Raw genomic sequence first — 42,393 nt, 5'->3', positions numbered from 1 at the left:
GCTTCGTCAGCACGAGCAATCCGAGGACGCGGTTTTTGCGCTTGGGCCGTATACGTTCAAACCGGCCATGAAAATGCTGCTGACCGAGGATGAGCGAAAGATTCGCCTGACCGAGAAGGAAACCAATATCCTGAAGTTCCTGTACCGCTCGACCGATGGCGTCGTTCCGCGCGATGTCCTTTTACACGAGGTTTGGGGGTATAACGCTGGTGTGACAACCCATACGCTCGAGACGCATATCTATCGCTTGCGGCAGAAAATCGAACCAGACCCCTCGAATGCTCGCCTTTTGGTCACAGAATCCGGTGGATATCGACTTGTTTCATAACTGAGTGTGGATTGACTTCGATCAAAGTGATACCCTGATTGCAACTTTAAGGTCTACCTAACCCGCGCATGTCCGGGTCATGACATGCACCTCCCTGTTGGACTGACCCCGGCCTCGTGCCGGGGTTTTTTTGTTGTCCATTTCAGGTGGCACCCCAGTGATCAGCACGATAGGTTGCCTGGTGTTGCCTTAGGAGAGTTTACCGATGCCCTTCACAGTTGCCACATGGAATATAAACTCGGTGCGCCTGCGTGAGCCCATTGTTCTGAAGCTGCTGCAGGAAGAAGCCCCTGATGTCTTGTGTTTGCAAGAATGCAAATCACCGGTGGAAAAAATCCCGACCGAAGGGTTCGCTGAACTGGGATACACCCACATGATCGCCCGCGGACAAAAAGGATATAATGGCGTCGCCATCCTGTCGCGCCTGCCAATCGAGGATATTGGCGACAAGGACTTTGCCGAGCTTGGCCATGCGCGGCACATCGCTGGGCGATTGGAAAACGGTGTGACGATTCACAATTTCTATGTCCCGGCCGGTGGCGATGTACCAGACCGGGAGACCAACGAGAAATTCGGGCAGAAGCTGGACTATCTGACCGATATGCGCGACTGGTTCCGCGCCGACAAACCCGAAAAATCAATTCTGGTGGGAGACCTGAACATTGCTCCGCGCGAAGACGATGTCTGGTCGCACAAGCAGCTTCTTAAGATCGTTTCCCACACACCAATCGAAGTCGATCATCTGGCCGAGACGCAAGAGGCGGGCAACTGGGTCGACATCACGCGACAGGATATCCCGCAAGGGCTGCTTTATAGTTGGTGGTCTTACCGTGCGCGTGACTGGGATGCGGCGGACAAGGGTCGGCGGCTGGATCATGTCTGGGCCACGCCGGACATTTCAAACTCAGGCCATTCAAGTCGAATCTTGCGTGACGCGCGTGGGTGGGAAAAGCCAAGTGATCACGCGCCTGTATTTGCAACTTTCGATCTGTGAATGATGCAAAGAATGCGACTCTGCTCTTGGTTTCCGTACTACGCGGCGGCATATAGGAGCCAAGTTCAAACCGGAGAGTTGAAACCATGGACATTCTGAACGGCGCAGGTGCGCCTGCCGCAACCGATCTGATCAAGGACGGAACCGAAGCCACGTTCATGGCAGATGTCGTTGAAGCGTCACAAGAGGTTCCGGTCATCGTTGATTTCTGGGCACCCTGGTGCGGCCCATGCAAGACTCTCGGTCCGGCACTGGAAGACGCTGTGACCGCAGCCAGGGGCGCTGTGAAGATGGTCAAGGTCAACGTGGACGAAAACCAGACAATCGCGGCGCAGATGCGCATTCAGTCGATCCCGACCGTATATGCGTTTCACAAAGGCCAACCAATTGACGGATTCCAAGGCGCGTTGCCCGGGTCCGAGATCAAAGGATTTGTTGACAAGGTAATCGAAAAGGCCGGTGGCCAAAGCCCGGGCGGGCAGCTTGATGAGGCGGTTCAGGCCGCCGAAGAGATGTTGGCCGAAGGTGCTGCCGTCGACGCTGCGCAAACCTTTGCGGCCATATTGGGCGAAGATCCGGCCCATGCCGGTGCCTATGGCGGTCTTGTTCGCGCCCATATCGCCATGGGCGATCTGGATCAGGCCGAGGCTATCTTAAATGGCGCTCCAGCCGAGATTTCGAACTCGGCCGAGATTGATGCCGCGCACGCTCAGTTGCAATTAGCGCGTCAAGCTGCCGATGTTGGTCCGGTTGCGGAACTCGGAGCGGCGGTCGAGTCTGAGCCAGACAACCATCAGGCGCGGTTCGATCTGGCACAGGCATTACACGCAAGTGGCAATGTCGAAGAAGCGGTGGCGCAGTTGCTTGAACTGTTTCGCAGAGATCGCGAATGGAATGATGGCGCTGCAAAGACTCAGCTTTTCACAATTTTCGATGCCCTCAAGCCCAACGACCCAATCGTTCTGAACGGCCGACGGAAACTCAGCTCGATGATATTTGCCTAATTTCGGTTCAGAGCTACACTCGGTACATGATGCACCCTGCCGACCTGCCGGATACGGTGTCCGTATTTCCGCTTCCGGGCGCGCTGCTGCTGCCCCGGGCGCGGTTACCGTTGCATATATTCGAGCCGCGCTACCTGCAGATGCTGGACGACTCGCTCAAAACGTCCGAGCGGCTGATTGGCATGGTGCAACCAAATCCTTGCCACAGCAAAGCGGATAAGCTGCATCTGATCGGATGTGCAGGGCGGATCACGCAATTCTCGGAAACTGAGGATGGCCGCTATCTGATCACGTTGACCGGCGTGTCCCGGTTCCGGATCAAGTCGGAACTTGATGGCTTTGCTCCATATCGTCGGTGTTCGGTATCTTGGGACGGCTTCGAGCGTGATCTTGGCCGTCCGGAAGGCGATCATGAATTCAACAGGACGCGGTTTTTGCGACTGCTGGAACGCTTCTTTGCCGCCCGACAGTTATCAACCGACTGGGAAACCCTGAAAGACGCGGACGATGAGTTGCTGGTCAACTCGTTGTCGATGCTTTTGGATTTCGACCCGGAGGACAAGCAGGCACTTCTGGAAGCTCCTTGTCTGGCAACACGCCGGGAAACGCTGGTGACATTGATCGAATTCGCCCTGCGCGGCGGCTCCAACGAGGAAACATTGCAATGACCGAAACCCTGTCTTCATTCGACCGCCGCATGCTCGAAGCACTGATCTGCCCCCAGACGCATACGATGCTGGAATATGAACCTGAGCGACAGGAACTGATCTCCAAGGCGGCAGGGTTGGCATTTCCAATCCGAAACGGCATTCCGGTGATGCTGGTGGACGAGGCTCGGGTTTTGGAGTGATCAGGACAGTGATCCTAGATCGGCTGGCCCTGCAAAAGTTTCGGCAAGTCTCCGGTTAATCCGGCGGCTTCGCGAACAAAGCCACGGCGCAATCCGGGCAATGACCCTACAATGCCCATGCCAATGTCCCGCCCCAAGCGCAGGATCGGATTATCGTTGGAAAACAACCGATTGAAAGTATCGGTTGCCAGCGCGAGCGTCGCAGTGTCGAACCTGCGCCATTCTTGGTATCGCTCCAGTACCAGTGTGGCGCTGATGTCTTCCCCGCGTCGTGCCGCCAGTGTCAGAACTTCGGCCAATGCGGCCACATCGCGCAGACCCGCATTGAGGCCCTGACCCGCGATCGGATGCATTCCATGCGCGGCGTCTCCCACAAGCGCCAAGCGCTCGCTGATGAATGAATTTGCGATGGTCAGGTTCAGGGGGTAGGTGAACCGGTCGCCTTCGAGGCTGATCTCACCCAAGAAATCACCGAACCTGGGACGCAGAACCTGCAGATAGTCTGATTTGGACATCGCGTTGATCCGTTTCGCCGTCTCGGAGCGCTCGCTCCAGACAATGGAGCTTCGGTTTCCGCTCAACGGCAAAATGGCCAGAGGCCCTGGTGGCATGAAGAACTGATGCGCGACGCCGTGATGCGGCAGCTCATGAGAGATGGCGCAGACAAGCGCCGTCTGCCCATAATTCCAGCCGGTTCGCTTGATGCCTGCGCGCTGTGCAGTTCCACTACGACGCCCGTCGCAACCCACCAGCAGTTTGCCGCGCAATTCGGTGCCATCATCCAATGTTACGGTGGCGCCATCAGGGTCGGTTTCCTGAGACGTGACGACACTTCCGCTGATCTGGGTGATCCGGCCCTCTTCGGCGACGGCTTGGAGAAAAGCCCGCCGTAGATAGCGGTCTTCGACCATATAGCCCATCGGGCCTTCCTCGATCTCGGCATGATCGAAATGCATGAAGAAAGGCGAAGGGCCGGCCCCGGCATGGCCATCGGTGACTTTGATTTCCAACATTGGTTGGGCTTGCTGCGCCACTCGATCCCAAACACCGATGGTCCGGAGCAACCGCTGCGAGGCCAAAGCGAGCGCATAGGCACGCCCGTCAAAGGCCGCATCTTGCCTGATATCCTCGGCCAGTGCATCTACCAGAGAGACCGAGTGTCCGGTTTGCGCCAGCGCCAAAGCCAAAGCGGGGCCATTCAGGCCGCCGCCGACGATCAGGATATCGGAAACATCTTTCATGGCCTGCAATATGCGCGCGCGAACGGGATTGTCCATGGGGTGTCCTGTCGCTACCGTCGCCGAAAGATATTGGGAGGGTGCGATGCAAGACTGGCTGACAATGACAGCAAGTGATTTGGGAAGGGGAATCGACGGCGGCTCTATTGATCCTGTCGAACTGACAGAGGTTTACCTGTCCGCCATTGATGCACATCCTCATAGCAATCGAATTTATGCCCAGGTGACCCATAACCGCGCCCGAGCTGAAGCAAAGGAAGCCAGGAATCGCGCCAAATTCGGTTTGCGCCGGTCTTTGCTGGATGGAGTGCCCATCAGTTGGAAAGATCTGTTCGATACGGCGGGCACGGCGACCGAGGCCGGGTCGGCGCTGCTGAAAAATCGGGTGCCGGAGACCGATGCGGTGGTGATGCGGAACGCAACCGCGATGGGCACGGTCTGTTTGGGCAAGACGCATATGAGCGAGTTGGCCTTTTCTGGACTAGGATTGAACCCGATCACGAGTACGCCACCGTGCATCCATGACGAGACGGCGGTTCCTGGTGGGTCTTCGTCGGGTGCGGCGGCATCGGTTGCCTGGGGCCTCGCGGCTTGTGGGATCGGTTCCGATACAGGCGGATCGGTGCGAATACCGGCGGCCTGGAACGATTTGGTCGGCTTGAAAACCACGGCGGGTCGGCTGAGCCTGGAAGGCGTTGTACCACTGTGTCTGAAATTCGACACGATTGGCCCGCTGGCACGATCTGTCGAGGATGCGGCGCAGATGCTGGCTCTACTTGAAAACGGATCGCCCGCCGATCTGCGGGGGGCAATTTTGAAAGGACGCAGGTTTGCAAGCCTGCAAACCGTGGCGCTGGATAACCTGCGGGAAGCGCCGCGCGCGGCCTACGAAGAGTCTTTGCGCCGGTTGGCGGAGGCTGGGGCGCAAGTCGTGCCTCTGGAGGTGCCGGAATTGCAGGAAGCCATGCCACTGTCCGGCGCGCTCTACACCGCCGAGGCCTATGGCCTTTGGCGCGATGTGATTGAAACCAATCCCGAGGTTATGTTCCCTGAAATACTGGACCGTTTTAGGCAAGGAAAAAACTTCTCGGGTCCAGATTATGTTGCGGCTTGGTCCAAGCTGGAAAACTGTCGGGCCGCCTGGGATGCCGCGACCTCAGGATTTGATGCGGTGTTGGCGCCAACGGCCCCGATCACGCCGCCAAATTTGGAACGGTTGATGAATGACCATGACTACTACGTGACGGAAAACCTGTTGGCGCTGCGCAATACGCGCATTGGCAACTTGATGGGGCTTTCTGCACTGACTTTGCCAACCGGAACACCGGGTTGTGGTCTGATGTTGTTGGGGCACCCGAATTCCGAAGAGATGTTGTTGCGACTTGGAGCGGCGGCTGAATCAGCTTTGACCTGAATGCCACAATTACCTGTTTTGACATCGCTTTAGCTGGACGTATTGGGGGGGGGTATGTAACTTGATGTCAAACGGGGCGATCAACGATCCCGATATTGAGGCAGTAATGATGGATTTCCCCGAGCGGTTTTCGAACCTACCGGCATATGCATTCCCACGCCTGCGTGCCCTGCTCGATCATCACGAGCCGGGTGGCGATATTGTGCATATGACAATAGGAGAGCCAAAACATACGTTTCCTCAATGGGTTACGGATGTGATTGTGGAAAACGCCGCCGGGTTTCAGGGATACCCAGATAACGACGGGACACCGGAACTGAGGGCTGCGATCACCGATTGGATCGGACGTCGCTACGGTGTTTCGATGAACCCCGACACCAACGTGATGGCGCTGAATGGAACGCGTGAGGGGTTGTACAACACTGCCATGGCGCTGTGTCCAGAGCAGAAAAACGGCCAGCGACCTGTAGTCTTGTGTCCAAACCCGTTTTATCAGGTTTACATGGTCGCCTCGATCTCGGTTGGGGCCGAGCCGTGGTTTGTTCCGGCAACCTTTGCCACGGGGCATCTGCCGGACTATGCCAGTCTGCCCGAGGAGGTGCTGAACCGAACCACTATTGCCTATATCTGCTCGCCTGCCAACCCACAGGGAGCGGTTGCGTCGCGTGACTATTGGGCCGAGCTGATCCGGCTGGCTGAACATTTCGATTTCCGCATTTTTGCCGACGAATGTTATTCCGAAATTTACCGCGACGATGCTCCTACCGGCGTTCTGACGGTCGCGCAGGAGTTGGGAGCAGACCCCGAGAGGATCACGCTCTTCAACTCGTTGTCGAAGCGGTCGAACCTTGCCGGATTGCGTTCGGGGTTGATCGCCGGTGGGCCGGAGACGATCAAGAAAGTCAAGCAGTTGCGGGCCTATTCGGGCGCACCCTTACCATCTCCCTTACAGGCGGCGGCGGCGCGAGTTTGGGCCGACGAGGTGCACGTTTTGGAAAACCGGGGGCTTTATCAAGAGAAGTATCGCATCGCCGACGAGGTTTTTGAGGGTGTGCAGGGCTATATGCCTCCCGAGGCCGGGTTCTTTTTATGGCTTCCTGTGGACAATGGTGAACAGGTAGCGCTGAAGCTTTGGAGGGAGACGGGTGTCCGGGTGCTGCCGGGTGCTTATCTCGCCCAAGGTAAGTCGGGGCAAAACCCGGGTGAGGGGTATATCAGGGTCGCGATGGTGGCCCCAAAAACAGAGTTGCAGCAGGGGCTGATCACACTCCGCGACTGCATCTATTCGTGAGGTACGAGGGTAGCATGGCATCATACAACACGCGCAGTCGCGATCCGTTGCTGGACAGCAAGATGCAGGCGGCAATCGAAAGGCGTGGCAAGGAACTGATCGGGATCGTATTGATCCTGCTGGGGTTGGCTGCCGCTGCGATGATCGTTTCCTATACACCGGACGACCCGAACTGGATGGTATCGACAGACGCGCCGGTTCAGAACTGGATGGGACGAGCGGGTGCGTCCATCGCAGCACCGTTGTTCATGATTGTGGGTTGGGGCAGCTGGGGCGTCGCTCTGGTGCTGACGGGCTGGGGCGTTCGGTTTGCAGTTCATTCGGGCGAAGACCGGGCCATCGCACGCCTGATCTTTGCTCCGATCTGGATTGCGATCGTATCCGTCTATGCTGCGACACTTGTTCCGGGTGATGCATGGCGCACAACGCACAGCTTTGGCCTTGGCGGGCTGTTCGGGGATACCGTGATGGGTGCGCTGCTGACGCTGTTACCCATCTCGTCGCACTTCATGGTCAAGATGATGTCGCTTGCGATGGCCGCAGGCATGTTGACGCTGGGTGTGTTTGTTCTCGGTTTCACTATGGCCGACGTAAGACGCGGTTTCCGGGCGTTTCTGCTGGGCCTGGTGATGACTTACGACATGCTGATGGCACTCATAGGGCGCGGGGCACAGGCGACGGCGCGGGCGGCACGGGACCGTCGGGCGCAATGGGCCGATGGACGCGCTGCAGTGCGCGCTGTGATCAACCATTCAATTGATGACGACACAGCATTTTCGGAAGAGTTTTTTGAAGAAGGCTATGCCCATCCCCCTCAGGCGGAACGCACTCCGAAATCTGGACTGCTGGCACGCATGCCGGGCCTGATCCGTCGCCCCGACCCAATGCCAGAACCTGAACTGGTCGAAGCCGTACCGGTACAGGGTTATGACGAGATGCCCGGGGACGACCGTATTCGATCCAAGATTGCCGCGGCTGTGCGGAACCGGCAGGTTGCCACCGGTTCGATGGAGCCTGAACCAGATCCAAACAGGCCGCTGACCAAAGGGCGTGGGCGTGGGCCGGATCCACTGATCCTGAATGTGAACCGGGGTGGCGAACTGCCACCCGAGCCGCCGCTGACTGCAGGTGTAACATTGCCGATGGAACCAGCGCTGAATGCTTTTGAGCCGGGTTGGGATCAAGCCGGTCACGAGCATGTGGTCGAAACCTATGACGATTTTGCCGATGAACCGATGATCGACGAAGAGTCGGAAGTTTCACCCTCTACTCCTCGTATGCCGATCCCGATTGCAGAGCCACGCAAACCCGTCGTGGCACAACCCGTCCGCCGTGTGCCACAACCTTCGCGTCGGGCGCAGGCCGAGGCGCAACCGGCGCTGTCCTTTGAAGACAACGCTGCTGATTTTGAGCTGCCGCCGCTCAACCTGCTGTCCAACCCGGCAAACATCCAGCGCCATCACCTCAGCGACGAAGCGCTTGAGGAAAACGCGCGGATGCTGGAAAACGTGCTCGACGATTATGGGGTGAAAGGAGAGATCGTCAGCGTCCGCCCCGGTCCCGTCGTCACCATGTACGAGCTGGAACCAGCGCCGGGCCTCAAGGCTAGCCGCGTTATCGGTTTGGCAGACGACATCGCACGCTCGATGTCGGCGCTTTCAGCGCGGGTCTCGACCGTGCCGGGCCGCTCGGTCATCGGGATCGAACTACCCAACGACAATCGCGAAATGGTGGTGTTGAGGGAAATCCTGGCCAGCCGGGATTTTGGAGACGGAAATCATGCTTTGCCGTTGGCGCTGGGCAAAGACATCGGTGGCGGTTCGGTTGTGGCCAACCTCGCCAAGATGCCCCACCTGCTGATTGCCGGGACCACGGGGTCGGGTAAGTCGGTGGCGATCAACACCATGATCCTGTCGCTGCTCTACAAGCTGACGCCAGACGAATGCCGCCTGATCATGATCGATCCCAAGATGCTGGAGCTTTCGGTTTATGACGGCATTCCGCATCTGCTAAGTCCTGTTGTGACCGATCCGAAAAAAGCGGTCGTTGCCTTGAAATGGGTCGTGGGCGAGATGGAGGATCGGTATCGCAAGATGTCCAAGATGGGCGTGCGCAACATCGCGGGCTATAATGGTCGGGTGAAGGACGCGCTGTCCAAAGGTGAGATGTTCAGCCGTACTGTCCAAACTGGATTTGACGAGGAAACCGGCGAGCCGATTTTCGAGACAGAACAGTTCGAACCCAAGGCCATGCCATATATCGTTGTCATCGTCGACGAGATGGCCGACCTGATGATGGTCGCAGGCAAGGAAATCGAGGCTTGCATCCAACGTCTGGCGCAAATGGCGCGCGCCTCGGGTATTCACCTGATTATGGCGACGCAGCGCCCGTCTGTCGACGTCATCACCGGCACAATCAAGGCCAACTTCCCCACTCGGATTTCGTTTCAGGTAACCTCAAAGGTCGACAGCCGTACCATTCTAGGCGAAATGGGCGCCGAGCAACTGTTGGGGCAGGGCGATATGCTCTATATGGCTGGTGGGGCCAAGATAACTCGTTGCCATGGACCGTTCGTGTCGGATGAAGAGGTCGAAGAGGTCGTCAACCACCTGAAAGCATTTGGCCCAGCCGATTATGTGGGTGGTGTGGTTGAAGGCCCGGACGAGGAAAAGGCAGACAACATCGACGCAGTTCTGGGTCTGAATACCGGCGGCAACACCGATGGTGAAGATGCGCTCTACGACACAGCCGTTGCGATCGTGATCAAGGATCGCAAATGTTCGACCTCCTACATCCAGCGAAAGCTTGCTATCGGCTATAACAAGGCTGCTCGGCTGGTCGAGCAGATGGAGGACGAAGGCATAGTTTCGCCGGCCAACCATGTCGGCAAGCGCGAAATTCTGGTGCCAGAACAATAGGGCATTCCAAAGCGAGGGCAGAACACTTATCTGATCACTATGAAACAGATCGCTTATGCCCTTGCATTTTCCTTACTGGCCCCAGTGGCCTGGGCCGCAGACAAACTGCCGCTTGCAGACATTTCGAACTACCTCAACAGCTTGAAAACTGTTGAAACCACATTCACCCAAGTCAATGATGATGCTTCCCTAAGCACTGGAAAGTTGTGGTTGCAGCGTCCGGGTCGGATGCGGTTCGAATACGACCCGCCCGAGCGAGCAGTGGTGTTGGCCAAAGGCGGATCGGTGATCATCCACGATCCCAAATCCAACCAACCGCCCGAGCAGTACCCGCTCAGGCGAACGCCACTGTCCATCGTTCTGGCCCCGACCGTGGATCTTGGTCGAGCCAACATGGTCGTAGGACATGAATTCGACGGCACCGCGACCGTTGTTACAGCGCAGGATCCGGAAAATCCGGATTACGGCAAGATTGAACTGATGTTCACGAGCGATCCGGTGGAGCTGCGCAAATGGGTCGTGCATGACAGTGGCGGAGCACGAACGACCGTGATCCTGGGGCCGCTGACAACGGGAAACAGCCTGAACCAGAACCTATTCATCGACGGAGAACCGCGCGTCTCGGGCAATCGCTGAAGCGCGCTGCATCAAGGGCTAGTATCGGCAACCTGTCAATTGCTGACGGTACAGGTCGGCACGGGAATCAACGTCGTCGGCGACGCGTAACAACCAGGATTTGCCATTGTGGCTTCCGCGTGCGTAACCGGCATGGCCTTCGTGATAGGCCAGATACTGGTTTCGCGTATCACTGGGGTGGATGCCGTTCTTTTCCCAGCTTTTGTTCATGTACCAACCCATGAAATCGGACGCGTCTCGAATACGGTTCCGCTTTGCACGCCGTTTTCCGGTTTCCTTCTGGTACTGTTCCCACGTTCCGTCCAAAGCTTGGCTAAAGCCATAAGCACTGCTCTGCCGCCCCATCGGGATCACGCCCAGAACGAACTTGTGCGGCGTGCGGGCGTCAGCGCGATAACGGCTTTCCTGATAGATGGTTGCCATCTGAACATGGACCGGGACACCCCATTTGCGTTCGGTCGATTTGAAAGCTTTGATATAGTCGGGGCGCTCTCTTGCAATGCTGCAAGCGTCATTGAGATTGCGCGGAGGAGTCTTGGACCCACCGCTGCACGACGCTAGCATCAGCACCGCCAATAGTGCGCAAAGAGATCTGCTCATCTGCCTCTTGCCTTTTTTTCAGATGATAGCGCAACTCGCGACGCGATGAAATCACATTCGGTTATGAAGGGTCCTTCAACAGTGCAATTTGGTGTATCTCCACCTCAGTTGTGGAATGAGTACAACAGTTGATGGCGCAAAGGAAAAATTGACGTGGCAACAACCTGTGGGGATAACTGTAAAGTCAGAGTTCACAGACTGTTTCCTGCGATTTCTGAGCAAGTATTGGACTTTTGCGATGCGTTAAGGGTAAAAATGACTTTGGGGGCCAAGTAATGTTGAAAACACACGCAAAATACCACCTTGGACAAGTGGTTCGTCATAAAAAGCACCCTTTCCGAGGGGTGGTTTTTGACGTTGATCCAGAATTTTCTAACACTGAAGAATGGTATCAAGCGATTCCCGAGGACAGCCGACCGGCGAAAGAGCAACCATTCTATCATCTTCTCGCCGAGAACGATCAGTCTTATTACGTTGCTTATGTTTCCGAACAGAACCTGATCGAAGACTGGTCCGGGGAACCTGTCGATCACCCGGACATCCCGGATATGTTTGGCCCATTTCGGGACGGGGCTTACCCGCTTCATTTCCAACTAAATTGAAAGTCCAGCAGCGTTTTTTGGCATCAGTATCCCAGTGCGCAACCGTCTTTTCGCGGATCGCTGGCGCCTTCCAGGACACCATCATCTCGAATTCGAATGGCCTGAGCACCCCCGAGCGGTGCTTCGGGCGTCTCGATCTTGTGCCCTAGATCGGTCAACTGTTGTTTCACTTCATTCGGATATCCACGTTCGATTTTTAGAACACCGCTGTCGGCAAATGCCCGAGGCGCTGCAATGGCCTCCTGCAAACCCATGCCGGCATCGGTGAGGTTTGTAACGAACCGGGCATGACCCGTTGGCTGATAGGCGCCGCCCATGACGCCGAATGGCATTGTTACCCGACCATTCTCGCGCAGCATTCCGGGGATGATGGTGTGCATAGGGTGTTTACCGCCGCCTAACTCGTTCGGATGGCCGGCGGTCAGATTGAAGCCAGCGCCTCTGTTTTGCAGCAATATGCCAAATTTGTCTGACGCAATGCCAGATCCGAAACTGTGATAGATCGAATAAATCAGTGACACGGCCATGCGGTCCCGATCCACGACGGTGATATACACCGTATCCTTGTGAATCGCCTCGGTCAGAGACTTCACCGGTGGTAATACTTTAGTGGCGTTGATCAGGCTCGCAAGTTTTGAGGCGGTTTCCGGGGCAAGCATATGTTCCAGCCGCTCAGTGCTATCCGGATCGGCAATGAAGCGGTTGCGTGCGTCATAGGCGAGTTTTGTTGCTTCGGCTTCGATATGCACGCGTTCGCAACCCAACGGGTTCATCGATGCCAGATCGAAATGGCTGAGGATGTTTAGCAGCAAAAGTGCCGTCGCCCCTTGGCCGTTTGGTGGGTGTTCAACTAGTTCGACGTCTTTATAGATGGTGCTTACGGAAGTTGTTTGGATGCAGCGAGTGTTGGCGAAATCTTCAAGCGTGTGTACTCCACCCAAAGCGTTGAGCGAGGAGACCATGTCTTCGGCAATTTCGCCGCTATAAAAGGCCTCTTTCCCGCCACGCGCGATTCGGCGCAAGACTTCGGCCTGTTGGGGAGCGCGAAACAACTGACCTATTACTGGGCTTTTTCCGCCGACCAAATAAAAGTGCCGACCAGCGCCTTGCAAGTTTCCGGATCCCAAACCCCAATCGAACGCGACTCTGGGTGCGACGGGAACTCCTGCCTCGGCATAGTGGATTGCCGGCTGTAGCAACCTGTCCAGGCCCAAGCGACCTTCGGTTTCCGAAAGGTGGCAGAACGCATCGACAGCACCGGGTACAGTCACAGCATGAGGGCTGTACAAAGGCATTGAACTATAGCCGCAATTGCGCAGATCTCGAGCGCTGGATGCATTTGCTGATCTGCCGGATCCGTTCAGGGCATGAACAACTGAGTTGCCCGAACGGTTGAACAAGACAAAGCAATCACCGCCGATCCCCGTCATTTGCGGTTCACAGATGCCTAAAAGAGTCGCTCCCGCTATTGCAGCGTCCATCGCATTGCCGCCAATTTTGAGAATGTCCAATGCGGCTTGCGTTGCGAGTGGATGAGACGTTGCACACATCCCTTCAGTTGCCAGAACTTCGGATCGCCCCGGCTGGTGAAAATCACGCATTTTTCGCCTCTTCCTGTCGAACGTGCGGAAGTTAGGCTGTGTTGGCAGAAAGTCCAATAACAGTTTTTAGGGGGGTGTTCCTCGGCGCCGCTCACTGGTGGGGGCTGTGACGCATGGCGCCGAGGGAAGCTATCTTGAGCTACATGATCAGGTTCGTCCAAGTTTGCGGCGGGACAATGTTGTGACCTTGACTTTATTATGGCGAAGGGTGGAAGTTTTGGGGCATATCAAAGCGTAAGGACAAGCGGTTATACCCTTGTTTGCGCTCGTACTTGATATCGTTGGCAATTTGGCGAATCAGAAACCAGCCAAACCCACCCTCGGGTAGTTCCTGCAGGCAGGTATCTACATCTGCGGGCTCTCCCAAGGGGACTTTGCCGCCGGGCAACGGATTCCCGGTATCGGAAACAAGGATATCCAGGCGATCCTGTGTTTGACGACAGTTTATTCGAACCTGAGCCGGCTCGACGCCAGCATATGCGTGTTCCACTACATTGTTGATTGCTTCGGTCAGGGCAATTCGAACCTCGCCTGCATGCTCTTCGGAAAGCCCAAGGGAACGAAAATGGGCAGCTAGCGCTGATATTCCGGCGCTGGCTTCGGTCTCGGTGGCAAGAAACGCCAGCTCAAAAAAATTTCCGTCGGACGCGCGCTTCAAAACGTTTGCCTCCGGCTATCGGGATACTGCTGCTTCTGCCAAGGCGCTGTCCAGGTTGGGAAAAAGGACAAAAACCGTATCCATGCGCGTCAAACGAAAGACCTTTTCTACCATCGGCGACAGTCCGACCAGATCCAGACGGCGTTCGCCCCCAAGTTGCTTCATTGAGGCCACAATGGCACCCAACCCGCTGGAATCTATAAATTCGACGGCAGTCAGATCAAGGATCACATACTCTGCGCCACTTTCCGTCTCGTTGCGCATATCTTCTTTGAACTGGATCGCCATCGCCGCATCAATACGATCCGCGTGCACGGTGATCACCTGAACGTTTCCCGCCGCAGTGCTGGTTAGCCCCATACCTGCCCCCTAAAAAGCGAAATCCTTGCGTAGAAATACGCTAGACGTCAAATCTTACCATTCGGTATTCAAGTCCCTGGATCAGGAGGAATATCTAAAATGAAGGCTGTTGTTATTACTGGGGCTGCACGGACACCTATGGGCGGGTTTCAGGGTATGTTTGGCGGCGTTTCCGCCGCCGATCTTGGGGGGGCTGCGATCCGCGCCGCTCTGCAAGGTGCGGGGGCATGTACAGTGGATGAGGTTCTGATGGGTTGCGTTTTGCCCGCTGGGCAAGGGCAGGCCCCGGCACGGCAAGCAGGCTTTGCTGGCGGTCTGGGCGAAGAGGTGCCCGCGACTACGCTCAACAAGATGTGCGGGTCGGGTATGAAGGCGGCCATGATGGCTTTTGACCGGATCGCGCTGGGACACGCCGATACAATGATCGCGGGTGGGATGGAAAGCATGACCAATGCACCATATCTTCTGCCCAAAATGCGTGGTGGTGCCCGGATTGGCCACGGACAGGTTGTGGATCACATGTTCCTTGATGGCCTCGAGGATGCCTATGACAAGGGCCGCCTGATGGGAACTTTCGCCGAGGATTGCGCTGAAACCTATCAGTTCACCCGTGAGGCGCAGGACGAATATGCGCTTCAATCCCTCTCCAACGCGCTAAAGGCCCAGGATAACGGGGCATTCAATGGCGAAATCACCGCCGTGACTGTGAAAACGCGCAATGGAGAAGTGATTTGCGACGCCGACGAACAGCCAAAATCCGCGCGTCCGGACAAGATACCCTCTCTGAAACCGGCCTTCCGCTCGGACGGTACTGTGACGGCTGCGAATTCATCGTCCATCTCTGATGGGGCTGCCGCACTGGTTCTGGCTTCTGCCGAGGCGGCCGAGGCTCAAGGCTTGGCCGTGCGGGCCCGTATTGTTGGGCATGCAAGCCATGCTCAGGCGCCGGGTCTTTTCACCACCGCACCCGTACCGGCTGCGAAGAAGCTTCTCGATCGCATCGGCTGGAACAAGGACGATGTTGATCTGTGGGAAGTCAACGAGGCTTTTGCCGTCGTTCCCATGGCCTTCATGAGAGAAATGGGCTTGCCGCGTGAAATCATAAACGTAAACGGCGGCGCCTGCGCCTTGGGGCACCCGATTGGGGCCTCGGGAGCACGCATAATCGTGACGCTTCTGAACGCGTTGGAGAAACGAAACCTCAAACGCGGGGTGGCAGCTATATGCATTGGTGGTGGTGAAGGCACGGCCATCGCCGTTGAGCGCATTTGACCATTCATCTTTTTCCAAATATTCCGGGGGCAACGCCCCCGGCATTGTTGAAAGAAAACAATCATGAACGCCGACTACGCCTCTCTTGCAAAAACCATCGCCGCCCTCACCGAAGGCGAAACCGATGAAGTGGCGCTGATGGCCACCGTCGCCTGTGAGGTGCATCATGCCGACGACCGCTTCGATTGGACGGGATTTTATCGTGTTACGGAACCTAAACTGCTCAAGATTGGCCCTTATCAGGGCGGCCATGGCTGTCTTGCCATTCCTTTCGATCGTGGCGTTTGCGGTGCCGCAGCGCGGACTGGAGAAGTGCTTATAGTTCCCGATGTAGATGCCTTCCCCGGGCATATTGCATGCGCATCTTCGACCCGGTCCGAGTTGGTTTTGCCGGTGCGCAACGGAAGCGGTGAAGTCATCGCGGTTTTTGATATCGACAGTGATCAGCCAGATGCGTTTACGACAAAAGATGCCGAGGCCCTGTCATCGATCCTGTCTCGGGTTTTTTCTCGTTCGTAAGTCACGCTGCCAACCAGTGTCAGGGAAAAAAAGGCGGCTTACCTTCGGTTAACCAGACATATCCCACCACCTGTGCGGCAACGATCGCAATCAGCCAAACTGTGAACCTACGTTTGCGGCTCTTGTGGCGGAAAACCCATCTTCCCAAAACCGCCCCAGGGCTACCACCGATCACCGCCAGCCATAACAGAGTGCGCTCGGAAATACGCTTGCGACGGCCTGCGCGCAATTTGTCCCAGCCGAAGGCCAGTAAGGTCAACAGGTTGACGGCCCATAGATACATCACTGCAATCCACATTAGGCGGACATAGCCAATCGGGCCCCGGCCATCAAATGAAAAATCTCTTGGAAATTTCACGAACCTGCGGCATCGTGAAAAAGTGAGTAGAAATTTCACGAGATTCGGAGCGGTTTTTTGAACACGCAAGCCCGTCACAGCGCCACACTCGGGGCCGATATCCGCGCCTTGCGCAAGGCGCGTGGCTTGACGCTGACCGAGATCGCGAGGCGTCTTAACCGTTCGGTTGGTTGGCTCAGCCAGGTAGAGCGCGACAAGTCCGAACCTTCGATCTCGGATCTGCGCCAGATTGCGGCATGTCTAGGCGTGCCGATGTCGATGCTTTTCGCCCATTCCGCGGCACTTAAAGACGAGCAGGGATATGTCGTCCGCGCCGGGTCGCGCCGCCCGATGGGTTCTGGTGAGGAAGGGCTGATCGAAGAACTGCTTTCTCCTGATCTGACAGATGACTTTGAAATGGTGCATTCGACCTTCCGGCCCCGTTCGCGGATGCAGACCCCAGCCAACCGGCCAACGCAGGAGGTCGGATATATGGTTTCGGGTCGGCTGGATCTGATTATCGGCAACCGCGCCTTTACCGTTGGTCCCGGCGACAGCTTCCGGATCAAACATGAACCCTATCAATGGGCCAATCCCTATGACGAACCCGCCGTGGCCGTCTGGGTCATCGCCCCACCGGTGTATTGATGAGTTTCGATGCTTGGACGGTATTTGCACTGTTCTGGGTGGTCTTTGTCACCACACCGGGGCCGAATGCGGTCAATTGCATCTCAAACGGAATGAGTCTGCCTTTCGTAAAGGCAATGCTTGGTGTGCTTGCAATCCTGACTCAGGCCAGTGCTTTTCTGATCCTGTCGGCGCTTGGAGTGACCGCGCTTATCGCGGCATCTCCGACCGGTTTTTTTGTCGCCAAACTGATCGGAGCCGGTTTTCTGATATGGCTAGGGGTGCGGGGCTGGATGACTGCCAAAACGCCCGTTCGCGCAGACGAACGCCCGGCTCGCCACGTCTATATACATGCGCTGGCAATTGCCACGATCAACCCAAAAAGCGTAGCGGGATACCTGGCGGCTTTTTCGCAGTTCGTTCAACCGGATGTACCGATCTGGCAGCAAATGGTGGTCATCGTACCCACTGCTCTGGCGATAACCACCCTCAGCTATACCGGCTTTACCCTGTTGGGCGCTCTGATGGGCAAGGCCGCCATTGGTGCCGTCTTTAACGTCTGGGTGCGCCGGATCATGGCCACCTGTTTCATCATCTATGGTGTGTTGCTGGGGACCAGTGCCGCGCCTGCAGCTAGAGGATAACGCAATGCAAACTGGCTCCTGCTTGTGCGGCTCGGTTTCCTTCAACATCGACGGAGAGCTTTCCCCGCCTTCGGTTTGCCATTGCAGTCAGTGCCGCAAGCAGTCAGGGCATGTCTGGGCATCGACCTCGACGCATCAAGATAACTTGACGTTCAGCATTTCCCACGCACTCGGCTGGTTCCGCGCATCGGATACCGCAAAACGCGGGTTCTGCAGTAAATGCGGTACGTTCCTCTTCTGGCAGCACAATGACGAGGACACGATTTCGATCTCGATGGGTGCGCTGGACGCGCCCACCGGGCTTGTCCTCGCGCGGCACATCTTTGTGGCCGACAAAGGGGATTATTACGACATCACGGACAACTTGCCTCAACAGGCGCAATGACAGGGACTTAGAACTATGAGTGATTTTCCGACGAAAGCCCGCGTGGTCATCATAGGTGGCGGTGTTGTGGGGGCCTCCTCGCTTTACCATCTGGCCAAGAAAGGTTGGACTGACTGCGTTCTGCTCGAAAAAAACGAGTTGACCGCCGGGTCTACATGGCATGCCGCCGGGAACGTACCGACGTTTTCGACCTCCTGGGCGATCATGAATATGCAACGCTACTCGACAGAGCTGTATTCGCGCTTGGGTGAAGAAGTCGATTATCCGATGAACTATCATGTAACTGGGTCTATCCGGTTGGCGCACAGCAAGGAGCGGATGCAGGAGTTCCAGCGCGCCGCTGCCATGGGTCGGTATCAGGGTATGGATATCGAGATCCTCAGCCCGGAAGAAACCAAGGCGCGGTATCCTTTCCTCGAAACCCATGACATTGTAGGCTCGCTCTATGATCCGCATGACGGTGACATCGATCCCGCTCAGCTGACGCAGGCGCTGGCCAAGGGCGCGCGCGACATGGGTGCAAGAATTTTGCGTTTCACCCCGGCCACTGGCGTTACGCAGAACAATGATGGCTCATGGATGGTGCACACTGAAAAAGGCGACATCGCTTGTGATTATGTGGTGAACGCCGCTGGTTACTATGCCCAGCGAGTGGGCGAGTGGTTCAAACCCTATGGCGGGCGCACTGTGCCCATGATGGTGATGAGCCACCAGTACCTGCTAAGTGAAGAGATTTCTGAGATCGAGGCCTATACAAAGGAGTCTGGGAAAAAGCTGCCGTTGCTGCGCGACGTGGATATCTCCTACTACCTGAGGCAGGAAAAGAACGGTTTCAACCTCGGTCCATATGAACCCAATTGCAAGGGGCACTGGATGTCTGAGGACGACCCGATGCCCGAAGACTTCTCGTTTCAGCTATGGAATGACGACCTTGACCGGATCGAGGATATCGTAACCGATGCAATGGAACGCGTTCCGGCGCTTGGCACGGCAGGTGTATCCCGTGTGATTAATGGCCCCATTCCATATGCTCCGGATGGCCTGCCGCTGATTGGCCCGATGCCGGGAGTCAAAAACGCCTTCGAGGCCTGCGTGTTCACCTTTGGCATCGCTCAAGGTGGCGGTGCTGGTAAGGTATTGGCCGAATGGATCGTCGATGGTCACACCGAATGGGACATGTGGGCCGTCGACCCACGTCGTTACACGGACTATACTGATCAGAACTACTGCAACCAGAAGGGCCTGGAAGTCTATGGCAACGAATACGCCATGCATTTCCCGTATCACGAATGGCCCGCTGGGCGTGACAAGAAACTCAGCCCGGTTCATGCAAGGGTGAAAGACCTTGGTGGTGTGATGGGGGCGTTCAACGGATGGGAACGCGCCAATTGGTTTGCGCAGCCGGGTGACGATATCTCACTTGAATCAACCCGCACTTGGGGACGCTCCGGCCCGTGGGCGCAACGCATCAAGGAAGAATGCGAGGCCGTGCGCGACTCTGTCGGGGTACTCGATCTTCCGGGGTTTTCCCGCTTCAATCTCGAAGGCACAGGTGCGGCGGACTACCTGCGGGGCTTGATCACAGGTGGCCTTCCGAAAGTCGGCCGGATGAACCTAGTCTATTTCTCGGATAGCCGGGGCCGCATTTTGACGGAAATGTCCTGTATGCGCCATTCCGAGGACCACTTCACCATGATCACCGCGGGTGCAGCCCAATGGCATGATTTCGAGTTGCTGAAAGGCAACTTGCCTGCGGGAGTCAGTCTGACCGACCATACTCGTGACTGGGGAACCATGATCGTGAGCGGCCCGAAAGCTCGGGACCTACTGGAGCAAATTGGGGCCAAAGCGGATCTGTCCATGGGTTGGCTGACGCATCAGGATGCAGTTTTGGCCGGGCAACCCTGCCGTCTGGTTCGTGTTTCCTTTGCTGGCGAATTGGGATGGGAGGTGCATTGCCTCAATGAGAACCAGCCCGCCATTTATGAGGCTATCCTTGGTGCGGGAGCCAAACCGTTTGGCATGTACGCTCTGAACTCGCTGCGCGTCGAAAAAGGGTACAGGGCGTGGAAAGGTGATCTGTCCACCGACTACTCGTTGCTCGAGGGAGGTCTTGAACGGTTCGTGAAACTCGACAAGCCACAGGACTTCGTTGGCAAGGCTGCAATCCAGAATGAAAAACAGCAAGGGGTAAGTAAAAGCTTCGTGACCCTGATCGTGGAAGCGGATGACGCAGATGCACCGTATATGTCCTGCATCTGGCACGACGGTCAGATCGTAGGGGAAACCACATCAGGGGCCTGGGGCTATCGAGTGAATGCCTCGATTGCCTTGGGTATGGTTCGCTCTGAACTTGCGGTGCCCGGGACCGAGCTTGAGGTGGAAATCTATGGCCAGAAATGCCGCGCCGTGGTTCAGGAAGACCAACCACTTTGGGACCCTGCCAACGAACGGTTGCGCGCCTGATGTGCTAATGTCGGCTCACCAAGACATAGGAGAGAATGATGACCCGGCGCATGCAAGGTATATATCTCACCCGGCACGGTGGGCCAGAGGCGTTGGAATGGCGCGATGATATATCTGTCCCGACCCCCGGGCCGGGACAGGTTCTTGTACGCGTCGCCGCAGCGGCGGTGAACAATACCGATATCAACACGAGGGTGGGTTGGTATTCTTCGAATGTAACCGGGGCCACCAACGAAGTGAACCAAGAAGTCGAGGAAGGTGGATGGGGAGGAGCGTTGAACTTTCCTCGCATTCAGGGCGGTGATCTATGCGGCATCGTCGAGGAAGTCGGTCCTGGTGCAGAGCGATTTCGCGCTGGGCAACGCGTTACATGCCCGGTCAACCTTCCGCGCCCCCGTCCCGGTGCGCCTTGGGGTTATATCGCGCTGGGTTCTGAAATAGACGGAGCATTTGCTGAATATTGCCTCGTCGAGTCTGATGACCTGTATGACGTCTCGGGCTCTCCGCTGACGGATGTCGAGATTGCGGCGATCCCATGTGCGTTCGGCACGGCGGAGAACTTGCTGACCCGCGCTGGCGTCACGGCGGGACATAAGGTCTTGGTCACCGGCGCATCAGGTGGTGTCGGCCTCGCCGCCGTGCAACTTGCTGCTCTTCGGGGTGCCACAGTATGTGGCGTGACCAGTCCGGCCAAGGCCCGCATTGTCAGGGACCAGGGCGCTGCAGAGACTCTCGACCGCGATAGCGCTTTGCCGAATGACACGTTCGAAGTGGTGATCGACGTTGTTGGTGGCCCTGCCTGGCCCGGACTAATTCTGTCCCTAAAACCGGGTGGGCACTATGCTGTATCGGGTGCGATCGCTGGGCCGATTGTCGAAGCGGATTTGCGCGACATCTATCTGCGCGACATCACCATTCATGGCTGCACGCATCAGGCGCCTGAAGTCTTTGGACGTCTCGTTTCGCTCATGAATGAAGGTCGGATTAGGCCGGTTGTTTCAAAAACCTATCCTCTGCGTGACATCCTCCAGGCGCAGGAGGAATTTCAATCCAAATCCCTTCCCGGAAAAATTGTTCTCATTCCATAAAGAGGTCAATCATGGCTGAAATAACGCTTCTGGACGGATCCATTGGTCAAGAACTGGTCAAGCGCAGCGGTAACCGGGCAACTCCGCTTTGGTCCACGCGTGTGATGATCGATCATCCGAACCTGGTAGGTGATGTGCATGCTGATTATTTCAGGCGCGGTGCGACTGTGGCGACAACCAACACATACGCAGTCCACCGTTCGCGTCTTGTCCGCGTCGGATTGGAGGATCAGATGCCGGCACTGATCAACACAGCTTTGACGCAGGCAGAACGTGCGCGCGATGTCACGGGCAGTCGTATAGCTGGTTCGCTGGGACCATTGCTGGCCTCATATCGCCCTGATCTGAACCCTGATCCTGCCGAGGCAGCAGAGAAGTTCAGAGAACTGGTGGTGCTTATGTCGAAACGTGTCGATCTTTTTCTGATCGAAACCGTATCTTCGGTTCAAGAGGCCGATGGTGCGCTACGCGGAACACATGAATGCGGAAAACCGGTCTGGCTGGCGCTCACAGTCATGGATGATGATGGCACCCGCCTGCGCTCAGGCGAACCACTGGGCAATATTGCCCCGCTGGTCGCGCGGTTCGACCCTGAAGCCGTCCTGATCAACTGTTCGCCTCCCGAGGCTATCGCGGCAGCGCTAGATATCCTCAAGACGATGGGAAAGCCATACGGGGCCTACGCCAACGGGTTTACCCGCATCTCTGAAGGATTCCTGAAAGATGAACCAACAGTGGATGCACTGGAACAGCGCCAGGACCTAGACCCGGCGGCCTATGCCGAACTCGCAATGGGCTGGATCGTGCAAGGCGCCACGATTGTCGGTGGTTGCTGTGAGGTCGGCCCGGATCATATCGAAGCACTAGCTCACCGCCTCCGCGCTGCGGGCCACAAGATTGCGTGAGGGCAGGCTTGTGACAGCCAGACCGGCAAGACGAAAAGACAATACGGTCCCCAAAAAATGGAAGATCGACATCGTCGTTGCGGACGGCTTTGTATTGATCGAAGTGGCGGGGATTGTCGACGTCATAAGAATTGCTAATCGCGTTTGCCCGCAACCTCCATTTCAATGGGCCTATAGATCACTGGATGGCGGTGTCGTGCGCAGTCGATCCGATGCGTTTGTCGAGACGACGCCGATCCCAACCCAGCCAGATGCCGACTATGTTTTCGTCATCGGAAACTCCGATCCGGACAATCCCGCGCTTTCTCTGACACGGGTGATTTCGGGTTACACATATCGTGGAGCGCAGGTCTTTCTTCTGGCGGAGGCCGCAAGCCGGTATATCAAGGACAAAGGGGCGCAGGATCACGCGACCCACTGGGAGAACGCATCGTTTTTGAGCGAACGTGGCAGCGGGTTTGTCGCCAAGTATTCCATCGCCACCGAACATGGGCCCGTTGTCACCTGCGCTGGTATGGGGTCGACCGTGGATATCGCCTTGGCCTTGATTGGTCGCCATGTTTCGGGAGCGGCCAAAATGACGGTCGCGAACGTGATGCTGCACGAACATATTCGCGACTTCGGCTCGATGCAGCCATATTCCGGTGTCCGGACGAGCGAAACAGGTGACAGTAAACTGGATCAGGCTCTGGAGATCATGCAAGCCAATATCGAAGAACCGGTACCGATCAACGAAATTGTTGCTGCGCTGGACCTGTCGAACCGATCTCTTGAACGCAAGTTCAGAACCTATTTGGGGGCGACACCGAACGGGTACTACAGGGAATTGCGTCTTGCCAAGGCCAACAATCTGCTGCTGAACACGACGATGAGCATCCATGAAATCGGGCTGGCTTGTGGGTTCCCCAACGGTTTTTCGGCGGTCTACAAAAGCGTTTTTGGCATTACGCCCTTTGCCATGCGCAGCAAACGGCGCGCTGGCGAAGCAGGGTGATTTTCCCGATTGTTCTGACGTTTTTGGTGGATTTCTTGCCGTCTTTAAATGGCAAGATGCGGTTAAATCAGAATCGGAGTCTTTGAAAATGGCTGACCTTCCCAACAAGGCCCGCGTGGTCATCATCGGTGGTGGTGTGATCGGATGTTCGGTGGCCTATCACCTGACCAAGATAGGCTGGAAGGACGTCGTACTGCTGGAACGCAAGCAGTTGACGTCCGGAACAACTTGGCACGCGGCCGGCCTGATTGCACAGCTGCGCCCGTCGTCGAACATGACCAAGTTGGCCAAATATACGCAGGAACTTTATGGCAGGATCAGCGAAGAAACCGGGGTGGAAACCGGGTTCCGGCGCACAGGATCGATTAACGTGGCCCTGACCAAAGAGCGCCGCGAAGAACTGTTCCGCACGGCGGCTATGGCACGGGCATTCGGCGTTGAAGTGCATGAACTGACCACGGCAGAGGTCAAGGCGAAATACGAATACCTCAACACCGATGACGTGACCGGGGGTGTTTTTCTTCCGCTGGACGGGCAAGGCGATCCGGCCAATATCGCGTTGGCGATGGCCAAGGGCGCACGTCAGAATGGGGCGTTGATCAAGGAGCGCGTCAAGGTAACCGGTATCAAACGGCACAACCGCCGCGTGACCGGAGTGGACTGGGCATCGGATGATGGTACGGAGCAGGGTCACATCGAATGTGATCACATTGTCAACTGTGCTGGTATGTGGGGTCGTGAAGTTGGCAAAATGGCCGGTGTGAACGTTCCGCTGCATGCCTGTGAACATTTCTATATCGTGACCGAAGCGATTCCGGGTCTTAAACAGATGCCTGTGCTGAGGGTGGCGGATGAATGCGCCTATTACAAGGAAGACGCAGGCAAGATCCTTTTGGGCGCGTTTGAACCAAAGTCCAAACCCTGGGGTATGGACGGCATTCCCGACAGCTTTGAGTTCGACCAGCTTCCCGAAGACTTCGACCATTTCGAGCCGATCCTGGAAGCGGCCTGTAACCGGATGCCGATGCTGGCCGAGGCAGGCATCCATACTTTCTTCAACGGTCCGGAATCCTTTACCCCCGATGATGCTTACCACTTGGGCCTTGCGCCCGAGATGGACAATGTCTGGGTCGCCGCCGGTTTCAACTCTATTGGTATCCAGTCGGCGGGCGGCGCGGGCATGGCATTGGCGCAGTGGATGGAAGATGGTGAAAAACCGTTTGATCTGGGCGATGTGGATATCGGGCGAATGCACCCGTTCCAGGGCAACAAGCACTATCTCTTCGAGCGCTCCAAGGAAACGTTGGGACTGCTTTATGCCGATCACTTCCCCTATCGTCAGATGGCGACGGCTCGAGGGGTGCGGCGCACGCCGTTTCATCATCACCTCAAGGAACAAGGCGCCGTTTTCGGCGAAATCGGCGGATGGGAGCGCGCCAACTGGTTCGCGAAAGAAGGGCAGGAACGCGAATACCGGTATAGCTGGAAGCGGCAGAACTGGTTTGAGAACTCGGCGGCTGAACATCGTGCGGTGCGCGAGAACGTGGGCATGTATGACATGACCTCGTTCGGAAAACTGCGGGTCGAGGGGCCGGACGCCGAGGCGTTTCTGAACAATATCTGCGGCGCGAACTTGAGCGTACCGGTCGGCAAGATCGTCTATACCCAATTCCTCAACACTCGTGGTGGGATCGAGGCGGATGTGACGATCACTCGCCTGTCAGAAACAGCCTTTCTGGTTGTGACCCCGGCTGTAACCCGGTTGGCCGATGAAACGCGTATGCGCCGCCTAGTGGGGGATCACCGCTTGGTCATCACCGATGTCACCAGCACCGAAGGCGTGCTGGCGGTCATGGGGCCGAATTCGCGCGAGTTGCTGAAAAAAGTTTCGCCCAACGACTTTTCCAACGCGGTCAATCCGTTCGGAACCGCGCAACAGATCGAGATCGGTATGGGGATCGCCCGCGCGCACCGGGTTTCTTATGTGGGCGAACTGGGGTGGGAGCTTTATATTCCGACGGAATTTTCGGGTCACGTGTTCGAAACCTTGTGGGAGGCGGGTGAAGATTTGGGCCTGAAACTGTGCGGCATGCACATGATGGACAGCTGCCGCATCGAAAAGGCGTTCCGCCATTTCGGCCACGACATTACCTGCGAAGACAACGTGATCGATGCGGGGCTGGGGTTTGCGGTCGATCTGTCGAAACCTGATTTCATAGGCAAGGCAGCAGTGGCCGAGCGCAAGGAGAGCGGACCGAATTTCCTTATGGTGCAATTTAAACTGACCGATCCCGAGCCTCTTCTGTTCCACAACGAACCTATCGTGCGGGATGGCGAATATATTGGCTATCTGAGTTCGGGTAACTATGGTCACGCACTGGGTGCGGCCATCGGTATGGGCTATGTGCCCTGCCGCGGTGAAAAGGCGGCGGATATTCTCGCCTCGACATACGAGATCGACGTGTGCGGGACCAAGGTCAAGGCCGAGGCTTCGCTCAAGCCGATGTATGATCCCAAATCCGAGCGTGTGAAAGCCTGATCAAACAGAAATTCGAACAACAAAGCCGGGGTTTATGCCCCGGCTATTGCGTGTTCCTAGGTAGTGGTTACATCAGGTCATTTTCCACATCCTCTGCGGAAATACCCAACGCATCCAACCCATTTTCAAGGTGGTCCGACAGATGTGGGGTGCCGATCAGGTAGTCGGCGCATGGTGTAGAAGCTTCAGCCCTGGCAGTCGCGACAGCCTCTGCCAGATCTTCAGCAAAAAAACTCTCGCGACCGATCCACATGATCGCGACCAGCTCGGCCTGTTCATCCTCGCTCATCCGGTCGATAAATGCGCGCAATTCGCCTTCAGCGCGCCCCAATTCCCGCCCCATCAGGGCTACTTGCGCCACTTTTCTGGGCGAAATCTCCAGCATTTTCCGTACTCCTCTGTCCGCTTGGTTGTGTCCATCACAATCAAACCAAGGGCATCCCGTCTTTGATCTTAAGCAAACAGGGGGGCACGGCTTCACTGTGCGTCTGTTATGGCGGACACCTCAGATTAGGCCGTTTAACCTTGTGTCGCCTCATTCACCGGACGCATGACCGCAATCATTTCGGCCACTTTAAAGCCGAATTTACGGAATTGCGACCGGTTCATGAGTGCGCCGCTCGGAGTCAAATACATCCAGTCCACAACATCCAGCACATGCCCCCCAGCGTTATCGGTTAGGCGTATGCGGTATTTCAAATGCGCTGCCGAACCTTTTTGCACGCCGCGACCTGTGCCAAGCAAATCATCGGCAGAGGCTATGATTTCTCCATTTTTGCCGAGGGTCAGGTTCCACACACGTGTAAGCGCATTTCCGGTGTCAAAAAGAAATCGTTCTTCCAGCCGGCCATTGTCGCCCTGCCATTCTGCATGAAAGTCACCGGTGAACCGTGAAACCACACGTCCCATAGGGCCATAAATCACGCCCTCGCAAGCTATAGGACCATTCAGGATCCTTCGAATGTCAATTTGTTTGAAATCCTGATCATAGTCGTCGGGCCGCTGAGCGGTAAAACTCCAACGTCGCCGCACCATGAGACCTGCCAAAACTACGGAAACCACGCCAAGCAAGAACATCAATAGTGAGGCCATATTTCAACTATCCCATCTCGCGCCCTTGGGCGCACTATTCGCGACTTACATCGGGGCTGAGCGGTGCTGGTTGCGTCCGGAATCCTGCGCCTTTGAACCAGAGTTTCAATGCCTGCCAGTGGATCAGCGCTAGAACCCGCCGCGCCCCGAACGGTCGCCGAACGAAAGCCCACAGTACGGCTCGGTTGGTCAGGATTCGCCGGTGTCCGGTCAGCGTCGCGACTAGCCCTCCCTTTTCGCGGCCATAGTCGATCCGGACACCGACGCGATCCTTTTGCAGTTCGAATTGAAATGTGTATTCGCCCTCACGTGGCTGAAAGGGTGAGACGTGCAGCATCTTTCTTGCGCTCAGTCGATCCGAAGGCCCGATCTCAGACAGGTCGGGCTTGTGACAAATATAGCTATGACGCGTTCCAAAGGTATTGGTGACTTCGGCGACGACCGCAAACAGCTTGCTGTTCGCATCGAAGCAGAACCAGAAGCTGACCGGATTAAAACCATGCCCCAGTACACGAGGCTGCGTGAGCAGCGCGAGATGTGAAGGCTGCGTGATTTGGAACTCTGAGAAAAGCCTCCGCAGCCATTTTGCCCCATGGCCTTTGCCGGGGGAGCCACCATGATCAATATCCCGGACGCTCATCAGGTTGAAGGCATCGCGCGAAAACAAAAGAGGCGCTGAACTATCCGTCTCTGGGTCGAACATCACGAAATCAAGCGAATAGCGAAAGGAGTTTTCGACCCTTCCCTTGCGGCCATGAAATGTGTGCGCCGCGATATGTTCTATCGCGCTCATTCGGCCGCTACCCGAAAAGTGTTGGAACGGTTGATTGCCTCGACCACGTCAACTGCGCTGGCAAGACCATCCTCATGAAAACCGTTTCGCATCCAGGCACCGCAAAACCAAGTTGCGTTGGCGCCGTTGAACCTGCCAATGTCCTGTTGAGCGTGCAAGGCGGCGAGATCAAATATCGGGTGCCGGAACACCGCTTCATCATAGATCAATTCGTCACGGATCCGGTGCCGCGAGTTCAAAGTAACGAACATCGGGTCATCCCAAGGGATCGGTTGCAGTGAATTCATCCAATAAGTGATGTCGACCCGGTTGGATTGGGGCATGGCGTCCTCGGTGTGTACCCAACTCGCCCAACACTTGCGCCTTTTCGGCATGACCCCCGGGTCGGCGTGAAGGACAACGTCGTTGCTTTGATATTTGATGGCACCGAGTGCAGAACGCTCCTGAGGTGAAGCATCTTCAAGCAGCAAGAGGGTGTCGTCAGAATGGGTTGCGAACACGACATCATCAAACTGCTCCCATTCATCGGCCACTGCCTTTACCTGCGGACCGCATGAGGTTCGGCGCACAGCGTTGATTGACGCGCCCGTTCGAACCTTTACTCCCTTACGGCGCATCGCTGCCTCAAGCCGACGCACATATTCGACCGATCCTCCCTTTACCGTGTACCACCTATGATCACGCCAGTTGTCGAGCAGCAGGTGGTTATCGAAAAACCGGATCAGGGCATGGGCGGGAAAGTCCAGCATTTTTTCCTTGGGCGACGACCAGATCGCCCCTGAAAACGGTTCGAGATAGTAGGATCTGAACCATTCTCCGGTTTTCAAATGGTTGAGCAGGTCGCGCACGGTGATCGAATGATTTTTAGAAAACTGCAGGGCTCGTGCGTTGAACCGGAACAGATCCCGCACCATTCGCAAAAAATTTGGCTGTACCAGATTGCGCCGCTGAGCAAACAGGGCGTCCGCACCGTGCAGCGCGTACTCGATGGCGCCTCCCTTGGCTGAAACACCAAAACTCATACGACTTTCAGCTATGGGAACGTCCAGCCTTTCGAACAATGAGACGAGATGCGGATACGTAACCTTGTTGAACACGATAAAGCCGGTATCGACCGGTTGATCGCCATGTTTTCCTGCAATTTTCGTGCGCGCGTGTCCACCTAAGCGCCTCTCGGATTCGAAGAGAGTCACTCTGTGGCTGTCAGCCAACAGGTTTGCGGCGCCCATGCCGGAAATGCCTCCGCCGATGACGGCAATCTTGCGGGCTACCGCATCTCTTTGTTCGAATGGCATCCAGGCCTCCGTTTGTTCTCTACTCACACTACGCAGCTCGGGCAGGATTGGATGAAAAAAAACTTTTCCGGCCTTTGATCCAATTTAAGTTTCTTAGCGTATCAAAGGTATGTTTGACGAAACCGGCTTACTTCTGGAAGATAGAGCAACCGACGCGTTGCCGGACGCTGCGCGGCGTCCGAGAAGAATTGAGCTGACAAGAAGGAAGCCGGTGAACAAAACGCAGCAAGTGTGCGACACACAAGGCGATTGGGTCGCCCATGTCCGTCGGATCAGAGAAGCCCGGGATGAAAGGGCGTTTGCCGAACTGTTTGCGTATTTTGCTCCACGAGTGAAAGCGTTCCTGATCCGATCCGGATCGGATCAAACCGTGGCCGAAGAGTGTGCGCAGGAAGTGATGGCGACGCTGTGGCACAAGGCACACCTGTTTGATCCGTCGCGTGCGTCGGTGGCGACATGGGTTTTCACAATCGCAAGAAACAAGCGTATCGATTTCTTGCGCAAACAACGACGACCCGAGCCCGAAGAACTGACTTGGGGGCCGGAAGCGGAACCGAATCAGGATGAGGTTGTAGCGTTGCAGCAGGAAACTGCACAATTGCGCAATGCCATGCGCACCTTGCCCGGCGCTCAGCGTGAACTGGTTGAAAAGGCCTATTTTGGCGACCTGAGCCACCGCGAAATTGCCCTTCAGACAGGTCTGCCGCTGGGAACAATCAAATCGCGAATTAGGTTGGCGTTGGAACGCCTGCGGCACGCCATGCAATGAGATGACGATGGAAACGATAAAACACCACCTGACGGAAGATTTACTCATGGCCTATTCGGCCGGGGTGTTGCCCGAGGCGTTCAGCCTGATGGCGGCGACACACTTGTCATTGTGTGACCATTGCCGCGCACAAGCCGAAAGCTTTGATGCGGTAGGCGGGACCGTGCTTGAAAATCAAGACGATACAGCGCCCATGTCCAGTACCTCTCTGGAGGCGACGATGGCACTGATCAAAAATGGAGTCCCCGAGCTTTCGAAAGCCCCCTTGAAATGCGGCGTTCTTCCCTCGCCTTTGCAGGACTATGTGGGAGGCGGCATAGATGCCGTGCGGTGGAAACCTGTTGGAATGGGTGTGAAACAGGCGATTTTGCCGACCTCAAGCGAAGCGTCAGCGCGTTTGTTGTTCATCCCCGCTGGGGCCGCAGTTCCGGATCATGGCCACAGAGGCACCGAGCTGACGATGGTGTTGCAGGGTGCGTTCTCAGACGAAGTCGACCGGTTTGCGCGCGGTGATGTGGAAATCGCGGATCAGGGCCTTGAACATATGCCGGTGGCCGATATCAGCGACGACTGCATCTGTTTGGCCGTAACCGACGCCCCGCTCCGGTTCACCAGCCTGATCCCTCGACTGATCCAACCCTTCCTGCGGATATGAGGTCGCGCGCGTTACAACTCTGATTTGCTCAAGGGTACGACTGTTCCCTTATTTTCCAGAGCCAGTTCTTCAAAATCGAAATTGTCCAGACGCTGCGCCCGTCGTCCGGCTTTTTCCGCGCTGATCTTTATCTCGGCTACATCCTTGGCGGCCTGACCAAAATGTCGGTCCAGATTGGAAACACGGTCGCCCAGCCGCTCGACATCCTTGTGCAGCATGCCCAGTTCCTTGCGAATTGCACCGGCTTGTTCACGCATCCGGGCATCTTTCAGGATCGCCCGCATCGTGTTCAGCGTTGCCATGCAAGTGGTCGGAGAAACGATCCAGACGCGTTTGGAAAAGCTGTCCTGTACCAGTTCAGGAAACTTGGCGTGCAGTTCGGCATAAACCGCCTCGGATGGCAGGAACATCAACGCGCCATCCGCAGTTTCGCCGTCCAGAATGTATTTCTCGGCAATATCGGCAATATGTTTGCGCACAGTGCTGCGGAACATCTGAATCGCTGATTTCAGTTCGATGTCATTGGTGGCTCCGATGAGAGCTTCATAAGCTTCCAGTGGGAACTTGCTGTCGATCACGATAGGGCCGGGTGGGTTCGGCAGACGGATCATACAGTCGGCACGCCGGCCATTCGAAAGCGTGGCCTGCAGCACATAGCTGTCCGAAGGTAGAGCTTTTGATACGATATCGTTGAGTTGAATCTCTCCGAACGCGCCGCGCGTCTGTTTGTTCGAAAGAATGTCCTGCAGGGTCAGCACATCGCCCGAAAGCCGGGTGATGTTGTCCTGCGCCTTGTCGATCACGGCGAGGCGTTCCTGAAGCTGAGTCAGCGAGGTCGCGGTTTGCTTGGAGGACCCGTGCAGTGTTTCCTTCATCCGTTCCTGCATCTCGGCCAGCGCGCGGGCCGATTTCATTGCGTTATCCGCGAGTCTGTCGTTCATGTGCTGCTGCACCGAGGACAGGCGCGCTTCGACCGATTGGATGACCTGAACCTGCGCATTGGCTTGCGTGTCCGAAACATGTTGCAGTCCACCCCGCAGTTGTTCCTGTCCCAGGCTCAATTGCTGCACATTCTGACCGAGATGGGCCAGTTGCTGCGCCAATGGTTCAGCCATTCGCGCTGAGCGGCTTGAAGCACGTAGCGACAGGAGAAGGAGTAACAGGATTAGAGAAGTAATCCCACCAACGGCAAGGACGACAGGATCGTTCAGTGAATAGCTGGTGCCTGCAATATCGATCATTTGGCCCTGGTTGTTCTTGTTTTGTTTCTACTTGTTCTATTGTTGGTTGTGGCCTGCGTCAACTGCGTCCGAAGAGCCGCTCGATGTCGCTGAGTTTCAACTCGACGTATGTGGGTCGTCCGTGATTGCATTGGCCTGAATAGGGCGTCGCCTCCATCTCACGCAACAGAGCGTTCATCTCCTCGGCTCGCATTCTACGGCCAGAACGTACAGAGCCGTGACAGGCGACGCGGGACAGAATCGCCTCGATTCGGGCCTGAACGGTTTGGGATTCGCCCTGATCGGAAAGCTCATCGAGGATATCGAGGACCATGGCGCGGGCATCCACCTTGCCCAGAATGGCGGGTGTTTCACGCACAGCGACGGCGGAGCCGCCAAAAGGTTCAATGACCAGGCCAAGGCGGGCCAAGTCGTTGGTGATCTCCATCAAGCGAGCGCTGGCGCTAGTTGAAAGTTCCACAATTTCGGGAATCAAAAGGACCTGTGCGGCGACACCGCTTTCCGCCATCTGGCGCTTGAGTTTTTCGTAAACCAGCCGTTCATGTGCTGCATGCTGGTCTACAATAACGATCCCGTCGGCGGTTTGGGCGATTATATAGTTCTCATGGACCTGCCCGCGGGCAGCCCCGAGTGGCAGTTGTTCCTGAGCGGTCTCTGGCTCATCCGTCCGATGCGCAGCTTCGTTTGGTGCGCGTTCGACAACCTGGCCACTATACGTGTTTGCAAATTCAGCGAATCCCGGCGCCTGCGCACAATATGCGGCCTGCCGCGCAGCAGGAGACGGGCGGTCCATTTGATATACACGCGCCGGAGTGGAGTAAGTTTGTTCAGGCTTCATTGCCCCGAGAGTTGCTCCGGCGACCGTGGTCGAAGCCCGATGCCCCGCCTCTGCCAAAGCGTGGCGCAGCGCGGAAACAATCAAGCCGCGCGCGATGCCGGGGTCGCGAAAGCGAACCTCAGATTTCGCAGGGTGGACGTTCACATCGACCAGTGTGGGGTCGCAATCAATGAACAGAGCTGCAGCGGGATGGCGGTCGCGGCTGAGGAAATCGAAATAGGCTGCCCTTAGCGCACCGGTAAGCACCTTGTCCCGCACGGGGCGACCGTTGACAAACAGATATTGTGCCACGGCCGCACCGCGCGAATAGGTCGGCAGGGCGGCATAACCATAAAGGCGGATCTCGTCGCGAGAAGCATTGATCCGGAGCGCGTTTTCAGCAAACTCACGTCCCATCACATTCGCCAGGCGCGCATGCAGGGCATCGAACAGATCGCCGTTCTCGCCGTCAGCCCGAAAGACTAGCCGCCCTTCGCCACCTCCTGATACGTCTCGGAGAGCAAAGGTAATCGCAGGCTCGGCCATGGCAAGGCGCTTAACAATGTCCAGGATCGCCTGCGCTTCTGCCCGGTCGGTGCGCATGAACTTCAAACGGGCGGGGGTGGCGAAAAACAGATCGCGCAATTCCACTACCGTACCCGAGCGCAGGGCCGCCGGTTTCACCGCTTCCATCTTGCCGCCCGACACGCGGATCGAAGCCGCTTCTTCACCCGGCACCCGGCTGGTGATTGTCAGACGTCCGACCGCGCCAAGGGAGGGCAGGGCCTCGCCCCGAAATCCGAATGTATGGATGTTGAGCAGGTCCGAGCCATCAATCTTAGAGGTCGCATGTCGCGCCAGCGCAAGCGGCAGGTCCGTCGAGGCGATACCGCAGCCGTCATCGGTCACGCGAATCAACGTTTTGCCGCCGTCCGCAATGTCTATGGCAACTCGACCGGCGCCAGCGTCGATCGCATTTTCGATCAACTCCTTGACGGCCGATGCCGGACGCTCGACAACTTCCCCCGCAGCAATACGGTTGATCGCTGCTTCATCCAGTTGCCGAATGACGGGACGAATTTCGCTGATATTGGGGTTCGATTGTGCCATACCCCTAAACCTAGCATGAGATTGTTCGATTCTGCCACTGGATTCGAAGTTAAAGAACACATACGCCCGACCGCAACGGATCGCTTTCGCCAAACGGATTGGCAACAAGGATCACAGGCTGGGCCGGGCGCTTCTGTGAGTGGTGGGGTGTGATGTATCCCTTCCAATGCGGGCACGTGACCACAGTTTTGACACAATTGCAGCAATACCTATTCCGATATTGGAATCTGGGCAAAGATCAGCCGATTTCTCTGGCGTCAACTTGGCGGGATTATGCCAAACTACGTCTGACTTGGGGCGCCGGTGCGGGTTCGGCAGGGGCCGAAAATGGCGGCGAACGCTAGAATCAGTCCCGATACCGTGGCGATCATGCCTGCGGCGCTGACGGCATCGGTGCCACCGATCCAAAGAGGGCCGTATCCGGCAAGAACATAACCCGACATTGCGGCCGCAACTGCAAAAACGACGCTCCAGGCCACCTGCTGTTCAAGGCGATTGGTCATCATGCGGGCCGCTGCAGGAGGGCAGATGAACATAGCGATCACAATGATCGAGCCCACTGCGTCAAAAGCCGCGACCGCGGCAATTGCGGCCATGACCACGAGCGCCAGACCCAGCAGATTGGTGCGGACGCCAATCGTGCGCGCAAACCCTTCGTCAAAGGTAGAGATCTTGAGCGGACGCCACAGCAACCATGTGAACAGGCAAACGGCGGTCAGCGTCAGCGCCATGCGCGGCAATTCCGCTGGGAGTGCCGCCAATGCTTGAGGATCAAGCAGAGACGACCAACCGGTTGCATCCAGCCAAATCAGGCTTTCTAGGTTGCCATAAAGCGCGTGCTCGACGTCGAGATGCACTGTTGAAGTGTCGGTTTGTTCCAGCAACAAGACACCGCCCGCGAACATCGTGGTAAAAACGACGCCCATTGCGGCGCCCGGTTCGATTTGTCCGAGGCGGCGGATGGACTCAATTAGGGCAACTGCCAGAATTGCCGCGCCGGCGGCCCCTAGCATCATCGGCCCTGCCGCGATGACCCCGGTCAGCAGAAATGCCACAACGATCCCGGGCAAAACCACGTGGCTGATTGCGTCTCCAATCAGGGCCTGCTTACGCAACACCAGAAAATTCCCGGGCAAAGCGCAGGCGACAGCGGCGCAGATGCCGATCAGCAGCGGTGTCAGGGACAGGGGGACAAACTCTTCGCCGCTCATGTCAGCATCTCTTTAGGACCACCGATCCGATGGTCAATTTCCGCAATTTGGTCGCGGGTAAGTACAGTTTCGATATCACGCAGACCGTCGTAAAGCGCCGCCGTCGCCTCGTGCGCCAGATCGGCGCGTACGATTTCCCATCGTTTCTCGTCCCTTAGTGCCTTGGCAGCGCGCGCGCGCCCCTGATCGGTCGGAACCCCGTCGCGGCGCACCAGCCCGGCCCGGCGTAACAGGCGCAAGGTCAAAGGTTCATAGATCGTCTGCCCCTGCGCCAGTGCCAAAAGCCCCTGACGCATATGTACTCGACGCTGGAACCGCAGATGCCGCATCACCGCGGCCAATACGCCGCGTCCGGGCGCGAGGAACAGGGACAGGGCGAAAAAGGCAAAGCTGACCAGAACGATGATTGGTCCGGTTGGCAAGTTGGGGGCCGAAGCGGACAATGCCGCTCCCAGAAAACCCGCCAGCCCTCCGGTCATACCGCTGAGGAGGACAACCCTGTCCGAGCGTTCCGACCAGAAACGTGCAGTGACCGGGGGAATGATCAGCAGCGCCACAATCAGGATCAGGCCGACGATTTTCAGGCCAACTACGGTTACGGCCATGACCAGGCCCATCATTGCCAAGTCAATTCGATTCACAGGCAATCCGCGCGCAGCGGCGTATTCGGGATCAAAGGCCACCAGCATCATGGGACGACGGATCAACATCACCAGTGCAAGGGTCGCAGCCCCACCGATGGCGATCACCAATGCATCGGCCCAAAGCATGCCTGCCGTCGATCCCAACAGGAACCCTTCCAGCCCGGCCTGACGACCCACGCCCATGGTCTGGATTACTGTCAGCAGAACGATGCCAAGACCAAAAAATACGGACAGAACCGATCCGATTGCCGCATCTTCGGCCAGACGAGTCCGGCTGGTCAGCAAGTTCATGCATAAAAGCCCGATCCACGCCGACAACGCCGAGCCAGCCAGCAACCCAATCAGATTGCGGCCGTCCCCTCCCAACGCCACCATCGCCATGAAGGCCAGACAAACGCCAGGGAGCGTGGCGTGGCTGATCGCATCGCTGACCAGAGCGCGTTTGCGCAAGAACAGAAATGTGCCGGTCACGCCAGCGGCGACCCCCAGCAATGCCGCACCGATTGCGACCAGAGACGCATTGTAGCCAAGCTGCAGGGTCAACGCTTCCCAGAGCATGCTTTTACCCTAAGGCGCTTGATATCTGGTCGATCTGCGCCGTAGCCAGACGCCCGCCATAAGTCGCTTGCAGGGTCTCGGCGGTGAAGGCCTCGGCTACGGTACCTTCGGCCACTTTGCTGGTATTGATCAACAGAACATGGTCAAAATAGTCGGTCACTGTCGCCAGATCGTGATGTACAACAATAACGGTCTTGCCAGCATCCTTAAGCGACTTCAAAACCGCGATGATCGCTTTTTCCGTCGCGGCATCCACGCCTGCGAAAGGTTCATCCAGCAGGTACAGATCGGCATCCTGTGCCAGTGCGCGGGCCAGAAACACACGCTGTTGCTGGCCGCCAGACAACTGCCCGATTTGACGATCCGCAAAGTCGCGCATGCCGACCCGGTTCAAACAATCCATCGCATGTGAAAGATGGCGGTCTCGAACCCGACCCAACAAGCCAAGCTCACGATAAAGCCCCATCAGTACGACGTCGATCACGCGGGTCGGAAAATCCCAGTCCACACTGGCGCGCTGAGGGACATAGGCAATGCGGGCGCGTTGGGCTTCCAAAGGTTTGCCAAAGATGGTGATTTGTCCCGAAAGCGGCTTGATGATCCCTAAAGCGGCCTTGAGCAAAGTCGATTTCCCAGCGCCGTTCGGGCCAATGATTGCTGTCATCGCCCCCTGCTGCACAGTCATGTCCAGCGAGAAAACCGCGGGTTTTTGCCCATAGGATACCGTCATGCCCCGGATTGCCAGCGGGCTGCCGCTCACATCGATGGCTGGAACCGTGGAGCCGTGGCTGGTGGCGAGTTCAAGCATCACTCAAAACCCAGCCGACAATTTGCCGTCCATACCGCGCGCTGGAACGTCCACTCCCAGTGCTCCGGCAATGACGGTGATGTTGTGGTCGAGCATCCCAAGATAGGTGCCTTCATAGGTGCCGTCCTCGCCCATCGCGTCCGAGAACAACTCGCCCCCGACGGTGACCTCGTGCCCCTTGGCCGCAGCCCCCTCGATCAGGGCGCGCATGGACCGGTCGGAAACCGAGCTTTCGACGAATACGGCCGATATCTTGCGTTCGACAAGCGTATCCACCAATTCGCCTATGCGATTCAGGCCAGCCTCTGACTGGGTCGAGATGCCCTGAATGCCCATTACCTCAAAGCCGAAGCTTTGACCGAAATATCCGAATGCATCATGGGCGGTGACCAAGACCTTGTTGTTCTCGGGCACAGCTTCCAATGTCTGATGTGCATAAGTAGTCAGGCGGTCAATGTCGACAAGATGTTTTGCGGCGTTCGCGGCAAAGAAATCAGCGGATTCCGGACGTGTTTCCGTCAGCGCGACCTGAACCTGTACGACTACGTCTCGCCACAGTTCGGGCGTCATCCACACATGCGGGTCGTATTTGTCGGCATAGTCGTCATGGGCACGCAGCTTGGCCTTGTCGACCCCCTCAGCCACGGCCACCACGTTGCGCTTGCGGTCGAGATCGTGAAAAAACTCTTCCATCTGCGCTTCCAGATAAAGGCCGTGCCACAGAACCAGGTCGGCGCGGGTCATCGCGACGATATCGCTGCGAGTCTGGCGATAGGCATGCGGATCAACACCGGGGCCCATTAGGCCCTTGACCTCAACTTGTTCGCCGCCAACCTGACGAGCCGCATCCGCGATCATGCCAGTTGTGGCAACGACCTTGAGCGGTGTCTCGGCCCAAGCTGCCACAGGCAGAGCTGCGGCCAATCCCATTGCCAATATAAAGCTGCGGCGAATCATGACGACTCCTGTTTTTCGCGCTGTATCCGAGCTGAATATGCGAACCATTCGCAAGTAAGTCAACGCAATTGAGAATTAATCGCAAAAAAGATCAGTAATTTGTCCGTATGGTCAAAAAATCCCGCAATCCTGCATCTGAGTATCTTCCAATCCTGTTCAGCTCATGCGAATTTGGCAAATGACCCTCCCAAAGGAAGCGACGATGGAAACGCAGAGCCCGTCCAGCCCCGTGCGCACCGCGCATCTGCCACAGGTGACAGAGCCCCGAAATCCCGGCATGAACCTTGATCTGGATTGGATACGTGCGGTGCAGGCCAATACCTCAGCCATCGAACGTCGTGCCGCGACCCTGCCGGGCCGACGTTCAGTGAAGAAGGATTATCAGGCAGCCTGGCTGCTGAAAGCGATCACCATGATTGACCTGACGACGCTTTCAGGGGACGACACGGTGGGCCGGGTGCGGCGTCTGTGCTCCAAGGCGCGGCAGCCGGTCTCGGCATCGTTGCTGGATGCACTGGGTATGCCAATGATCACCACGGGCGCGGTTTGTGTCTACCATGACATGATCGAAACGGCAGTGGATGCGCTAAAGGGCACCGGAATTCCAGTTGCTGCTGTTTCGACAGGCTTCCCGGCCGGCCTATCGCCGTTCCATCTGCGTGTGGCCGAGATCGAGGAAAGCGTGAAGGTGGGGGCAGACGAGATCGACATCGTGATTTCGCGCCGTCATGTGCTTTCGGGTGACTGGCAGGCGCTTTACGATGAGATGAAAGCATTTCGCGTTGCCTGCGGAAATGCTCATGTCAAAGCGATCCTTGCGACTGGCGAACTTGGTAGCCTACGCAATGTCGCACGCGCCTCGCTTGTGTGCATGATGGCTGGGGCGGATTTCATCAAGACCTCGACCGGCAAAGAAAGCGTCAACGCCACTCTGCCTGTCTCGCTGGTCATGATCCGCGCTATTCGCGACTTCTATGATCGCACCGGATCCCGTGTCGGTTACAAACCTGCCGGAGGCATTTCGAGAGCCAAAGATGCGCTGGTTTACCTTTCACTGATCAAGGACGAGCTGGGCGACCGCTGGCTGGAGCCGGATCTGTTCCGCTTTGGAGCCTCGTCACTGCTTGGCGATATCGAGCGGCAGTTGGAACATCACGTCACCGGCAGATATTCCGCTGGCCACCGTCACTCTATGGGCTGAGGAAAGAACAATGACAGTCAAAGAGATTTTCGAGACCATGGACTACGGACCCGCTCCCGAAAGCGCTGCCGAAGCGCTGGCCTGGCTGGTGGATCAAGGCGACCGGTTCGGTCATTTCATCGACGGCGTTTTTACGAAACCCGGCCAGGGTTTCGAAAGCCGGAACCCCGCGACCGGCGAAGTCCTTGCGATGCTGACACAAGCTACGCAAGCCGATGTGGATACCGCTGTTGCCGCCGCGCGCAAGGCGCAACCGAAATGGGAACAGCTCGGCGGAGCCGGCCGTGCCCGGTATCTTTATGCCCTTGCGCGGCTGCTGCAGAAACACTCGCGCCTGTTTGCGGTGATGGAGAGCCTGGACAACGGCAAGCCGATCCGCGAGAGCCGGGATATCGACATTCCTCTGGTGCAGCGACATTTCTACTATCACGCCGGAATGGCGCAGCTGATGGAAAGCGAGTTGCCCGAGGCCGAGGCGCTGGGTGTGTGCGGCCAGATCATTCCGTGGAACTTTCCATTGCTGATGCTCGCATGGAAAGTCGCCCCGGCGTTGGCGATGGGTAACACCGTAGTTCTGAAGCCAGCCGAATTCACTTCGCTGACCGCGCTGTTGTTTGCCGATATCTGCACACAAGCCGGGCTGCCCAAGGGCGTGGTCAATATAGTTACCGGTGATGGCGCGGTGGGCGAAATGATCGTGGCCTCGGACGTGGACAAGATCGCCTTTACCGGCTCGACCGCCGTGGGCCGGCGCATTCGCGAGGCAACCGCTGGCTCGGGCAAGGAGCTGACCTTGGAGCTGGGCGGCAAGTCCGCCTATATCGTCTTTGATGACGCTGATATTGATTCCGCGATCGAAGGTCTGGTCGATGCGATCTGGTTCAATCAGGGTCAGGTCTGCTGCGCCGGTTCACGCCTGCTGGTGCAGGAGGGCATCGCCGATCATTTCCACGACAAACTGCGCGCACGAATGGACAAGCTCCGCGTCGGTAATCCGCTGGACAAATGTATCGACGTGGGCGCGGTTGTCGATCCGATCCAGTTGCAGACCGTCAAGAGCATGGTCGAAAGCAATATCGCTGGCCAAGTGTATCATGCGGCTTGTGAGTTGCCAGAAAACGGCTGTTACTACCCTCCGACTCTGATCTCGGGTCTCGAGACGTCGGACCCGTTGATGCAAGAAGAAATCTTTGGGCCGGTTCTGGTGTCATCCACGTTTCGAACACCTGACGAAGCGGTCGAACTGGCCAACAATACCCGCTACGGGCTGGCCGCGACGGTTTGGACCGAGAATGTGAACCTGGCGCTGGATATAGCGCCTAAGCTGGTCGCGGGCGTAGTTTGGGTGAACGCCACCAATCTGTTTGACGCCGCGGCCGGATTCGGCGGTGTGCGCGAAAGCGGTTTTGGTCGCGAAGGCGGCTGGGAGGGGTTGAGCGCCTATACCAAGCCCAAAGGTAAGGTCAGGCGGCTGGAAAAGCTCGAATCCGCAACAGGCGAAGGGGCTCCGGTCGATCCGATCGACCGCACCGCCAAGATGTATGTCGGCGGCAAGCAAGTGCGCCCGGATGGTGGTTATTCGAGGCCTGTTTGGGGCAAGTCCGGGCTATTGGGGCATGTCGGTCTTGCCAACCGAAAGGACGTGCGCAACGCCGTCGAGGCCGCTGCGGGTGCCGCAGGCTGGTCTAAGGCCACCGGCCACTTGCGTGCGCAGATCCTGTATTACATTGGCGAGAACCTCTCGGCTCGCGCGGATGAATTTGCGGGCCGCATCGATGCCATGACTGGCAGGAAAGATGGTGCAACCGAGGTCGCGGCATCAATCCAACGTCTGTTCTCCGCCGCCGCCTGGGCCGACAAATATGACGGTCAGGTGCATGGCGTTCCGATCCGAGGTGTTGCCATCGCAATGAAGGAACCGGTTGGTGTCATCGGTGTTCTCTGTGCGGACGAGGCGCCTTTGTTGGGCCTCGTCTCGGCCATGGCGCCGGCAATTGCCATGGGTAATCGGGTCGTTCTGGCCGCAAGCGAACCCTATCCGCTGGCGGCAACGGATTTTTACCAAGTCCTCGAGACATCAGATGTCCCGGCGGGTGTGGTCAACATCCTGACCGGCAGCCATGCCGAGATTGCCAAGCCGCTGGCCTCTCACCTGAACGTAGACGCTGTCTGGAGCTTCTCCTCTTCCGATCTTTCGGCCGAGATAGAAGAGGTCTCGTCAGGCAATCTCAAAAGGACGTGGGTCAATAACGCGACGACAACCGATTGGAACATCGATCATTCCCGCCGTTTCCTGCAGGCTGCCACCGAGATCAAGAACATTTGGGTGCCCTACGGTGAATAGGGCTCCCAATACGGGAGGCCTGCATGGATTTTTCAGGTAAGTCGGTCGTCGTGATCGGCGGCACCAGTGGTATCAATCGCGGTATTGCCAAAGCATTCGCGGCGTCGGGAGCCAAACTGGCGGTGGCAAGCCGGTCGCGAACCAAGGTTGATGGTACTGTATTGGCACTTAAGGGCGCTGGTGCGTCGGAGGCCATCGGAGAGGCCTTTGATGTCCGTGACCCCGAAGCCGTCGCCGCCGGCCTCAAACTGTTCCACGACACATTCGGGGACTTCGATGTGCTGATTTCAGGTGCGGCAGGCAACTTTCCAGCGCTGGCGGCTGAGATGTCTGTCAATGCCTTCAAGACCGTCATCGACATTGTACGATCCACGTAATGAAAGCGGCCTATCCCCTCCTAAATCGTCCCGGAGCCAGCATCATAAACATCTCGGCCCCGCAATCCTGGCTGCCTTACGAAGGACAGTCCCATGTTTGTGCCGCCAAGGCGGGCGTGGACCAGATCACCCGGACGTTGGCTTTGGAATGGGGCATCGAAGGTATCCGCGTGAATTCGGTTCGCCGGGGTTCATCGAGGGGACCGAAGGGGCAAAGCGTCTGGCTCCGACGCCCGAGGCGGAAAAGATGT

Annotated in this window: 40 protein-coding genes and 1 pseudogene; 25 read left to right on the top strand and 16 right to left on the bottom strand. The window is 57.0% G+C overall.

Going from position 1 to position 42,393, the window contains the following annotated elements; all coding sequences use genetic code 11:
• The 5 genes from AC2FNB_RS10600 to AC2FNB_RS10580 form a co-directional block, all read left to right on the top strand.
• Nucleotides 1-328 (top strand): winged helix-turn-helix domain-containing protein (locus tag AC2FNB_RS10600; protein ID WP_496746194.1); only part of this gene is annotated, 328 nt, incomplete at its 5' end.
• Nucleotides 329-533: 205 nt separating this feature from the next.
• The gene (locus AC2FNB_RS10595; RefSeq protein WP_480750340.1) at nt 534-1,322 is read left to right on the top strand and encodes an exodeoxyribonuclease III; all 789 of its coding nucleotides are present in this window, start codon (nt 534-536) and stop codon (nt 1,320-1,322) included.
• An 86-nt stretch (nt 1,323-1,408) separates the two neighbouring features.
• Nucleotides 1,409-2,326, top strand: coding sequence for a thioredoxin (gene trxA / locus AC2FNB_RS10590; protein WP_480750338.1), 918 nt, complete (start codon nt 1,409-1,411; stop codon nt 2,324-2,326).
• A 26-nt stretch (nt 2,327-2,352) separates the two neighbouring features.
• Complete coding sequence (locus tag AC2FNB_RS10585) at nt 2,353-2,994, top strand: LON peptidase substrate-binding domain-containing protein (protein WP_496746191.1); 642 nt, start codon at nt 2,353-2,355, stop codon at nt 2,992-2,994.
• Complete coding sequence (locus AC2FNB_RS10580) at nt 2,991-3,176, top strand: Trm112 family protein (RefSeq protein WP_496746189.1); 186 nt, start codon at nt 2,991-2,993, stop codon at nt 3,174-3,176. Before AC2FNB_RS10585 ends, AC2FNB_RS10580 begins: the two co-directional genes overlap by 4 nt.
• Nucleotides 3,177-3,190: 14 nt before the next feature.
• Here AC2FNB_RS10580 and AC2FNB_RS10575 read toward each other — a convergent pair whose 3' ends face one another.
• Nucleotides 3,191-4,417, bottom strand: a complete 1,227-nt coding sequence (locus AC2FNB_RS10575; RefSeq protein WP_496746196.1) for an FAD-dependent monooxygenase — start codon at nt 4,415-4,417, stop codon at nt 3,191-3,193.
• Nucleotides 4,418-4,499: 82 nt separating this feature from the next.
• Between AC2FNB_RS10575 and AC2FNB_RS10570 the strand changes: the two genes are divergently transcribed.
• The 4 genes from AC2FNB_RS10570 (at nt 4,500) to AC2FNB_RS10555 (ending at nt 10,673) form a co-directional block, all read left to right on the top strand.
• Nucleotides 4,500-5,828 (top strand): amidase, encoded by a 1,329-nt coding sequence (locus AC2FNB_RS10570; protein WP_496746187.1) that lies wholly within the window; start codon nt 4,500-4,502, stop codon nt 5,826-5,828.
• 109 nt (nt 5,829-5,937) lie between these two features.
• Nucleotides 5,938-7,119, top strand: coding sequence for an aminotransferase class I/II-fold pyridoxal phosphate-dependent enzyme (locus AC2FNB_RS10565; RefSeq protein ID WP_480750440.1), 1,182 nt, complete (start codon nt 5,938-5,940; stop codon nt 7,117-7,119).
• Nucleotides 7,120-7,133: 14 nt separating this feature from the next.
• Complete coding sequence (locus AC2FNB_RS10560; protein WP_496746185.1) at nt 7,134-10,037, top strand: DNA translocase FtsK; 2,904 nt, start codon at nt 7,134-7,136, stop codon at nt 10,035-10,037.
• A 39-nt stretch (nt 10,038-10,076) separates the two neighbouring features.
• On the top strand, nt 10,077-10,673 hold the full coding sequence (locus AC2FNB_RS10555) for a LolA family protein (protein WP_480750331.1): 597 nt from the start codon (nt 10,077-10,079) through the stop codon (nt 10,671-10,673).
• A gap of 18 nt (nt 10,674-10,691) precedes the next feature.
• Here the strand turns inward: AC2FNB_RS10555 and AC2FNB_RS10550 are convergent, their stop codons facing one another.
• Nucleotides 10,692-11,273, bottom strand: a complete 582-nt coding sequence (locus AC2FNB_RS10550) for a transglycosylase SLT domain-containing protein (RefSeq protein ID WP_480750329.1) — start codon at nt 11,271-11,273, stop codon at nt 10,692-10,694.
• 275 nt (nt 11,274-11,548) lie between these two features.
• Here AC2FNB_RS10550 and hspQ point away from each other — a divergent pair, with 275 nt between their 5' ends.
• Nucleotides 11,549-11,875: a heat shock protein HspQ gene (hspQ, locus tag AC2FNB_RS10545; RefSeq protein WP_480750327.1), complete on the top strand. Its 327-nt coding sequence runs from the start codon at nt 11,549-11,551 to the stop codon at nt 11,873-11,875.
• Nucleotides 11,876-11,898: 23 nt separating this feature from the next.
• On the opposite strand, the gene AC2FNB_RS10540 is transcribed toward hspQ, so the two are convergent.
• From AC2FNB_RS10540 to AC2FNB_RS10530, 3 genes are all read right to left on the bottom strand, one after another.
• A complete protein-coding gene (locus AC2FNB_RS10540; protein ID WP_496746183.1) occupies nt 11,899-13,476 on the bottom strand; it encodes a gamma-glutamyltransferase family protein in 1,578 nt (525 codons plus the stop codon).
• 196 nt (nt 13,477-13,672) lie between these two features.
• Entirely contained in the window at nt 13,673-14,134 is a 462-nt protein-coding gene (locus tag AC2FNB_RS10535) for an ATP-binding protein (protein WP_496746181.1), read from the bottom strand.
• 15 nt (nt 14,135-14,149) lie between these two features.
• On the bottom strand, nt 14,150-14,494 hold the full coding sequence (locus AC2FNB_RS10530; RefSeq protein ID WP_480750324.1) for an STAS domain-containing protein: 345 nt from the start codon (nt 14,492-14,494) through the stop codon (nt 14,150-14,152).
• A 99-nt stretch (nt 14,495-14,593) separates the two neighbouring features.
• Between AC2FNB_RS10530 and AC2FNB_RS10525 the strand changes: the two genes are divergently transcribed.
• Together AC2FNB_RS10525 and AC2FNB_RS10520 are read left to right on the top strand one after the other, a co-directional pair.
• The gene (locus tag AC2FNB_RS10525; protein WP_496746180.1) at nt 14,594-15,766 is read left to right on the top strand and encodes a thiolase family protein; all 1,173 of its coding nucleotides are present in this window, start codon (nt 14,594-14,596) and stop codon (nt 15,764-15,766) included.
• Nucleotides 15,767-15,829: 63 nt separating this feature from the next.
• Nucleotides 15,830-16,285, top strand: a complete 456-nt coding sequence (locus AC2FNB_RS10520) for a GAF domain-containing protein (RefSeq protein ID WP_480750320.1) — start codon at nt 15,830-15,832, stop codon at nt 16,283-16,285.
• Nucleotides 16,286-16,304: 19 nt separating this feature from the next.
• Here AC2FNB_RS10520 and AC2FNB_RS10515 read toward each other — a convergent pair whose 3' ends face one another.
• Nucleotides 16,305-16,712: a DUF1294 domain-containing protein gene (locus AC2FNB_RS10515; protein ID WP_496746179.1), complete on the bottom strand. Its 408-nt coding sequence runs from the start codon at nt 16,710-16,712 to the stop codon at nt 16,305-16,307.
• Between AC2FNB_RS10515 and AC2FNB_RS10510 the strand changes: the two genes are divergently transcribed.
• The 8 genes from AC2FNB_RS10510 to AC2FNB_RS10475 all read left to right on the top strand — a co-directional run bounded on the left by AC2FNB_RS10510 (nt 16,701) and on the right by AC2FNB_RS10475 (nt 26,270).
• A complete protein-coding gene (locus AC2FNB_RS10510) occupies nt 16,701-17,270 on the top strand; it encodes a helix-turn-helix domain-containing protein (protein WP_480750317.1) in 570 nt (189 codons plus the stop codon). The two genes, AC2FNB_RS10515 and AC2FNB_RS10510, sit on opposite strands and share 12 nt — an antisense overlap.
• On the top strand, nt 17,270-17,893 hold the full coding sequence (locus AC2FNB_RS10505) for a LysE family translocator (RefSeq protein WP_480750315.1): 624 nt from the start codon (nt 17,270-17,272) through the stop codon (nt 17,891-17,893). Before AC2FNB_RS10510 ends, AC2FNB_RS10505 begins: the two co-directional genes overlap by 1 nt.
• Nucleotides 17,894-17,897: 4 nt before the next feature.
• A complete protein-coding gene (locus tag AC2FNB_RS10500) occupies nt 17,898-18,278 on the top strand; it encodes a GFA family protein (RefSeq protein WP_496746176.1) in 381 nt (126 codons plus the stop codon).
• A 15-nt stretch (nt 18,279-18,293) separates the two neighbouring features.
• On the top strand, nt 18,294-20,744 hold the full coding sequence (locus AC2FNB_RS10495; RefSeq protein ID WP_496746174.1) for a GcvT family protein: 2,451 nt from the start codon (nt 18,294-18,296) through the stop codon (nt 20,742-20,744).
• Between the two features lie 38 nt (nt 20,745-20,782).
• Nucleotides 20,783-21,832 carry an alcohol dehydrogenase catalytic domain-containing protein gene (locus tag AC2FNB_RS10490; protein WP_480750312.1) on the top strand — a complete coding sequence of 350 codons (1,050 nt, stop codon included), beginning with the start codon at nt 20,783-20,785 and terminating at the stop codon, nt 21,830-21,832.
• A gap of 11 nt (nt 21,833-21,843) precedes the next feature.
• A complete protein-coding gene (locus tag AC2FNB_RS10485) occupies nt 21,844-22,737 on the top strand; it encodes a homocysteine S-methyltransferase family protein (RefSeq protein WP_480750311.1) in 894 nt (297 codons plus the stop codon).
• A 10-nt stretch (nt 22,738-22,747) separates the two neighbouring features.
• Nucleotides 22,748-23,731, top strand: coding sequence for a GlxA family transcriptional regulator (locus AC2FNB_RS10480; RefSeq protein WP_496746171.1), 984 nt, complete (start codon nt 22,748-22,750; stop codon nt 23,729-23,731).
• A gap of 88 nt (nt 23,732-23,819) precedes the next feature.
• Nucleotides 23,820-26,270: a GcvT family protein gene (locus AC2FNB_RS10475; protein WP_496746169.1), complete on the top strand. Its 2,451-nt coding sequence runs from the start codon at nt 23,820-23,822 to the stop codon at nt 26,268-26,270.
• Between the two features lie 67 nt (nt 26,271-26,337).
• On the opposite strand, the gene AC2FNB_RS10470 is transcribed toward AC2FNB_RS10475, so the two are convergent.
• From AC2FNB_RS10470 to AC2FNB_RS10455, 4 genes are all read right to left on the bottom strand, one after another.
• Nucleotides 26,338-26,655: a DUF3775 domain-containing protein gene (locus AC2FNB_RS10470; RefSeq protein WP_480750308.1), complete on the bottom strand. Its 318-nt coding sequence runs from the start codon at nt 26,653-26,655 to the stop codon at nt 26,338-26,340.
• Nucleotides 26,656-26,789: 134 nt separating this feature from the next.
• Nucleotides 26,790-27,362, bottom strand: coding sequence for a DUF3833 family protein (locus tag AC2FNB_RS10465; RefSeq protein ID WP_496746167.1), 573 nt, complete (start codon nt 27,360-27,362; stop codon nt 26,790-26,792).
• Nucleotides 27,363-27,396: 34 nt separating this feature from the next.
• A complete protein-coding gene (locus AC2FNB_RS10460) occupies nt 27,397-28,155 on the bottom strand; it encodes a DUF1365 domain-containing protein (RefSeq protein WP_480750306.1) in 759 nt (252 codons plus the stop codon).
• Nucleotides 28,152-29,450 (bottom strand): NAD(P)/FAD-dependent oxidoreductase, encoded by a 1,299-nt coding sequence (locus AC2FNB_RS10455; RefSeq protein WP_480750305.1) that lies wholly within the window; start codon nt 29,448-29,450, stop codon nt 28,152-28,154. The genes AC2FNB_RS10460 and AC2FNB_RS10455 overlap by 4 nt, the downstream gene beginning before the upstream one ends.
• A 109-nt stretch (nt 29,451-29,559) precedes the next feature.
• On the opposite strand from AC2FNB_RS10455, the gene AC2FNB_RS10450 reads away from it, so the two are divergent.
• Both AC2FNB_RS10450 and AC2FNB_RS10445 read left to right on the top strand, forming a co-directional pair.
• Entirely contained in the window at nt 29,560-30,219 is a 660-nt protein-coding gene (locus AC2FNB_RS10450) for a sigma-70 family RNA polymerase sigma factor (RefSeq protein WP_480750304.1), read from the top strand.
• A 1-nt stretch (nt 30,220) separates the two neighbouring features.
• Nucleotides 30,221-30,874, top strand: a complete 654-nt coding sequence (locus AC2FNB_RS10445) for a ChrR family anti-sigma-E factor (RefSeq protein WP_496746163.1) — start codon at nt 30,221-30,223, stop codon at nt 30,872-30,874.
• Between the two features lie 11 nt (nt 30,875-30,885).
• On the opposite strand, the gene AC2FNB_RS10440 is transcribed toward AC2FNB_RS10445, so the two are convergent.
• The 6 genes from AC2FNB_RS10440 to AC2FNB_RS10415 all read right to left on the bottom strand — a co-directional run bounded on the left by AC2FNB_RS10440 (nt 30,886) and on the right by AC2FNB_RS10415 (nt 38,220).
• Complete coding sequence (locus AC2FNB_RS10440; protein ID WP_480750302.1) at nt 30,886-32,115, bottom strand: DNA recombination protein RmuC; 1,230 nt, start codon at nt 32,113-32,115, stop codon at nt 30,886-30,888.
• Nucleotides 32,116-32,173: 58 nt separating this feature from the next.
• Nucleotides 32,174-34,042, bottom strand: coding sequence for a DNA mismatch repair endonuclease MutL (mutL, locus tag AC2FNB_RS10435; protein ID WP_496746161.1), 1,869 nt, complete (start codon nt 34,040-34,042; stop codon nt 32,174-32,176).
• A gap of 281 nt (nt 34,043-34,323) precedes the next feature.
• Entirely contained in the window at nt 34,324-35,253 is a 930-nt protein-coding gene (locus AC2FNB_RS10430; protein WP_480750300.1) for a metal ABC transporter permease, read from the bottom strand.
• The gene (locus tag AC2FNB_RS10425; protein ID WP_496746159.1) at nt 35,250-36,455 is read right to left on the bottom strand and encodes a metal ABC transporter permease; all 1,206 of its coding nucleotides are present in this window, start codon (nt 36,453-36,455) and stop codon (nt 35,250-35,252) included. The genes AC2FNB_RS10430 and AC2FNB_RS10425 overlap by 4 nt, the downstream gene beginning before the upstream one ends.
• Before the next feature lie 4 nt (nt 36,456-36,459).
• Nucleotides 36,460-37,263, bottom strand: coding sequence for a metal ABC transporter ATP-binding protein (locus AC2FNB_RS10420; RefSeq protein WP_496746157.1), 804 nt, complete (start codon nt 37,261-37,263; stop codon nt 36,460-36,462).
• Between the two features lie 3 nt (nt 37,264-37,266).
• On the bottom strand, nt 37,267-38,220 hold the full coding sequence (locus AC2FNB_RS10415; protein ID WP_496746155.1) for a metal ABC transporter solute-binding protein, Zn/Mn family: 954 nt from the start codon (nt 38,218-38,220) through the stop codon (nt 37,267-37,269).
• A 202-nt stretch (nt 38,221-38,422) separates the two neighbouring features.
• Between AC2FNB_RS10415 and deoC the strand changes: the two genes are divergently transcribed.
• The 3 genes and pseudogenes from deoC to AC2FNB_RS10400 all read left to right on the top strand — a co-directional run.
• The gene (gene deoC, locus AC2FNB_RS10410; RefSeq protein WP_496746153.1) at nt 38,423-39,421 is read left to right on the top strand and encodes a deoxyribose-phosphate aldolase; all 999 of its coding nucleotides are present in this window, start codon (nt 38,423-38,425) and stop codon (nt 39,419-39,421) included.
• 10 nt (nt 39,422-39,431) lie between these two features.
• The gene (locus AC2FNB_RS10405; protein WP_496746151.1) at nt 39,432-41,765 is read left to right on the top strand and encodes an aldehyde dehydrogenase family protein; all 2,334 of its coding nucleotides are present in this window, start codon (nt 39,432-39,434) and stop codon (nt 41,763-41,765) included.
• A 23-nt stretch (nt 41,766-41,788) separates the two neighbouring features.
• Nucleotides 41,789-42,393, top strand: a pseudogene (locus AC2FNB_RS10400) (SDR family NAD(P)-dependent oxidoreductase); the annotation flags it as partial.

The sequence above is a fragment of the Ruegeria sp. BHSB058 genome, from assembly GCF_059613285.1.
The sequence above is the reverse complement of the archived record's forward strand: the minus strand, read 5'-3'. Positions and strand labels throughout refer to the sequence as shown.

Bases quoted from the DNA above. Each gene is read 5' to 3' on its own strand.
- AC2FNB_RS10595 (WP_480750340.1), top strand. From the start codon at position 534: ATGCCCTTCACAGTTGCCACATGGAATATAAACTCGGTGCGCCTGCGT.
- trxA (WP_480750338.1), top strand. From the start codon at position 1,409: ATGGACATTCTGAACGGCGCAGGTGCGCCTGCCGCAACCGATCTGATC.
- AC2FNB_RS10585 (WP_496746191.1), top strand. From the start codon at position 2,353: ATGATGCACCCTGCCGACCTGCCGGATACGGTGTCCGTATTTCCGCTT.
- AC2FNB_RS10580 (WP_496746189.1), top strand. From the start codon at position 2,991: ATGACCGAAACCCTGTCTTCATTCGACCGCCGCATGCTCGAAGCACTG.
- AC2FNB_RS10575 (WP_496746196.1), bottom strand. From the start codon at position 4,417: ATGAAAGATGTTTCCGATATCCTGATCGTCGGCGGCGGCCTGAATGGC.
- AC2FNB_RS10570 (WP_496746187.1), top strand. From the start codon at position 4,500: ATGCAAGACTGGCTGACAATGACAGCAAGTGATTTGGGAAGGGGAATC.
- AC2FNB_RS10565 (WP_480750440.1), top strand. From the start codon at position 5,938: ATGGATTTCCCCGAGCGGTTTTCGAACCTACCGGCATATGCATTCCCA.
- AC2FNB_RS10560 (WP_496746185.1), top strand. From the start codon at position 7,134: ATGGCATCATACAACACGCGCAGTCGCGATCCGTTGCTGGACAGCAAG.
- AC2FNB_RS10555 (WP_480750331.1), top strand. From the start codon at position 10,077: ATGAAACAGATCGCTTATGCCCTTGCATTTTCCTTACTGGCCCCAGTG.
- AC2FNB_RS10550 (WP_480750329.1), bottom strand. From the start codon at position 11,273: ATGAGCAGATCTCTTTGCGCACTATTGGCGGTGCTGATGCTAGCGTCG.
- hspQ (WP_480750327.1), top strand. From the start codon at position 11,549: ATGTTGAAAACACACGCAAAATACCACCTTGGACAAGTGGTTCGTCAT.
- AC2FNB_RS10540 (WP_496746183.1), bottom strand. From the start codon at position 13,476: ATGCGTGATTTTCACCAGCCGGGGCGATCCGAAGTTCTGGCAACTGAA.
- AC2FNB_RS10530 (WP_480750324.1), bottom strand. From the start codon at position 14,494: ATGGGGCTAACCAGCACTGCGGCGGGAAACGTTCAGGTGATCACCGTG.
- AC2FNB_RS10525 (WP_496746180.1), top strand. From the start codon at position 14,594: ATGAAGGCTGTTGTTATTACTGGGGCTGCACGGACACCTATGGGCGGG.
- AC2FNB_RS10520 (WP_480750320.1), top strand. From the start codon at position 15,830: ATGAACGCCGACTACGCCTCTCTTGCAAAAACCATCGCCGCCCTCACC.
- AC2FNB_RS10505 (WP_480750315.1), top strand. From the start codon at position 17,270: ATGAGTTTCGATGCTTGGACGGTATTTGCACTGTTCTGGGTGGTCTTT.
- AC2FNB_RS10500 (WP_496746176.1), top strand. From the start codon at position 17,898: ATGCAAACTGGCTCCTGCTTGTGCGGCTCGGTTTCCTTCAACATCGAC.
- AC2FNB_RS10495 (WP_496746174.1), top strand. From the start codon at position 18,294: ATGAGTGATTTTCCGACGAAAGCCCGCGTGGTCATCATAGGTGGCGGT.
- AC2FNB_RS10490 (WP_480750312.1), top strand. From the start codon at position 20,783: ATGACCCGGCGCATGCAAGGTATATATCTCACCCGGCACGGTGGGCCA.
- AC2FNB_RS10485 (WP_480750311.1), top strand. From the start codon at position 21,844: ATGGCTGAAATAACGCTTCTGGACGGATCCATTGGTCAAGAACTGGTC.
- AC2FNB_RS10475 (WP_496746169.1), top strand. From the start codon at position 23,820: ATGGCTGACCTTCCCAACAAGGCCCGCGTGGTCATCATCGGTGGTGGT.
- AC2FNB_RS10470 (WP_480750308.1), bottom strand. From the start codon at position 26,655: ATGCTGGAGATTTCGCCCAGAAAAGTGGCGCAAGTAGCCCTGATGGGG.
- AC2FNB_RS10465 (WP_496746167.1), bottom strand. From the start codon at position 27,362: ATGGCCTCACTATTGATGTTCTTGCTTGGCGTGGTTTCCGTAGTTTTG.
- AC2FNB_RS10460 (WP_480750306.1), bottom strand. From the start codon at position 28,155: ATGAGCGCGATAGAACATATCGCGGCGCACACATTTCATGGCCGCAAG.
- AC2FNB_RS10455 (WP_480750305.1), bottom strand. From the start codon at position 29,450: ATGCCATTCGAACAAAGAGATGCGGTAGCCCGCAAGATTGCCGTCATC.
- AC2FNB_RS10450 (WP_480750304.1), top strand. From the start codon at position 29,560: ATGTTTGACGAAACCGGCTTACTTCTGGAAGATAGAGCAACCGACGCG.
- AC2FNB_RS10445 (WP_496746163.1), top strand. From the start codon at position 30,221: ATGACGATGGAAACGATAAAACACCACCTGACGGAAGATTTACTCATG.
- AC2FNB_RS10440 (WP_480750302.1), bottom strand. From the start codon at position 32,115: ATGATCGATATTGCAGGCACCAGCTATTCACTGAACGATCCTGTCGTC.
- mutL (WP_496746161.1), bottom strand. From the start codon at position 34,042: ATGGCACAATCGAACCCCAATATCAGCGAAATTCGTCCCGTCATTCGG.
- AC2FNB_RS10430 (WP_480750300.1), bottom strand. From the start codon at position 35,253: ATGAGCGGCGAAGAGTTTGTCCCCCTGTCCCTGACACCGCTGCTGATC.
- AC2FNB_RS10425 (WP_496746159.1), bottom strand. From the start codon at position 36,455: ATGCTCTGGGAAGCGTTGACCCTGCAGCTTGGCTACAATGCGTCTCTG.
- AC2FNB_RS10420 (WP_496746157.1), bottom strand. From the start codon at position 37,263: ATGCTTGAACTCGCCACCAGCCACGGCTCCACGGTTCCAGCCATCGAT.
- AC2FNB_RS10415 (WP_496746155.1), bottom strand. From the start codon at position 38,220: ATGATTCGCCGCAGCTTTATATTGGCAATGGGATTGGCCGCAGCTCTG.
- deoC (WP_496746153.1), top strand. From the start codon at position 38,423: ATGGAAACGCAGAGCCCGTCCAGCCCCGTGCGCACCGCGCATCTGCCA.
- AC2FNB_RS10405 (WP_496746151.1), top strand. From the start codon at position 39,432: ATGACAGTCAAAGAGATTTTCGAGACCATGGACTACGGACCCGCTCCC.